Genomic DNA, 57,671 nt, shown 5'->3' with positions numbered 1-57,671 from the left:
TCTAAACAGAAAAATCCCGAGGACGCAAACCCTCGGGATGATCTTTTAGTCATGTGTTATCATCATAAGCACCGCAAAGTAGTGGAAAACACTTCCCGCAATGGTGAACAAATGCCATATTGAGTGAAAATATTTTTTGTTCTTTTTAACATAGAAAATAACGCCCACAGTGTAAAAAAGTCCGCCTATAAGAATAAACCACAAGGACAGCGGATATACCTTTTCTATCATAGGCTTGACAGCGATTATAACTACCCAGCCCATTGCGATATAGCATACAACAGAGGGCTTGCGGAACTTTTCAAGGTCAATGGAGTTCAGCACAATGCCAAGGATAGCCGCACCCCAGACGATTCCGAAAAGAACCCAGCCAAACGCACCTCTCAAAGGCACAAGGGTGATAGGGGTGTATGTGCCTGCGATGAGGAAGAAAATGGTGTTGTGATCCATTATTCTGAAAAACTTTTTGGCTTTTGGATTGGTGATAGCATGATAAAGGGTTGACATGGTGTAAAGTATGATAAGAGAAGCTCCGAAAATAGCGGAGCTTACAACGCCCCAAGCGTTGGAGTAAATGGCAGCGAGAACGATAAGAACGGCAGTGCCTGCGATAGAAAGCAGACCGCCTGCACCATGGGAAACGGAGTTGAAGATCTCCTCGCCGAGGGTGTATCTTTTGGTTAGATCCTGAGATTGGATCTCAACAGATTTTGACATAGTATCATTTCCTTTCCGATAGGACCGAGAATTTGCATATAAGTTTTATTACTATAGTATAGTAACATTTTTTTAGACACTTGTCAAGTTTAAATACAGGTGTAAAAAGTGAGGAGTGAGGAATGAGGAATTAGGAATGAGGAATTAGGAATGGGCAAAGCTGACCAGAGTTGTGCCCCAACACCGAGCGAAGCGAGCAAAAGGTCCAGGGGCACGCCCCTGGTCAGGGTCAAGGGGTGAAACCCATTGTGGGGGTCTGGGGGCAAAGCCCCTAGCGGAGCTTGAGGCAGAGCCTCAATAGGCGTAAGCCTACTAAGCGGTGCAGAACAAATCCAAAAAGCACATAGAACCCAAACATCAAATAAAACCAACATCGAAGCATAAACCTGCACCGCTTTTCTATCCCTTAGCACAACGTAAATCCGCAAAGAGCGAAGCGATTTTGCGGCACAGCAAACTCGCCCGAATAATCCGTAGGGGCGAACATCGTTCGCCCGCATGGTATGCAACCAGTACCATGTAAACAAAATACCCCCAATAACTTAAATCAAAAAAAATTCAAAACCCCCTTGACAAAACATGAATATATGATATAATAAACATATGAACAGTTATTCATATGATGAATTGAAATGACACATATCGAATATACTAAAACAATAATAAGAAAAGGAGAGCGAAAATAAATGAGCGAGAATACAGTAAAGCATGAGCATAAACAGTGCGGAGGAAAGAATATAGAGAAGATGGAGGAAATAGGGAAAACAATGCCCGTTGAGGAGGAGATATATGACGTGGCAGAGCTTTTCAAAGTCCTTGGCGATCAAACAAGAGTGAAAATACTCTTTACTCTTATAAAGGACGAAATGTGCGTGTGCGATATAGCCGAGCTGTTGGAAATGTCACAGTCAGCTATCTCACATCAGCTGAGAGTGCTTAAGCAGGCCAGACTTGTGAAGTATAGACGTGAGGGAAAAACAGTCTATTATTCAGTTTCCGATGAACACGTCGCTGTCATACTCAATATGGGTATCGAGCATATCAGCGAGTAAAGAAAGTGATCTGTTTTTTTTGTAGTATAGGAGAATGTGAAATGAGTAAAATGACTTTGCTTCTTAAGGAACTCGATTGTCCTCATTGTGCGGAAAAGATCGAGAAACGTGTGAGCGAGCTTTCAGGCGTTAAAAGCTCTAACCTTGACTTTATCAATAAAAAGCTCACAGTTGATTTTGACGGCGATAAAAACGCCCTCTTTACCGAGATAGAAAACGTCGTCCATAAGCTTGAACCTGACGTTAGCGTGAAAGAGCTTGGCGATTGTGCTGAGAAAACTCTCTATCTGAAGCTGGAGGATCTCGATTGCCCTAACTGCGGTGAAAAGATAGCAAACCGTGTGGGTGAGCTTGCAGGCGTTATTTCATCAAACGTCGATTTTATCAGCAAAAAGCTTACTGTCAAAACAGACGGCTCTAACCCTGACCTGCGTATCATGATAGAGGATACCGTCCATCAGCTTGAGCCTGACGTTACTGTTAAGGATTATGGTGCTCAGACAGCAGAGGAAGAGCCTGTGAATGACCATAAGGGCGAGATAGTCAAGCTATCTGTGGCTATCGTGTTCTTTATCGCATCAATGCTTTTGGATAAGCTTGGAAGTGGCACTGTATGCGAATACCTCAGCGCAGGCCTTGCAATAGTTGCTTACCTTATTGCAGGTCTTGACGTTGTTATCGCCGCCGTAAGAAACCTTGTTAAAGGCGAGGCTTTTGACGAGTCACTGCTCATGACTATCGCAACAGTTGGCGCATTTGCTCTTAAAGACTTCCGTGAGGGTGCAGCCGTTATGCTGTTCTTCCAGGTGGGTGAGCTTTTCCAGACTATCGCAGTAGAGAAGTCAAGAAAATCTATCACAAAGCTTATGGAACTTAAGCCTGAGTCTGTAACAGTTGTAAGAAACGGCAAAACATACGAGCTTCCTCCTGAGGATATCCTCAAGGACGAGATGATCGCAGTAAAAACAGGCGAGAGAATACCTCTTGACGGTATCGTAACAGAAGGAGAATCAGAGCTTGATACATCAGCACTTACCGGTGAGTTTCTTCCGGTCGAGGTCAAAGCAGGGGACAGCGTCCTCAGTGGCTCAACAAACCTGAGAGGACTTCTCAAAGTTCGGGTCACAAATACCTTCCACGAGTCCGCAGTGTCGAAAATTCTCGATATGGTGCAAAACTCCAGCGAAAGAAAAGCCAAGACCGAAAAGTTCATCACACGTTTTGCAAGAGTTTATACCCCTGCGGTAGTAATTGCTGCACTTGCACTTGTGTTTATACCAAGCTTCATTCTGGGCTTTGATCAGTTCTCAAAATGGCTATATAGAGGACTTCTGTTCCTTGTAATATCCTGCCCATGCGCACTTGTTATCTCAGTGCCTCTCTCGTTCTTCGCAGGAATTGGCGGAGCTTCTAAAAAGGGTATCCTTATCAAAGGCGCAAAAAATCTTGAAACAATGGCTAAGTGCAAAACTCTCGCAGTTGATAAAACAGGTACGCTCACAAAGGGCAAGTTCACTGTCCTCAGCGTAAACCCACAGGGCGTTTCACAGGATATCCTCCTTGAAGCCGCCGCATATGCAGAAAGTATGTCAACTCACCCTATCGGTATCTCCATAGTGCAGAGATACGGCAGGGAAATAGACGGTGCAAGACTTTCTGATGTTGAAGAGATAGCAGGAAACGGTGTAAGAGCAAAGCTTGACGGCAAGGAGATACTTTGCGGAAAGAAAGCGCTTCTTGAAACAAACGGCATTGCCGCACAAAGCTCAGAAGACTCCGCAACGGCAGTTTATGTTGCCCTTGACGGCAAGTTCATAGGCGAGATACTCCTTGGCGACGAGATAAAAGAAACCTCTGCCACAGCCGTTTCAAGACTTAGAGAGCTTGGCGTTGAAACTGTCCTCCTCACAGGGGATAAGAAAGATACCGCTGAAAAGGTGGCAAAGAAAGTGGGCATAAAAACATTCTTCAGTGAGCTTCTCCCTGAAAACAAGGTTGAAAAGGTCGAACAGCTTATAAAAGACCCCGACCGCAGACTTGTTGCATTCGCAGGGGACGGAATAAATGACGCACCTGTTATCGCAAGAGCCGATATCGGTATCGCAATGGGTGGCTTAGGCTCAGATATCGCCATTGAAGCCGCAGACGTTGTGCTTATGAACGACGATCCGTCAAGCATAGCAGACGCAGTAAAGATATCCCGAAAGACTATGACAATAGTAAGAGAGAATATAATTTTTGCCCTTGGAGTAAAAGCTCTTGTGCTTATATTTGGTGCATTGGGACTTGCAGGAATGTGGCTTGCGGTATTCGCAGACGTTGGCGTAGCCGTAATAGCTATCCTAAACGCCCTAAGAAGCAGCAGAATAAAATAAAACTATGTTTAGACCTGCAAATGCGCATAAATACGGCATTTGCTTGTAGGGGCGAACAGTGTTCGCCCGCTTATCCACAACAACGTAAAAATAACAAGGCGGACGCTGGAAAAAGCTCCGCCTTTTTTCTGTCATTGACAATAAGCCTGATATGTACTATAATATTGGTATTGTAAAAATGAACGGAGGTGCAGTCAGGTGGCTAATAAAGACAGACAACAAAACTACACAAACGATAATAAGCCTCAGGACTACTACGAACAGGAATATCAGCGACAGCTTGACGAGTTCAACCGCATAAGCGGTGCGGGCGGACAGCGTGTTCAGCAAATAGATGAGGGCGTGAACGACTTTGACGATTACTATGACGCTGGCTACCCTGATGATCATACACAGGGTACAGCTCAGCCATACGGGCAGGGAAGCCGTTCATCATCAGACTACGCAGGCTCATACAGAGAAAGCACTCCAAGACGGCAAACACAGAACAGACAGAGCAAGCAGAGAGGTTCAGGCAAGTCAGCAAAAAGCAATAAGACCTCAGCCCAAAGACGAAATAATGACCTGCAATTTGGCAAAAACAATAAAAGCCGTAACGGTCAGACGAACAAAAAAGGTAAAAACAAAGTGGAAAATAAAAAAAGACACCCTATAAAAACCTTTTTCAAGGTACTTATCATCATACTTTTGGTGGTTTTCATATTGGCAAACGTCCTTATATGGCGATACATAGGCATGGTGAACAAGGTGGAAAGAGGTCAGCGAGCGAACACAGAGGCTTCCATGAACAGCTCTGATGTACGAAATATCCTGCTTATAGGCTCTGATACAAGAAACGCTGACGAGCGTGGCAGAACAGACTCTATGATACTTCTCTCCATTAACAGCACCACAAAAGAGATAACAATGACCTCTTTCATGCGTGATATGTATGTGAATATCAAGGGCGTTGACGCTGACGGAAATGATATAGACACATGGTCAAAGCTCAATGCAGCGTATGTTTACGGCGGTGCAGAGCTTCTTATGGATACCATAGAGTATAATTTTGATATTGCCGTTGACGATTATGTTTATATCGACTTTCTGTCATTCGTTGATATCGTTGACGCAGTTGGCGGTATCGAGCTTGACATTTCCGACGAAGAAGCCGAGGGCATGAAGCCTCCAATGGCAGAGCAAAACAAGCTTCTTGGCAATAAAAAGGGTACAGACTATCTTGATAAGGGCGGAAAGAAGCTCCATGTAAACGGCAATCAGGCACTTGCCTATGCAAGACTTAGATATGTTGGCAACGCAGATTTCCAGCGAACAGAACGCCAGAGAACAGTTATCACAAAGATAATCGAAAAGGCGAAAAGCTCAGATCCGCTGACTATAGACAAATTTGCAAAAGCATCAATGTCACATCTTACAACCAATATGTCCCAGACACAGCTTTTTGCTCTTACCTATAAGGCGATATTCTCCATGAATTACGAGATAAAGTCCATGAGAATACCTGATGATGATTCCTATTCATATGGCACATCATCTGACGGTCAATCAATTCTCGAAGTGGATTTTGAAGCCTGCAAAGCACTTCTCAGAAAAGAGATATATAACCAGTAAAAAAGAAAAGCTCTGCTTCGGCAGGGCTTTTTATGTGCAAAAATATAGGGGCTCGTCCCCTGCATGGTTTGTGCGTTTTTAATATAATTTTTTTTATACAAAAAAGGGGCTGTAAAAAAAGTCCCCAGGAAAAAAGGCTGCGATCTTGCCAAAAAGCAAGACAGCAGTCTTTTTTTGTGGTATAATTAAAGTATCATGAATAACCAACCACAAGAATATTATACACCATATCAATTAAAATTTCCAATAGAAATTGAAAAAATAATTGAAACAACTGACCCGGTATATACATTTTGTGAAGTGATGAATCATATTGACCTGAGTAAATACCTGACGACTGAGGGCTTTCTATATTTGTATTATTGTTCAGGTGTCGGTTCAGGCTCAGGCTCAGGAGCAGGCGGATCAGTTTCCGTAACAGGCTCCGTTACTGTTTCTGTAGCAGTTTCCGTGTTCGTTGACACCTCAGTGGTTTCACTTGGCTGTGTCAAAGATGGAGTAGTTTCAGTTGCTTTTTTCGTTTCTGTTGAAGCCGAAGTTGTTGTGGTGGTCTTTGAAGTTGTGGTCGTGGTGATGTAGCTTGTGGTGGTCGTAGTTGTGGTGGTCTCTTCCTCTGATGAGTCCTCCTCCACAGGTGCGTCACCGAATGCTATAACGCCCCATTTTCCGGACTTCATTACCCATGCCTTGCCGTTGTGAGCAGGTCTTGCCTGATCGAACTCGCCTGGCTTTACGATACAGTTGCCGTCTATGTCATAATAACCATATGATGAATTTATGGATACCGGCAGATAATCGTCAGTGAAAAGATAAGGATGAACTGCCATCTCGTCATCTATCACCTTTCCGCAATAGGCACTCATGTCACCGTCGCACTTGAAGTCGATTATAGTTTTGCCGTCAGAACCAACATATCCCCACTTGCCTTCGTCGTTCTCAAAGGCTATGCAGGTAAGCCCTGCACCTTTGTATGCAGGGGCATAGAAATCAGTGTACTGCATATCAAGTATAAGCTTGTCCTTTTTAGCAAGCCCGTAAAGCGGTTCGCTCACAGGAGAAATGTCATAAAAACCATTGTCAGACTTTTTCACGTCAGCTTCACATACCACAACAGCTTTTTTGCCGGTGTATTCTTCGCCCTGTTCTTCGTCAGCGTCCTTTACATAGATCTTTTCCTCACTGCTGTTCCAGTAATATTTCGGTGAGCTGTCATGATGTTCCGCCGCATAGTATACTACCTGATTTGAGCTGTCGATACTGCAATACTCATACTCATCATTCTTTTCATTTATAATATTGAAAAGCGTGACCTCTCCGCACCAGCAGGTGTAGTAATCGTCATATTCCGCAGGCACTACCATGTTTCCACTGTAGTCTATAATGCCATACTTGCCGCTCTGTCTGATAACAGAATAGTTGGCATAAGCTGTGTTCTTTTCGTTGTTAGGGTCGACCTGACTTCCGTCAAAAGAAATGATATTATCGGCGTTTATAGTCGGCTCTATGAGCCAGCGATAAGCTTGTTTCTGTTCTGAATTTGAGTCAGCCGTATAGGAATAACCACCGGGGGCAACGTCGTCATCAGCACCCTTTTCCCAAGGCATGGCACAGCCTGTGAGCATAGCACCTGCAACAACGGCTGTCAGAGCAGAACAAAAGATCTTGTTCATAAGTTTCCTCCTATCATTCTCTGCTTCTTCCTTATCACCCATTATCTGTATTTTTTTATCTTTTCAGGGCAATATCTACACATACGATTATTATATACTATAACCCCTTTTATGTCAATAGCACAACTTACAAACAGCACCGCAAAGCTGCAAGGATTTTCAGCGATTTTAACACGAAAATCCCCGAAAAATCGTCGTTTAAAGCTTAAAAGGGACTGTCGCCCTGCAAGCATAATTCCCCCTTGTAAGCATGATTATTTTATGAGCTTCTCCGTCCAATTATGCTCACACATACATCTCCATACAAAAAATAAAGGGTCAAAACAAATTGACCCTTTAAATACCTATTAAAGCGATTTTAGACGGATTCGCAACCCCTATTAAAAGAATAAATCTTTCTGATTCTATTATACCACATTATATGTAAATGTCAATAGTAAAGTGTCAGAAATCTTCCTGATTATTCTTCCTCTTCAACTGGCATATTCTCCCAGTTGTGGTAAACATTCTGAACGTCGTCATCGTCCTCAAGATGCTCAAGAAGCAGACCCATCTTCTTGATAGCGTCCTCGTCTTCGATAGTTGTGTAGTTTGAAGGAACTTTCTCAGCCTCAGCAGAAAGTACCTTGTAACCCATTCCCTCAAGAGCTTCTCTTACAGAAGAAACCTGATTAGGGTCGCATGATATCTCGATAACATCGTCCTCGACGTTGAAATCGTCAGCACCTGCCTCAAAGCAGTCCTCCATTATCTTGTCCTCGTCTGCACCGTTATTTTCCATAACAACAGTTCCAACGTCAGAGAACATGAATGATACGCAGCCTGATGTACCCATGTTTCCGCCGAACTTGTCGAAGAAGTGACGGATGTCGCCTGCTGTTCTGTTCTTGTTGTCTGTCAGGCACTCAACGATAACAGCAACTCCGCTTGGACCGTAGCCCTCATATACCATTGACTCATAGCTGTTCTTGTCGCCGTCGCCTGCTGCCTTTTTGATAATTCTATCGATATTGTCGTTAGGCACGTTGTTTGACTTAGCTTTTGCGATAAGATCTCTCAGCTTTGCGTTACCTGCAGGATCAGCACCGCCCTGCTTAACTACAACAGCGATCTCTCTGCCTATCTTTGTAAATATCTTAGCTCTTGCAGCGTCTGTTGCACCCTTTTTTCTTTTAATGTTTTCCCATTTTGAATGACCTGACATTTGATTCACTCCTTGATGTAATATTATTCATTGATGCTGCCCACAGACCATGCTGCCTCGAACAGTTCACCTATACGTTCCTCACGCCCCGTGAGATATAAAAAACCGAAAAGACATTCCAAACCTGTCGCCATGCGGTATTCCCCAACAGTGGAATGTTTCGGAGCATTTATGCCCTTTGCATTTCTGCCCCTTTTGAAAATATCCATTTCCCGTTCGTTAAGCAGCCCCTCGTCAAGCCACTTGCGAACAGCCTTTGCCTGATATTCCGCACACACCCTCTCAACAGTGAGCTTGTGCAGCTTGTCCGCAGGCATATTAGCTTCAAGGATAAGCTTTTCTCTTACCCTTATCTCGTAAACGCCGTCCCCGATAAAAGCCAGTGCCAGAGGGGAGTATTGCATAGCGTCCATATCAGAAAGCTTTTCCGTGACGCTCCCTCCTATCTGAGATATTCAAACTCAAAGTCGAATATAGAAACAGTGTCGCCCTCTTCGATACCCATTTCTTCCAGCTTGTCGATTATGCCGCTGGTCCTGAGTACGTTCTGGAAATACTGAAGGGAAGAGTAATCGTCCATATTAGCCGTCCTGAGTATGTCAAGAAGCCAATCTGCTTCCACGAAATAAACGCCGTCCTCCACAGTAACACGGAAGTCTTTCTTTGAGATGAGCTTATCGTCAAGCTCCTCCTGAGTGAGTGGCTGAGCTTCAAACTGCTTAACAGGCGGCAGGACAGAAAGTCTTTCCCAAACGCCATACATAAGCTCTTTTGTACCCTTTGTTGTGGCAGCCGATATCTCATAGAACAGAAGTCCCTGATCCTCAACATAGTTTCTCAGCCTTTCCACCTGCTCAGGGGTAGCCATATCGCTCTTGTTTGCGGCAACTATCTGCGGAGCTTCCGCAAGCTCCATTGAGAAGTTTTCAAGCTCGTGATTTATCGCCTTGAAATCCTCGATAGGATCTCTGCCCTCGCTGCCTGAAACGTCAATAACGTGGACGATAAGTCTGCACCTCTCAACGTGTCTGAGAAATTCGTGACCTAGACCGACGCCCTCGCTCGCACCCTCGATAAGACCTGGGATATCCGCCATAACAAAAGATTTTCCCTCTTCTATCTTAACAACGCCAAGGACAGGCGTCAGGGTAGTGAAGTGATAGTTGGCTATCTTTGGCTTTGCCGCTGATACAACAGAGATAAGCGTGGATTTACCAACGTTCGGGAAGCCCACAAGTCCTACGTCTGCAATAAGCTTGAGTTCCAGCATGACCTCATATTCGTCACCACGGAAACCCGGCTTTGCAAACTTCGGTATCTGCCTTGTGGAAGTGGCAAAATGAGCGTTTCCACGCCCACCCTTGCCTCCGTGAGCGATAACAGCAGGCTCATCGGTAGAAAGGTCGGCAAGTATCCTGCCGCTCTTTATCTCTTTAACAACAGTGCCTCTAGGAACTTTCACCACAAGGTCGGGAGCATTTCTGCCTGAGCAGTTTTTGCCGCCGCCGTTCTGCCCCTTTTCGGCAACATATTTTCTCTTATATCTGAAATCTATAAGGTTTGAGATATTGTCGTCAACAACGAAAACAATATCTCCGCCCTTACCGCCGTCACCGCCGTCCGGACCGCCTGCCGCAACGTATTTCTCACGGTGGAATGAAACTGCACCGTCACCGCCGTCACCGGCTTTTATATAGATCTTCGCCTGATCGACAAACATGATCAAACCTCCTTATAAATGATATTATGCGTAAATTTAGTTGTCATTAACCAACAAAAGACCCCAAGCCTAAGGCTCAGGGTCATATGTTACAAAATTAAGCCTTGGGATAAACCGAAACCTTCTTGCGGTCTCTACCGAGTCTTTCAAATCTTACAACACCATCGCTTGTTGCGAACAGAGTATCGTCAGAACCCTTCTTAACGTTCTCGCCTGGGTGAATGTGAGTACCTCTCTGACGAACGAGGATGTTACCAGCCAGTACGAACTGACCGTCAGCTCTCTTTACGCCAAGTCTCTTTGACTCAGAATCACGTCCGTTCTTTGTAGAACCCATTCCCTTTTTATGAGCGAAAAACTGCATTGAAATCTTAATCATCTAAATTACACCTCCATAAAATGTAATCCGTCCGATCAGTTATCTCTGACCGTGACTTTGATCCTGCCTGAAAATTCCTCAGCTAGAAAATATAAATGAGTGAGAAGCCCTAAAAGTAGCTTGTCCCCCTCCTCTGAGCTGTCATTTTCAAGCCTTAATATTATTTCGTTTTCTTCCACTGCGACATCAGCCTTTATCTTAAAAGCCTCAGTGACAGTGTTAGCCGTCAACATTACAGCAGACGATACGCTTGCACAGCATACGTCCTCGCCATAATCTGCGTAACCTGCGTGACCCGTTATACGAAATCCCACAAGTCTGTCATGCTTATTTCTGAAAAAATCAGCACAGATCATTATGCGTTGATAGCTTCGATCATAACCTTAGTGTAAGGCTGTCTGTGACCGATCTTGGTCTTTTCGCCCTTCTTTGGCTTGTAAGTGAATACAGTCACCTTCTTGGACTTGCCGTTCTTGATGACCTTAGCTGTTACGGAAGCGCCGTCAACATATGGAGCGCCAACCTTGATACCGTCGTCAGCGCCAACTACCATTACCTTATCGAAAGTAACAGCGTCCTCAGCGTTTACGTCCAGCTTTTCTACGAAAACCTCATCACCAGGCTTAACCTGATACTGCTTTCCGCCTGTTTCAATTACTGCGTACATTACGAATGCACCTACCTTTGAATAAACTCGCTACGCACGGAGGTCTGCAAATACAAACACTTATGACCGTGAATATGCGGCTTTAATATCATAACATATCCGCCCCCAAAAGTCAAGCACAGCTCTGTTTCTGCTTGAAAATTTACAGAAATTTAACTTTTAAAAGCTCCTTTCCTGTCCAATGATGTCCCACTGTAAACATTTCTCCTTAAACCTATTGTAAACCCGCAAAAAATATGCTATAATAAATGTGTATACATTACATAATATTACGAAAGAGGTCGAAGAACAATGACAAATTCTTATGAAAGCCCGTTTTGTACCAGATATGCAAGCAAGGAAATGCAATTTATTTTCTCTGCTGACAAGAAGTTTACTACTTGGAGAAAGCTGTGGGTAGCCCTTGCCCGTGCTGAAATGAAGCTTGGTCTTAATGTTACTCAGGAGCAGGTAGACGAGCTTGAAGCTAACATTGATAATATAGATTATGCCGCTGCCGCTGAGCGTGAAAAGCTTGTTCGTCATGACGTTATGTCACACGTTTATGCTTATGGCCTTGTTTGTCCAAAGGCAGCAGGTATCATTCACCTTGGCGCAACTTCATGCTATGTAGGCGATAACACAGACGTTATCATCATGAGAGATGCACTTAAGGTCGTAAAGAGAAAGCTTGTCAAGGTCATCGACCAGCTTGCAAAGTTTGCCGATAAGTATAAGGCTATGCCTTGCCTTGCTTATACTCACCTCCAGCCTGCACAGCTCACAACAGTGGGCAAAAGAGCTACTCTTTGGTGCAACGAGCTTCTTATGGATCTTGAAGATCTGGACTTCAGACTTGCTAACCTCAAGCTCCTCGGCTCGAAGGGAACTACAGGCACTCAGGCTTCATTTATGGAGCTTTTCCACGGTGATACTGATAAGGTAAAAGAGCTTGAAAAGATGATAGCTGAGGAAATGGGCTTTGACGCTGTCGTTCCGGTTTCAGGTCAGACCTATTCAAGAAAAATGGACTATCAGGTATGCTCAGTTCTTGCTGGTATCGCTCAGTCTGCTATGAAGTTCTCAAACGATATAAGAATTTTGCAGTCATTTAAGGAGATTGAAGAGCCGTTCGAGAAAAATCAGATAGGCTCTTCCGCTATGGCATATAAGAGAAATCCAATGAGAGATGAGAGAATAACATCACTTGCCAGATACGTTATCTGCGATGTTCTCAATCCTGCATTCACAGCAGGAACACAGTGGTTTGAGAGAACTCTCGACGACTCTGCAAACAAGAGAATTTCCGTTGCCGAAGCTTTCCTTGGTGTTGACGCTATACTCAATATCATGCTCAATGTTACAGATCCTGACAACGGTTTGGTAGTATATGACAAGATCATCAGAAGAAGAGTTATGGCAGAGCTTCCTTTCATGGCTACCGAGAACATTATGATGGACGCTGTAGAAAAGGGCGGAAACAGACAGGAACTCCACGAAAGAATAAGAGAGTATTCAATGGTAGCAGGCGCAAGAGTTAAGAAAGAGGGACTTGACAATAACCTCTGCGAGCTTATCCTTAACGACCCTATGTTCATGATAACAAAGGAAGAAATGGATAAGATAATGAAGCCTGAAAACTTTATCGGCAGATGCCCACAGCAGGTGGACGAATTTATCGAAAATTGCGTAAAGCCTGTTGTCGAAGCAAACGGCGTGTCTGACGATGTTGCAGAAATAAACGTATAATATCAAAGGATAAAAATATTTCAGCGGGCTGATAGGTCTTTTCAGATCGTCAAGCCCCTGAATTTTATCTGATAAACACCACACAAAAGAAAGGCGGAAAACACCATGGCAGATTTTTGTACAGGCAAACGCTGTCCAAAATGTGGCGGCAGGAACTGTCAGCTTATAAGCGAAACAGACTACAGAAGCGGCAAATACGGCTTTGGAAAAGGCTGCTGCGGCTATATACTGTTCGGACTGCCAGGGCTTATCTGCGGACTTTGCGGCATGGAAAGCAAGTCAAAAACACGCTCCTATTGGGTCTGTCCTGATTGTGATTATAAGTTCAGAGCATAGCATGAGAATGAGAAAAGACCCATATGCACTGTGGCTTTATCTTATGAAGCTTGGTGCGTCGGCAGGCTGTCACCAACGCCCCGACAGAAGCTTCTTTTTTCATGGCTGGCAGTTTCCGGTGTGCGCAAGATGTACAGGCGTGCTTGCAGGACAGCTTGTAGGCATTCCGATAGCCATAAAGAAAAACATATCCACCCTCACGGCCGTACTCTGCTGTGAAACTACCATGCTGGATTGGTCATTGCAGTATTCATGGGTGAAAAAGTCCACCAATAAACGTCGGCTGGTAACAGGTCTGCTTGGTGGCTTTGGGCTTGCGGTGATTTATGTTAATATCATCAGATTTGTGATAAAAAAGATAAAAATGGGAGCGAAAACGTGAGAAACGGTGATAAAAATGGAACTTGAACAATATAAAAGCAGTGCCTTTGAAATATTCGACAGACTTCTCAGAGCAATGAGAAGCCCCGAGGGCTATGTCCATCCACAATCCCTTTTGTGCTGTATAGGCTCTCTTGCAGGCTATTCCTGTCAGCAGGACGTGAGAAAGCTTTTCATGACAGAGGGTGTGAAAGAAGAGGACGTTTTCACAGTGTTCACTGATAAGTCAGGCAGAAAGTATTTCTACGGCGATATCATTGACGAAAAGCTTGTGGGCAATAACTACTCAGTGTGGTCTTTTACCGCAGGAGTGCTAAAAAAATATAACGAGCCTTTTACGGACGTTGGGGAAATGCTACGCTACACTGCCGCAAACGCAGGGGGCGCAAGCTTTGGCAAAATAAGAAATTGTACCACAGGCGAAACTGTCCAAAGCTATATAAAGCTTCTTTGGCAACCGCTTCTGCCTATAGCGCAGAAGTCAGCAGGCAGGGGAGAGCTTCACATAGTTTTCGGACTTTGCATACAAAAAGCCATGATGACCTGCAAAAGCGCAGTGTCACTTTCAGAGTGCGCAAGAATAATAATGGAAAGCGCTTTGACAGGTGCAAGATTGGACTTCAAGGACTTGTAAGGTAAACAAAATAAAAAAATAGGGAGAAACTTAATATGAAAAATAGCAGAAAAAAAGCCGTACTGCTGGCGGCATTGCTGTCAGTGTCACTTTGCGCCTGCGGACCTGTTGAGGAAGCCGCAGACAGCGTTTCAGAAACGAAAGATACTACTACTGCGGAAACGGTGTCAGATACGCCCGACAGTGTGGAGGAAAGTTCGCAGACGGATGACAGTTCGCAGGTGGAAATAATTCGTGACCCTGAGCTTGTTTGTGACCTTAGCGAAATACCATATACAGCCAAATGCACCGTGGAGGGCAATTTTGGTGCAGGAGCAAAGCTTTCTGATTATTATGGTATAAACGCAATGATAAACTCTGACGAGCCGCTCCTTAGTATACCTGTCAAGTATACTGACGCTGATTTCGGGGGTGGGGTCATTCGTTTTGAGTTTAGCGACAAAATAAGCGACGAGCAGAAAGCCAGTGCAGTTATAATGCAGTTTGACGAGGATAGCACGTTCACGAAACTTGAAAGTTTCGTTGACGAAAATGGCATTTCTGCGAATATCACCACGGGTGGCGTTTACATGGTCATAGACAGCTATGTTTATGATATGTTTAACGGAGGGTCGGTGGATACAGACCGTTATGATATTGAAAACGGTTTGACCATAGAACTTTCGGATTTTTCTGCCGCTTTAGAGTTGCCTGAGATAGGTGGATTTTCTGCCGCAAAGTTGGAAAAGCATGAGATAACTACAGATGATTTTGACGGCACGAGAGATGTGAAGATTGTCTATGCAAATCTTATTGACGGCAAAGTGGACGAAAAATATGACGGGTTAAATCTGTCATTGTCTTATTATCAGCGGCTTGACAAGATCACGGTCGATGATATGCTAGATATGTATGCAAAGTCGGCTGATATCAGCTCTGATGATAATGTTTGGCTTGATTATCGGGGACTTGACCTCGGCAATGGCAAGCGTGGCTGTGTTATTGCGGCTCTGGGTGAGGATCAAAGTGTGAACGTTCAGGGCATATATGAGTTTTCTGACAGTGAATATATACAATATAATGTGGTGATACCACTAAAGTATGTTTCAATGGGAGAAGATATTTTCGATTCAGCTATGAGTTTTCGCTATGCAGAATAAACGCATTTATAATGTTTGGGCGGTCTGAGGGGTCTGCTGTTTTAAACGCTTTTTGAAAAGCTTTTTATATTGGTAAAAATTTAGCGGTCGTTACCGCATTGAAAGGATTTGATTTGATTGAAGATCGAAACACAATGTTTACACGAGGGCTATACGCCTAAAAACGGAGAGCCGAGAGTAGTGCCTATCGTACAAAGTACAACCTATGTCTATGACTCCTCAAGAGAGATAGCCGAGGTCTTTGACGACCCTACCAAGAACCTTATCTACTCACGCTTTGAAAACCCTACCACAGACGCAGTTGAGAAGAAGATAGCCGCTCTCGAGGGCGGTGCAGCCGCAATGTGTACATCAAGCGGACAGGCTGCCACACTTTGCTCTATCCTGAACATCTGTCAGGCAGGGGACAGCTTTATAGCTTCCACTTCTATCTATGGCGGCACCATAAACCTTTTCAGCATAACAATGAAAAGACTTGGCATAGAGTGTATCTATGTTGACCCCGACGCTACAGATGAAGAGATACAGGCGGCATTCAAGGATAATACAAAGCTTGTTTTCGGTGAAACTATCGCAAACCCTGCGCTGACAGTTTTCGATATCGAGCGTTTTGCAAATATCGCCCATAAGAATGGCGTTCCTCTTATCGTTGATAATACTTTCGCTACTCCATACCTTTGCAGACCTATCGAGTGGGGCGCAGATATCGTTATCCATTCTACATCAAAGTATATGGACGGCCACGCAGTTCAGGTCGGCGGCGTTATCGTTGACAGCGGCAAGTTCGATTGGACGGGCGGAAAGTTCCCTTGCATGACCGAGCCTGACGAAAGCTATCACGGCACTATCTACACTGAAAAATATTCATTCGCACCTTATATCGTAAAAGCAAGAATGCAGCTTATGAGAGATTTCGGCTGCTATCCTGCCGCAAATTCCTCGTTCCTGCTCAATCTGGGACTTGAAACTCTCCCTGTAAGAATGAAGCAGTATTGCGAGAATGCGCTCACAGTGGCAAAATTCCTCGAAAGCAATGACAAAGTAGAGTCTGTTGCATATCCTGGACTTGAAAGCGATAAGTACCATAAGCTTGCTGAAAAGTATCTACCTCTTGGCACGGCAGGCGTTATCTCGTTCGTTATCAAGGGCGGAAGAGATACAGCGGCAAAGTTCATGGACAGCCTTAAGCTTGCTTCCAACGAAGTTCACGTTGCCGATATCCGTACTTGTATCCTCCACCCAGCCTCCGCAACACACAGACAGCTTTCAGACGAACAGCTCGTTGCCGCAGGCATAAACGGCGGAATGATAAGACTTTCCGTAGGTCTTGAAAATGTCGAGGATATCATAGACGATCTGAAGCAGGGCTTTGCGGCTATCTAAGAGCCGCCGAAAGGAGAACAGCCGCAGCATTGATGACCTGAGATAAAAAATCAAGGACGGATGTTTCCAACGAAACACCCGTCCTTTTTATATGCCTATCCATTCTCAGGGAGCGTAACAATAAAATTTGTACCCTTTCCGTATTGCGATTCTACACGGATATTGCCGTTGCACAGCTCCACGATACGCTTAACAAGGGGCAAACCAAGTCCGTTTCCCTCTGAAGCGTGCGCCCTGTCCCCTTGATAAAAACGCTCGAAAATGTGTGATATGGTCTGCTGATCCATGCCGATGCCACGGTCAGTTATCTCAGCCGTTATCACATCACTCTCTTTAAAAAGCTTTACTCTGATAGAGCTTCCCTCTGGGGAGAATTTTATGGCATTGCCTATTATGTTCACCCACACCTGTGAAAGCATTTCCGCATTGGTGGTGTATTGTATCTCCTGCATATCAATGTCAAAGCTTATGTCCTTAGCCGTCCATTGCTTTTCCAGAAGAAGTATGCAGTTTCTTATCTGCTCGTCAAGGGAAAAGCTTGTCTTGTCAGTGATGATCTGCTGATTTTCAAGCTTTGAAAGCATAAGAATGTTCGATGAAAGATTGGTCAAACGCTTTGATTCGCTGATGATAATGTCAATGTATTCTTGCTTTTTCTCTTCTGACAGATTTTCTTTTTTTAGCTGTTTTGCAAAGCCTTGGATAGAAACGATAGGCGTTTTGAACTCGTGGGAGAAGCTGTTGATAAAATTCTCCCTGAACATCTCGATGCCCCCAAGCTCCTGCGCCATTTTGTTGTAGCTTTCTATAAGCTCGTCTATCTCGCCGTTAAAGCCTGTTACCTCTAACCTTTGAGAGAAATCTCCCTTTTCTACCCTGTGCATTGCCTTTTTTACCTCACGCACAGGTCTTACTATCTTGCTTGCTACAGCGGCAGAAATGCAAGTGCCGATTATTACAGATACCACAAGTCCTACAATAAGGAAAACTAAAGGCATTTGCAAAGGGGATAGAAAATGCAGGCATCTTTTTATGCCTATCATTATAAATCCCGTAAGAAGCCCTGCCCATATCATTATCATAAATACCGCCGAAACTATGCTGGCGTTCATGGTGTAATTTCGCCTGCGCTCTGAGCGAAGAGCAGAGATAAGATGTTTTTTCATGAGCCTATCCTTTCAGCTTGACCGCCTTGTAGCCAAGCCCTCTCACTGTCATTATCTCAAAGTCGTGGTTATTCTTCAAATGCTCTCTTATGCGGTTTATGTGTACGTCCACAGTGCGCTCGTCAGTGTCTGAGGTCATATCCCAAAGCTCGTCCATAAGCTGACGGCGGGTGAATATCTTGTCGGGATAGGAAAGAAGCTTGTAAAGAAGCATGAACTCTTTCGGTGGAAGCTCCCTTATGCCCTCAGGGGTCTTGATAGTCAGTGCGTCATAGTCGAGAGTGGTGTCGCCCACAGTTATCCTGTGGTCGCTCACTATCTGTGAACGTCGCAAAAGTGCCTGAATACGCAGAAGCATTTCCTCCTCGTCCACAGGCTTCACCATGTAATCGTCCGTACCTTTTATAAAGCCCTGCTTTTTGTCAAAAGCCGTTTCCTTAGCCGTCACCATTAATATAGGTGTCTGAAACCCAGCCTTGCGGATAGTTTCGCAAAGCTCCAAACCGTCCATACGAGGCATCATAACGTCCATTATAATAAGGTCAACGTGTTTTTCGTCCATTATTTCGAGAGCCTCTATACCGTCACGAGCCTCGATAGGTGTGTAGCCGTTGTCGCTAAGCACATCACAGGTCAGTTTGCGAGTGTTAGTATCGTCCTCCACCACAAGTATGTGAAACATTTTTACCCCTCCGTTCACTTTGCATTTTTTTATTATATCACCGTTTTATTAACGTGATATTAACGATGTCAAGACACATTTAGTTCAAAATCTCATGTTGATCCTGCACAATTTCAGTGGTATTGCCTTGTGCAAACAAATGATTTATCTTTTAATTTGGCAACATTTCTGCAATTGTTGCATTTTTTATGCAACAAAAGGGGTGCTTTTCGGGGATAAGTAGAAAGCGTTTTGATACTTGCGGGCACGTACAAGCCCTGCGACTTAGTGAAACCGAGGTGGGTTTCTGGAACAGGCTGTAGAGTACTTGTGTCAAAGCGTGGGTGTGCATTGCGGTATTTTGTGTATACGCAACCTAGGGCATTATACTCGGTGACACACCCCGGACGAAACTTGAAAATTGAATATATATATCGGACAAAATTACGGCAACAAATCTGTAGGGGCGAACATCGTTCGCCCGTCGAAGAAACAAGTCCACGATTACAACCATTGTAGGACAGAACAAAAAAACTATCCTATCACGCTTGTAGGGGCTGGCGCCCTCGACAGCCCGCTATTTCTTGCCCATTGAATTATCGGGGAATATCACAATAATGTACCTCGAAAATAATTTGGCATCAAAGATACAACAATCACAGCATTACACCTTCGAGCGGGCTGTCGAGGGCGCCAGCCCCTACAATGCTGAAATTATGCAAATTCTGAACACGGTCGAACGCTGTTCGCCCCTACAGTTATTTGGGCAAGTCCTACCTCCGCAAAATCGCTCCGCTCTTTGCGTATCTACATTGCGCTTAGGGCTAGAAAAGCGGTGCAGATTTAATTCTCCGATATCACTTTCATCTAATATCTGACTTCTATATGCTATTTTTCATTAAATCTGCACCTTGTCGGCTTGCGCCGAATGAGGCTCTGCCTCAAACTCCGCTAGGGGCTTTGCCCCTAGACCCCACAAGCCCTCTAGCGCCGGGCTTGAGCGTGCGCTTTATCTCTCGCTTCGCTCGGTGCTTTATTTTACTTTATGCTTGCAATTTACTTTGGTCTGCTATGCTCATTTCTCATTCCTCACTCCTCACTCCTCACTTAAATCCCCCCTCCGACAATTTTTACACCCAAAACTGTGTTATGTTTAAACTGAGTTTATAAAACCCTATTATAATATCTTTACAATAACAAAATTAGGAGAAAATATATGCTTAGTTTAAAGGACATAAAAAAAGATTATGTCGTTGGTGATTCCACCGTTTCTGCCCTTAAAGGCGTCAGCATTGATTTTCGTGAGAATGAGTTCGTTTCTATCCTTGGCCCGTCAGGCTGCGGTAAAACCACTCTTTTGAACATTATCGGCGGTCTTGACAGATATACCAGCGGTGACCTTAACATTAACGGCAAATCTACCAGGGATTTCAAGGATTGCGACTGGGATTCCTACAGAAACCATTCCATAGGCTTCGTGTTCCAGAGCTATAACCTTATACCGCACCAGACAGTGCTTTCAAACGTTGAGCTTGCTTTGACCCTCTCAGGTGTTTCAAAGTCAGAAAGACGTGAAAGAGCCGTCAAGGCTCTCGAGCAGGTGGGTCTTGGCGACCAGCTCCACAAAAAGCCTAATCAGATGTCAGGCGGTCAGATGCAGAGAGTTGCCATTGCAAGAGCCTTGGTGAATGAGCCTGACATTCTGCTTGCGGACGAGCCTACAGGTGCGCTTGATACTGAAACAAGCGTGCAGATAATGGAGCTTTTGAAGAGCATTTCCAAGGACAAGCTTATTATAATGGTAACTCACAACCCTGAGCTTGCAATGAAATATTCTTCAAGAATAATCAAACTTCTTGACGGAAAGGTCATAGATGATTCCGACCCTCTTGACAAGAATGTTGTTGAGCCTATCAAAAAGCCTGAAAAAGAGCCTACAAAGGCTGACAAAAAGGCGGCGAAGAAAGAGCGCAAAAAGTTTAAAACTTCCATGAGCTTCCTTACTGCACTGTCTTTGAGCCGAAACAATCTTATGACAAAAAAGGCAAGAACGCTTCTTACCTCTTTTGCAGGCTCTATTGGTATAATCGGTATCGCACTTATTCTTTCTATCTCAAACGGCGTTCAGCTTTATATAGATCAGGTGCAGTCTGATACCCTTTCAAGCTATCCGCTTCAGATAACAAAGACCACCGCAAGTATAGGCGAGATAATGAACAACATGGCGAAAAACCATGAGGATTCAGCAAATCACGATAAAGACAAGGTCTATTCTCAGAATGCCATGGGCGAGATGATAAACACTCTCATGGAAGAAACAAAGGTCAACAATCTGGAGAAGTTCAAGAAATATCTTGACGATAACAGCGACCTGAAAGACCTTACAAGCGACGTTCAGTACACATACGCCACTACACTTAACGTTTTTACGGAGAGCGACAGCGGTGTAATGCAGGTCAATCCGTCAACGCTTCTTGAAGATATGGGATATATGTCCTCAACTCAGATGGAAGCAATGTCCATGAGTGGCTCAATGGGTGGCATGATGGGCATGGGTACTGACGTATGGAGCGAAATGATAGATAACGAGGAGCTTATCGACAAGCAGTATGACGTTATCGCAGGACGTTTGCCTGAAAAGTATAACGAAGTTGTGCTTGTAGTTGATAAGAACAACGAGATAAACGACTATGTGCTTTATTCTCTCGGACTTCTCGACCCAAGCTCACTTAACGGCATAGTAAGACGTGCCATGGCAGGAGAGGATATATCCGTTGACAGCGAACAGCACGTTTACACCTATGATGAGCTTCTTGACCTGAAATTCAAGGTCGTTCCTACACCTGATCTCTATAAGAAAAAAGACGGAGTGTGGGAAGATATGACAGGCGATGAGAGCTACATGAAAAAGGCTGTTGCAAACGGCACAGAAATAAGTGTAGTCGGTATCCTGCGACCTGACGAGGACGCCTCTTCTGCTTCCATAAGCGGTGCCATAGGCTATCGTCATGACCTTATGACATATCTTATCGACGAAGTAGATAACAGCGAGATAGTAAAAGAGCAGATAGCAAATCCTGACATAGATGTTTTCACAGGACTTAAGTTCAAAACGGACGAGAATGCGGCAGATACAGACAGCAGTTCAGAAACCGTTTCCGACAGCACAGCCGATACAGAAAGCAAGGCTGACAAAACAGCAGACAGCTCCGACACAGATAAAAAGGCTGGTTTGGTTGCAGGCGACAGCTCTATGGAGATACCTGAGGGAATGACCGAGGAGCAGTATAAGGCTCTTATGGAGCAGAGCGGTGCTTCCGATACAGGCGAGCTTGCAGATATGGGCATGAATGCCATGGGTTCAATGGATATGTCAGCAATTCAGGGCGGTGATATGTCATCGCTTACCGAAACTCAGAAGAAGTATATAGCTTCACTTTCTGACGAGCAAATGGAGCTTATGAAGCAAATGCTCAAAGAACAGTCCGACACAAATGCGGATCAGCTTGCAAACAGCGGAAAATATTCCACTTCAAACTATGACAACAACATGAAAACTCTTGGCTATTCAGTTGTTGAAGACCCTGACAGCATAAATATCTATCCTGTGGACTTTGCTTCAAAGGAAAAGATAATAGATATTATCGACGATTACAACGACAGTGTTGGCGAAGAGGACAAGATAGAATACACAGACTATGTGGGTCTTATGATGAGTTCTATCACGTCTATCATAAACGCTATCAGCTATGTTCTTATCGCATTTGTTGCGATTTCACTTGTCGTATCATCTATCATGATAGGCATTATAACCTACATCTCAGTTTTGGAAAGAACAAAGGAGATAGGTATTCTGAGAAGTATAGGTGCTTCAAAGAGGGATATATCAAGAGTGTTCAATGCCGAAACAGTTATCGTGGGATTTGTGGCAGGTGCATTGGGAATAATTATCTCCTATCTGCTCACAATACCGATAAACATGATAATCGCACATCTTACAGACGTGCCGATAAGAGCTTCAATACCTGTCAGTGCGGCAGTTATACTCATTGCAATAAGCGTTTGCCTGACGCTTATCGCAGGTCTGTTCCCGTCAAGAGTGGCGGCAAAGAAAGACCCTGTTATCGCACTGAGAACAGAATAGTTTATTTTAGATCCCAAGGAGGTAATCACTATGAAAAAGCTTACAGCAGAAAAAATTGACAACATCATGGGCACAATGAGCTGCATCGTAACAGGTCTTTGTCTTATGGCTCTCATTATGATGGGACATTGCTGATTTCCTGACATTTCCATAACAAATTCCTATATAAGCTCTGCCCGTCATACCATTTTGGTTGGCGGGCAGTAGTTTTCTTGTGAATTGGTGTGGTATGGCTTAGAATATTCTATAAACCGTCACAAATTTTACACAATAATAGGTTATTATATAAGCAAAGAATATGAATTAAGGTAGCAACACTCAAGGATTGTATGCAAGCAGATTGCGTGCAAAGCCGACAGGCGTTCCTTGTGCGGTGCTGCCTGAATAGGGAGGAATACTTATGGCAAAGATACTTGTTGTTGATGATGAGATAAAGATAAGAGAGATAATAAAGGAGTATGCCGAGTTTGAGGGATATGAAGTAGCTCAGGCTGAGGACGGTATGCAGGCTGTGGAAATGGTGAAAAATCAGGATTTCGATATCATCATAATGGACGTTATGATGCCGAAGCTTGACGGCTATTCAGCTTGCAAGGAGATAAGAAAAATAAAGCAGATACCTGTTATAATGCTTTCCGCAAGGGGCGAGGAGTATGACAAGCTTTTCGGCTTTGAGATAGGCGTTGACGATTATGTGGTAAAACCGTTCTCGCCAAAGGAGCTTATGGCAAGGATAAGGGCGGTGCTTAACCGTGCGTCAGCTTCTCAGCGCACTGAGGACGTTATAAGATACGAGGGATTAGAGATAAACTTTACAGCCCGTGAGGTAAAGATAGACGGGGAGAAGGTTTCCATGACTCCGAAAGAGTATGACCTGCTTTTCTATCTGGTGAAGAACATGAACATTGCGCTTTCAAGAGAGAAGCTTCTTGAAGAGGTATGGGGCTTTGATTTTTACGGTGACGACAGAACTGTGGACACTCACATAAAAATGCTGAGAAACAGCCTTGGAAAATACCGCAATCTTATTGTTACTCTGAGAGGAATGGGATATAAGTTTGAAAAGATCCAGTAAGCTTGCAGAAGTCAAGGAAAAAGTCAGCAATAAGACGGCGGAGATAAAGGCGAAAAGAAGTCTGCGGTCATATGTGTGGATGTATTTTATATTCTTCACGGCTTTTATTCTTATTCTTATTTGGCTTTTTCAGTATTTTTTCTTGGAAAGATATTATCAGTCGGCGAAGATAAGAGATATCACAGACGCTGCAAATCAGATAATCCAAGCATATGGCACTGACGAGCAGGAGGTAACGAACCGCTCGCTGGCTTTTGACAACAGCCTTTGCATTGTTATAACGGACGGAATGGGCAATCCTATTGTGATGGAAAACAACATGGGAGCATATTCGCATCTTAACAAGGTCATAAACAAGGGCTATGGCATCGGACTTTTCAAGATGATATCTAAGCTAAAACAGTCGGACGATAACTACATCACGAAAATTGCTCAGAATGAGAATTTCAAGAGCAAGGAGATATTTTACTGCACGTCTATCTTCACTGATGATTCGGATAAGCAGGCGTATCTTTTCATTGAAAGCTCAATAGAGCCGATAGATTCCACTGTAAGCATTATAAGAGAACAGCTCATTTATATCACTATCATACTTTTTGAGCTTGCTTTTATTGTGACCATGTATATCTCAAAGCGACTTTCAAAGCCTATCGTTGACATTACGAACACGGCGAAGAAATTCGGTGAAGGGGATTATACGGTGGAGTTCAATGGTCATGGCTATTGTGAGATAGAGGAGCTTTCCACGGTGCTTAACAATGCCAAGGACGAGATACAAAAGGTATCGGAGCTTAGGAAAGACCTTATTGCGAACATATCTCACGACCTGAGAACACCGCTCACTATGGTAAAGGCTTATGCGGAAATGATAAGGGACTTGTCGGGGGATAATCCTGTGAAGAGGCAGGAGCATATCCAAGTCATTATCGACGAGGCTGACAGGCTTTCAAGTCTGGTAAATAATCTGCTGGAGCTTTCAAAGCTGGAGTCGGGCAATGCGGAGCTTAAACTCACGGACTTCTCTATTGTTGACAAGCTCAATGACTGCATGACTCGATATCAGATACTCATAGAGCAAAATGGTTATGATATCAAGTATATCCCAGACGAGGACAGAGTGATAACGGCGGATATTGCAAAGCTGGATCAGGTAATTTACAACTTTATAAACAACGCTATAAACTACACAGGGGACAATAAGGTCATTCGTATCAAGCAGATAAACAAGGCTGATGTGGTTCGTATTGAAGTAACAGACAACGGAAAGGGCATTTCTAAGGAGCTTTTGCCGAAGATATTTGACAGATACTACCGTGACGCAAAGGTAAAGCGTGACGTGGTAGGCACAGGACTTGGACTTTCCATTTGTCAGGAGATACTCAAAGCCCACGGCTTTGCATACGGCGTTCAATCGGAAGAGGGCAAAGGCTCGACCTTCTGGTTTGAAGCGAAGATCGCAAAGCAGGAGAGCAAGACTGTTCAGAAAATGGAGAGCAGGCTTTCGCTCAGCGGACTTGAGGAAAAATAGGGTAAATTTTAAGAGTGCATTATCTGATGAGGTGGTAATGCACTCTTTTTTTTTATTATATCAGCGTCTGCCATGGTGAAATAACAAAGTTGGGTTTATAAATAATGATCCATGAGCGGTAATAAAAAAACCGCCCTACATAAAGTAAAGCGGATCGGGTGCAGGGGCACGCCCCTGAATTTGTAAAAGTGACACACAAATTATCACAGCGGTGACTTTGCGTGTTTACAAAAAAAACTTGACTGGAAATGCCCGCCACGGAGAAACAATGGTTGGGTTTTAGATAAAATTGATGAGCGGCAATAAAAAACCGCCTTACATAAAGTAAAGCGGATTGAGTGCAGGGGCACGCCCCTGCTGGTGGAGGTGAGGAGAATCGAACTCCTGTCCGAAAGCCTATCCCCACGAACTTCTACGAGTGTATTCTGTTATTGCGGAAAACTCCCGTTCCCTTGCACAAAGGCAAACAGACACGCCTGTGTGTTTGGTAGGCTGTGATACATCACAAGGCTACAGCCGTCGCTTTGTAACGTTCACCACTGATCGACGCCTTTACCAAAGCCGTGGTACTCTAAGGCAAGACGAGCGCTGACTTAAGCAGCAGCTAATTCAAAATTATCGTTGTCGTCTAATTTTAAAACGTACGCCGTTTAAAGAGTGTGCGCTCCTCTACTCGCTTATCGTGCTTCAAAACCCCCGTCGAAACCTTTACACCCCCATGTTAGTTTCGCTCTTTCATGGCACGCTCTATGTCACGCTGTGCGGCTTTCTTTGCCATGTCGTCACGCTTGTCATAAAGCTTTTTACCTTTGCAAAGCCCAAGCGCAAGCTTGACCCTGCTGCCTTTGAAATATAGCGACATCGGGATAAGCGTAAGACCCTCCTGCTGTACCTTTCCGAACAGCCTCAGTATCTCACGTTTGTGGAGCAGCAGCTTTCTCTCCCGGCGTGGATCACGGTTGAAAATATTGCCGTGTTCATAAGGGGATATGTGCATACCCTTGACCCACATCTCTCCGTCCTCAATAGAACACCAACTGTCTTTCAGATTGACGCCGCCATTCCTTATAGACTTGACCTCTGTTCCCACAAGCTCGATACCGCACTCTATCTGCTCCAACACGAAATAATCGTGACGTGCCTTTCGGTTGTCGGCAATTTGCTTTGTGCCTTTTTTGTCTATCGCCATACTGCTCACCTCCCGTGGAATATTATTATAACACCATTTCATGCCTTTGTCAACAGGCAAAGAGTTCAAAAAATTGTACAAATGGTCGTAATGTTTAGATTTTTACACATCTCTGTGTGTGCTTATGTGCAAATTCGAGTATTGAAATAGCTTTTATGGTGTGATATAATATTAGGTGTGAGAAATAGTTAGTTGAAAGATGAGAGAAGATCCGGTATGAAAAATAAGAAAATAGATATGTTAAACGGTCCGCTTGTGGGCAAGATCGTTATTTTTGCACTGCCCCTTGCATTGTCAAGTATTTTGCAGCAGCTTTTTAACTCCGCTGACCTTGCGGTGGTGGGCAGATTTGACAGCGACAAAGCCATGGCGGCGGTTGGAAGCAATTCTTCATTGGTGAACCTTATTGTAAGCCTTTTTCTGGGGCTTTCTGTCGGCGCAAACGTTGTGGTGGCCAGGCTTATAGGTCAGGGGAGAAAAGATAAGGCAAACGAGGCTGTACATACGGTGGTGCTTTTGGCGGTCATAAGCGGATTTATCATACTGGGTGTAGGCGAGATACTTGCACCGATACTCCTTGGCATGATGAATGTGCCTGACGATGTTTTAAAGCTTGCAACGCTGTATCTCAGGATATTCTTCTTTGCAATGCCTTTTATCGAGATATATGACTTTGGTTCGGCGGTGCTTAGGAGCAAGGGTGACAGCACCAGACCTCTTTACGCTCTTATCACCGCAGGCGTTATAAATGTTATTCTGAACCTTGTATTCGTGATCGTGTTCAAAATGGGTGTGGCAGGCGTTGCAACGGCAACTGTTATATCAAACTTTTTCAGTGCCTGCATGATACTTTACTTTCTTACCCACGAGGAGGAGATGCTAAGACTTGATTTCAGAAAGCTCAGGATACGCTGGGAATATCTCCTTGGTATCATAAAGATAGGCTTGCCGGCAGGTTTGCAGAGCATGGTTTTCTCGCTGTCAAACGTTGTGATACAGGCGGCGATAAACAGCTTCGGTTCAGACGGTATCGCCGGAAGCACAGCGGAACAGAATTTTGAGTTCATGGCATATTTTGTGATAAACGCTTTCGCTCAGACTGCGACCACATTTACAAGTCAGAATTTTGCGGCTCAGGATAAGGAACGCTGTAAAAAGATATACAGGCTTTGCACCTTTATCGGGCTTGCAAGCTGTCTTGGGCTGAGTATGATATTCATTATTGGCAGACACCTTTTTATACAGATCTTCTCAACGGACGAGAACGTTATACACTACGCAATGATAAGAATGTGGTCAGTTTGCCTGCTGGAGCTTCTTACAGGCGTTTACGAAATATCGGGCGGCTGTCTTAGGGGAATGGGCCACTCTATGACACCTGCGGTCATAACTGTGCTTGGCACCTGCGTGTTCAGGCTTGTGTGGGTGAACACGATCTATGCGGCTCACAGAAGCTATCTTATGCTCATGATAGTTTACCCTGTTTCCTGGGTGATAACAGGCACTGCGGTAACAGTGGCTTACTTTATCATACGGCGCAAAGAGTTTGCACAGATAGGAAAACGCAGGGCGGATATTATTTGATAGACAGGCGACAATTCAGATAGACGTGGGAAGGGGCAAACGCTGTTCGCCTCTACAGAAAAAGATAATTCTGCACTTTGAAAGCTTTAGGATTTTCGGAGTGCAGATTTTTTTTGAAAAAGTCGCAACTGTCCAAAAAAAGTTACCACAAATGGTTTTTAGTGTGATATAATACATACATCAGGAACGAATCAAGGCAATACCGCACAAGGATTGTGCGCAAGATGTGCCGTCAGATTTTTCGTCAGATTGTGCTAAAGCGACGCAGGAATACTAGCGTATTTCAAGGAGCTTTGGTGCGATATGGCGGAAAATCTGCAAGCAGATTGCGTACAAAGCCGACAGGCGTGCCTTGTGCGGTATTGCCTTATGACTTCTGCACACTCCTTCTAAATTGTTTAAATTGTGTTTTATTTGTTATCTTATGGTGTTTACTACTCTTTTGTTTGATTTTGTTTTGGTTTTTGAAACTTTGCGATGTTTTCATAATACCCCTTTACTGTGTTCCTGAGAGCAGAAGTCATTTTTTTACCGCAGTTCTTTTTGAACTGCGGTATCTTTTTTTATGTGTTACATAATCTTGTAAAAATAGGCGTCATGCTTTTGATACAAAGCCTTTTCGCAGAAGGGGGATAAGGATTCCGCCAATGGAGTTGCCAAGGGACATTATAATAAGGTAGCCAAAGGCTTTAATGCTCCATAAGTCTGCTATGGTAAAGAAATACATATTAGCGACGCAGTGTTCAAAGCCGCTGAGGATAAAGACCACAACGGGGAGAAATATTGCAAGTATCTGTCCCACAGGGTTTTGGGTAGTTTTATAGCCGTCTGCGGCAACGAACATAAGTATTCCGCAGAAAAATGATAGGATAAAAACGCTTGTGATATTATCCCCGAGCTTTATATTGCAAAGCTCTGTGGCTTTGTCGCTTATGGTGGATATGCGTGTTTGGGTAATAAGCAGAGCGGAGAGGACGGCTCCTGCAAAATTGCCGAGCCATATTATGCCAAGCTCACCGAGATAAGAGGGTTTGTTTTCAACTGCATATCCGACTTTTCCTGTGAAGAGATTAAAGCCAAAGGACAGTATCACAAACAGTCCAATGCCGAAAAGAAACGCTCCCAGATATTTGTTAGGGCAGGAAAGATAGACTGTTCCGCCTATGGCTATCGCCACGCCTGTGAGCAAAGAACGCAGAAATATGTCGATAATTTTTTTCATGTAAATTCTCCTATAACTTTTTTGTGACAAAGCACTGTGTTATTATACTATATTATAATGGCTGTTTCAACAAAAAAGTGGCATTGTTTACACTTATTTTGATTTTTGTTTCCAAGTAAGCCATGGGTAACATGAGCTTTGTGACATATTTCTTGTGATATGGGAGATATGCGATGTGAAGAATAGTCAGAACAGATCCAGCATACTGTCGAGATAAATTTGCTCTCTGACCTTTAGCTGATGTTCGGGTCTTGTCATATAGTAGAGCAGAAATTCAAGGATAATGGCACTTCCAAGGCTTCTGCCCTCTATTTTGAAGTTTGAAAAGCCCATTGGGAGATAGGTGTTTTGGATATCCTCTATGCCGATAAAGGCGGGGCTTTCCATGGCTTTTGAAAAGCGGTAGCCCTTTGAGGCATTGGGTGCTTTGCAAACATGGTCGGGACAGTTTTCACCGAGATTTTTGCGGCTGACGTTTTCATAGCAATTTTTTCGGTCTGCACAGCCTATATAACAGCACTCGTTGCAAAGAAACTCCACTTTGTTTTTCTGCTGAGAGGAGAGTGTAGAGAGCTTATCAAAGGCTTTGTTTAGGCGAAAGTCTGGGACTACATAGGAAAAATCGTCACGGTCAAGCTCGTTTACAAGCTGAGAAAACTCGGTGAGGACTTTTGTGGTAGATGACACAAAATAGAGGTGGGGATAATTCTCTTTCAGATATGAAAGAAGCAGGTCGGAGCATATTATCACACCGTTTTGTGGAGGCGGGCTTTGGGAAAACAGCCTGCAGAGGTCATTGCATTTTTTGTCGGAGAGGTGCTCTTCTCTTAGCAGGGAATTGCTGAAGGTCAGCCGTGAGGAGATGTTGTATTCTTTCATAAGGCCGAGGACTTCTCGTGGAGAATGTTCGCCGAAGCCTGCTCGTCCGCCGCCCCATATACAGTCGGCAGGTGCGCCATAGACAGAGCCTATTTCGCACCAGTCATAGAAATAATCTCTATGGTCACGGAATATGGGCAGGAAAGCGAAGTAAAGGTCATAAAACTCGAAAAGCCCCGGCAGGTGGTAGTATGCTTTATTGGTCATGTGGGGTCACCTCTTTTTTTTATCATTATAGCATGGCGGGGGTGGGAAGTCAAAGGGGTGCGTGGTCAATAAGCTCATAGGTCAGACTATTAAGGCAGTGTGACTATTTTATCATAAAGTATCTCAAACTTCGGGTTTAGTTTGCTCACATAGTCGCAGTGATAATGCCCGCAAAACCAGCGTTCATATTGCATTTTCTCTGCAAGGTCACGAAAAAATTCTGTGAGCCTGTTTTCTGAATAGTAGAAATTATAAGCGGACGTGCATTTTCCATGCTCCACCTCATATTCGATATCTGTAGGGGCGCAGTGAGTTATAACATAGTCGGCTTTGTATCCGCACTTTTCAAGGGTGGAAAGTGCTTGGGCGTATTCTTTGTTATTAGGAAGCTCCTGCTCCCATATGCTTATGCCTATGGTGCGAAACTCTCTGTCATGGCTTTCTGCACCGCCCATGGTGAAAAAGCTTTTGCCCTCGATATCGAAAAGCTGTCCTCGCATAAGGTGGATAATGCTTGGGGCTATTCGGTGTATCTTTCCGCCATGCCAGTTTTCTACGGGGTAAGCGTTCAGAAGGTCGAAATTCTCGTGATTGCCGTCAACAAAGAGGGTGGTGAAAGGTCTGTCATTAAGCCAGCTTCTCCACCACATATCTTCCTTATCATTGTTCCATACAAGTCCGAAATCTCCGCAAATTATAACGTAATCATCCTTTGTCATGCTGTTGAAAATATCCTTGAAGTCGGGGTTGCCTTTGTTGCTGAGCTTATGGATATCGTGGCTTCCGTGGATATCGCCTGTTATAAGTATCATTTTGCGCTCCTCCTTATTTCATCAAGTGTTCTGGGGGTGTAGTCCATATAATAGAGCATACAGCCCACATTATAGCTTTCAAATGGTATGGCAAGGTTTTTGCATATTTGTGCATACTGCAAAAACGCCTGATAGTCCTTGGTGTTATGGACATGACCATAGAGGTGAACAGCGCCACGATATTGATTATACCAATGGGCGATAGGATAATGAGAAAGCACCACCTGCGTTTCGTCGTCTTGTATCACTGCATAGTCTTTTACCCACTGAAAGCAGGCTTTCATTTCTTCTGTGGGATTATCGTGGTTGCCGAGGATAAGATACTTTTTGCCCCTAAGCTGAGAGAGCATTTCAAGCCCCTGAGCGTTTTTCCATGCAAAGTCACCGAGGATATAAACTTCGTCGCTATCGGAAACGGTGCTGTTCCAATTTGCCGTCATGACAGCCTGCATATGGTTGATGTCAGTAAAAGGTCTATTGTCATGGCGCAGGACGTTTTGGTGTCCAATGTGCATATCCGATATATAAAATATTGGCATTTTATCCTCTCCTATTTTAGATTTATGAAATATTATAGCATTTATCTTAACTAAAATCAATAGTATCTCATTTTCATTTTGGCTCATCTACAGATTAAAAGGGCTTGACTTTGAGGACTGTTGAAATATTGCGGATAATGTGATATACTGTAAATAAACGAAATACCGCAGCAACGATAGGACGGACAATGTGCTTGTCAGGTTTTCTTCTTTTGCAAGGCTAAGCGAGGCTTATCCTAATTATTTTGCGGATATAGGGGAATTTGTTGGCGTTGTAAAGGGGTACTTGAAGTGAGATACATTACAGAGGTGACGGCAAAATGACATACCATTATTATGGCGACAAAAATGCTGATATTGTTCTTATCCAGCCTGTGGGCGACCATGATCTGCCTGAGATAGAAAACGAGGTGGCAGAGATAAAAAAGCTCACGAGTGTGGACTTTCAGCTTATTGCGGTGAAGGTCGATGATTGGAACGATGAGTTATCGCCTTGGAACGCTCCTGCGGTATTTGGCAATGAGGGCTTCGGCAATGGAGCGGAAGACACTCTGGCGGAGATATTAACGCTTTGCTCGGACAAGAGCAAGAATTATTACATTGGCGGATATTCTCTGGCAGGGCTTTTTGCCTTGTGGGCGGCGTTTCAAACGGAGAAATTTTCAGGCGTTGCAGCGGCTTCTCCGTCGGTGTGGTTTCCTGATTTTGTGGGGTATATGAAAGAGAATAAGATAAAATGCGACGCTGTTTATCTCAGCCTTGGTGACAAGGAAGAAAGGACGAAAAATGCGGTCATGTCAAAGGTGGGTAACTGTATCCGTGAGAGTTATGATTTGCTGACGGGGCAGGGTATCGAATGCGCCCTTGAATGGAACAAGGGCGGGCATTTTAAAGAGCCTGCTTTACGGACAGCTAAGGGGTTTGCTTGGGTGATGAACGGAAGATAGGGGAATGGCAATGGATAAGGAAAAGACGAGCGTTTTTATAAGTCTTATCTTTCGGAGAACGGAGTTTGGCTGACGGAGAGTGTGCCTGTTAGGTTTCTTGAGAGAGTTTAGGGCTATGGCGAAAAAAACAGAACGCAGATGCGGCCAAGAGGATCCTTATCAAGTGAGGACGCAGAGGGTTCAGAGGGCGTTTATTTCTTAAACGCGGCGCCGCTGAATTTATCATACAGACGGCTTACCATGCAGAACTGTATTGATAGCCGCTGAAAGGTAAAATTGGTTTGCCGCTTCAATGTGCATTATCTAGTGCCTTGAAAGCGGCATTTTTTTTAGTTCTTTTACGTTCTTACCGCACCAATAGTCAATAAGCCAGATCACTTTTCTGAACTGCTCTCAGCTTTTAAATCCCGTATTCTTCTTTTGTCATCGTCTGTAAATTTTGTTTTGAGCAGGTCTTTTAAGCTGATTTCTACCAAAAAGTGTTGAAAACCCGCACTTTATATGGTATAATTGGAATGTTATATTTCGATAACTCTCGTCGATATCTTTAGACGTTGTTTCTTTCGTGTATAAATACAATTTATAATTTCATTTGAGGAGAAGCTAAAATGGTGGACAAGAAAAATATTATTGATGCCTGGATAATGATCGAACATTTATCCGAGGGCGATATTAAAGATAATGACAAAGCTATATTCAAGTTGGAAAGCCCTAAGGAAAATGATTTTTACTCCTATATTCAAAGTAATATCACGAACAACAATATTTGTAACGATATAAATAAACAAAATAGTGGGATAGTTCTGTATTTTGATGTGTTCGATTTCATTGACGTTATTGCAATACTTCGTGAAAAATATAATCTTAAGCCTACTAACGAAGAATTAAATACAGGAAAGAAGTTCAGTTTCGCCCTGTACTTTGACAAAAAACTGAACTATATGCAGGATATGATGTTTTTCGCTGAAAGCGCATACATACGTTATTTTAAAAAGATCCCCAATAAAGCTGATTTCAAAATATTTGAAGACGAACTAAAAAAAGAACTTGCTCAGCTTTTTGATGAGTCCTCAGAAGATGCAGATAAGTTCAATAAAGCATTTAACAAAGTCCTAAAGAAATTCAAAATATCAACAGATAGCTGTAGGATCCAATTCCTTAAAAATATAGAAAGTGACGCAACAAATCTTCATTCTTTTTTCATTGATGATCTTGAAAATGCTAAAGAAATATCGACCGCTAATCTTAACGTATACCTTTACGGAAACACAAAAAATCGAATAAATCTAGACAGTAATAATACTTCTCCGAATTTTGCCCCTAATGTTTTTGAGGATATACTTCAGCCTAAAAATTATCCATTGGGAAGATTTCCTGGAAACACAAAATTTGCTCTTTCGCTTATGCAACAGGTTGCGGTAAATCTCTCAGCAGGATATGATGACACAACAATAAGAAGCGTGAATGGTCCTCCGGGAACAGGAAAAACCACTTTGCTGAAGGACATTTTTGCAGAACTTATTGTAAAACAGGCTTATGATATTGCCAAACTAAGAGACAGGTCGATCAAGGGAACAAAAGAGACAATATATTTTGACAACGCATCTATTGGCGTACTTCCAGAGATCATTACGGAAAATAATATTGTTGTTGCAAGCTCCAATAATGGTGCAGTGCAGAATATCGTAAATGAGCTTCCACTTACCAAGGAACAAATCGACCAAAAGTTTGTTGAAGAGCTTAAAGGTGCTGACTATTTTTGCAGTATCGCTAATTCAAAGGTATCCTCAAAATGGGAAGAAGATGAGAAGGGTAAAACGCACGAGAAAATCATAATAGAGTCAAATGATGATACAGATAAATTTTGGGGACTGTTTTCTCTTGAGGGCGGAAGATCTGCAAATATGAATCATATAACCGCCAATGTAAAATGTGTTGCAAAACATTTGAATGAAGAATATGTATCAGATAGTGATGTATATGCAGAATTCATTGAGCAGTATGAAAGGGTAAGTAATATCCGAAAAGAAACTCAGAAATTTGCAGAAAAGGTTAGTAAATATCATAAGGAACGTATTAAACTCGATCAATTAAGATCATCATACGATACCAAATTAAAAGACAAAACCGAGCAATTTAATAGTGATTTTGTAGAGGCAAACAGAGCTTTAAAGAAAATAGTTGAAGAGCGCAAGCAGGCGGAGCATCTTCTAAAGGAAAATTCAATTTATTTGGAAAAAACAAGAGAAACTAAAGCCAGCGTAAAAGAATATGTTAATATGCTGCAAAAGCAAAAGCCGGGATTATTTTCAAGCAAAAATAAAAAAAGTGAATACCAGCTTAAAATAAACGAGGCCAATGAAAGGTTTAAAAATGCTTTAGATAAAGAAATTTATTACAACAATGAAGAAGATACTCTTCAAGATCGCAAAAAGGATCTAACAGAAAAAGAAGCAAAGTATTCAGCAAAGCTAAATGCCGCACAACAAGATCTTGAAACATGGAAATTATCCTGCCATGAACAAATATCGCAATTAGAGCAAAGTGTTCAGCAATTCAGTTCTGTGTTAGATCACAATGATATCATGCCGCTTGATATGGCTCAGGATTATGATAAATTGCATTTGTCAAATCCTTGGTTTGATGAAACATACAGAGAGGAACAATCAAAGCTGTTTATAAAAGCTCTTAAAGTCAGAAAACAGTTTTTATACGAAAACAGAAAAAATGTCATGGCCGCCGCTAAAATATGGGAGACTCAGAACAAGTACATCGAAAGGAAAAATATTATTGAAGCAGCATGGGGGTGGATTAACCTGACTATCCCTGTTATAAGCTCCACCTTTGCAAGCTTTTCTCGAATGTGCAAAAATCTTGGGGTCAACACCATTGGTCATCTTTTTATAGATGAAGCGGGACAGGCTGTTCCGCAAGCAAGCGTAGGAGCAATTTTCAGAAGCCATAATGTTATGGTCGTAGGAGATCCTTCTCAAATAAAGCCCGTACTCACAATGGATTCAAACATTCTGAATATGCTTAGAGAGCATTTTGGAGTAACTGAAAAATATTTATCAAATTCCGCATCAACGCAGACATTGACTGACTGTGCAAGCAGGTATGGTTTTTACAAAGAAGAGGATAGATCTGACAGATCATGGATAGGTATACCACTATGGGTCCACAGAAGATGCCTGGATCCTATGTTTACAATTTCAAATAGAATTTCCTATAACGGATTTATGGTTCAGGGTAACCCTGGAAACGGAAAAACTGGTTGGTTTGACATAAAAGGAAAAGCAAATGATAAGTATGTTGAGAAACAAGGGGAATTTCTTGTGCGAAAGATCAAGAAAATGATAGAAGATGACCCTGCGATAATCGATAAAAGTGCAAAGGACACCATATACGTCATATCGCCATTCAAAAATGTTGCCTATATGCTTTCCCAAAAATTAAAGGAAATAGGCTTTACAAGGTTTGACGACCATGGAAAGCCTACAAACGTGGGAACTATTCACACATTTCAGGGTAAAGAAGCGCCGATAGTTTTTATGGTACTTGGAGCAGATCAACAGAGTGCAGGTGCTGCAAGATGGGCTGTGAGTGAACCAAACATGATGAATGTTGCCACTACCCGTGCAAAAAAAGAATTTTATATTGTTGGAGATAAAAAATTATATCTGAATTGCGGCGGTGATGTGATCACTGAAACCTATGAGGTCATTTCAAAATACAAAAAGCAATATCCAGAACTTATAGATGACGATGTAAATTCTGTAATGGAATATAATAATGACATTACGAGAATAGAAGGAGTCATAACTGATGTAAAACGCGGTAAAAGAGCAAAATACGCAGAGGTTACGGGATATGATAATAAAACATATACCATTGATGAAAACATTTTTTCTCAGACCATTAATGCTGAAAACATAATAAGTAAGGGAAATCATATTTCTTTTGTTATTAAGTCTCAAGGCCCAAAGCGTACATATATAAAGGATATAATGCTTATTGCTCCACAATTTTAGAGGCATATTCACCTGTTTTTTACTTGTATAAAATATATGCCCGTCAAACAACGCTGATACGCTGTTTGATGGGCTTTTTGCGTGGCGGAACTTCTAAATTTGGGATTATAGCATGGCGGGGGTGGGAAGTCAAAGTTATTTTTCCATTACTACTATCTTGTTTGAGATATTGCTCACAGGCTTTATCTTTTTAAGAAGCTTGAATATTGGGATAAACTCTGCCATACCATCGGCGAGGCTGTGTTCTTCTATAAGGCGGGAGTTCGGGAGAAGCTTTGCAAGATCTTTGCCGTCCTTGACACCCCATGTGAATTTGGCTTTGCTACCCTCGATCGACTTTTCTTTCATATGCTTTACCATAGTGGGGCTCATCGTCTCGACCAATACTGTGACGTGTTCAAAGCGTTTGCTTATGACATCAAAAATCTCCTTTACGACCTTTTCGGAGAGGTACATAGTCAGACCCTCGATAATGACGATAGCAGGGGCATCGTGCTCGGTTATTTCTCCGCTCCAATCGTCCATGGCGGACATTGCTATCTGGGATATCTCGCCTGATTCAGGGAGAAGCTTTTCTCTCACGGCGATAGTTTCAGGCAAGTCAAGGTTATACCAATGGGTATAGCCGTTCATTCTGTAACAGCGTGTATCAAGTCCGCAGGCGATATTCACCACCACTGCGCCTTTGTTTTTTGCAAGATACTTGTTCGCAAGCTTATCGAGGACTATTGTCCTTGCCACAACGCCACTGTGCATTGCTGAGTCCTTATCGGCAAGTGAGAAATCATAGTTTATCTTATCTATTATCTCCACGGCTTTTGTATCTTTTATCGCACCCCTTGTTTTGGTTTCTTTTGCACGGGCATACACGGTTTGTAGCATAGTTTCAGGCACGCCTGAGAGCTTTGGTTTTTCATTCATATCCATTTTTCTTCCTCCTGTGGTGCTATTGAGATAGTTACGACTAACTTACTTTTTTATGATAGCACATTGAGGGGGAAATGTCAATAGAGGTGGGGCGGATAGGGGCGTTGGGGCAGAAAAATACCGATACAGAGGGGCTGTATCGGTGGTTTTGTTACATCTTGTCAACATAAAACTCCCTGTCTGTTTCAAAGCAGTATGCGCACAGACGTCCGCCTGAGGCACAGCCGCAATCTATGGCTATATGTCCGTTGGCTTTGTAGGCTTCGGGTCTGCCGTGGTTTGGGATATTGGCGGTAGGGGTGTGACCTGTCACAAGGAAAGTATTCGGGTCGCTGAAATAGCGTTTTGAATAGTCGGCACGCTCCCAGATAAGCTCGTGGAGGGTATATTCATCAAGGGGCTTATCCTCGCTAAAGCCCCCAAGACCTGCATGGGTGAGGACAAAACGTTTGCCGTTTATGGTGATATCCTCATACATTGAGAAGCTTTTAAGAAACTCCATAAAGTCCATGCGGTCGGCTTTGGAGAGGGAGATAAATTCGCTGAAAGTGGGTTTTCCTCCGCTGGTGAGCCAATCAATCAGGTCTAGCCGTTCGTCTTTTGTAAGCTTGCTCACATCATTTTTTATGAGGTGGCGGAGATTGATATAGGCAAGGTGTTCGTGATTGCCGAACAGCGGGATAACATTATCCCGAGCCATGATGTCATTATAGATCTCCATAGGCTTTTCGCCCCTGTCGCAAATGTCACCTAGGATATAGAGGGTATCGTCTTCAGAAAAGTTGATTTTTTCGAGAAGCTTAATATACTCCTCATAACAGCCGTGAATATCAGATATTGCATATGTCATAAAAGCACCTCGCTGGGTTTTGGGTCGGGTTTCTTGTCTATTCTATTATAGCATACTTAGGGGTAAAATTGGGGAGGTTTGAAAAAAATTTTTACCCATTGGCATAGAGTTCGCTTCAAGCTGTATAATGGGGATAAGCTCATGGAACTCTTTTGGCTTATGTTATCTGAGTGAACCCTTGGTGCTTATAGGCGTTGTCACCACCGCAAGGTCTGCCACGCTGCTTTTCAGTGTGGCGAGAGCCTGTGGTGTTGTGTGGCCATTGTTTTGATAATAATTTAACTGTACCTTTATAAACTGAAATTTGTCGAACGAAAGAAAGGTTTTTGTTGTTTACTGATCATGTAAAATCATTGTTCAAATATGCAAGCGTACTTTGGATCTTCTGTAATTAACTTCTTTTCCTTCTCTGGAAAGGAAGTCGCAGTCTTTACTAAAAAGCTTGGCTCACATACAATTACTTTATGACCTGTCGGATTTACAGATTTCAACAGTGATGAAGTAAAATGCTCATCGTTATTCTCATCATTTATGCTCTTATTATTCCGTTCTTCCGATCTTTTGAATTGTTTAATTTTCCATTGTTCAAATTTAATATATTGCTCAAACGCTGAATCAAAACAGTCCATTGCAACTTTATGATCTCCGATATTATTTGCGATTTTGACGCATCTCATATCTATAAAACATAAGTCACTGTGAAATCCATGGCATTCAGTACCTACTATTTTATCAAACAACTGTCGAGTCAATAAAAGAAGCTCCAATCCTTCTCGACTATTATTCAGCTCATTATTACACACTATCGCTTCATCAAGTGATTTTTGAAAAGCATGAATAAGCTCTAACACTGCGTCTCCACGATATTGTTCAGCCCTTTTCTCATCATTTATACTGCCGATACTTCCTAAATTTCCTAACAGAACTTGTCTGCACAATTCAAGGTCGGGCTGTTCAGATGCTTTCTGCTCGGCTTTTTCATATTTACCAAGGCAGGAATATACGGATAGTAACGGAATGATACACGATTGGTCATGAGGCAATAATTTCTCATACAGTTTAGCGGCTTCTTCCCAAAAGATATTTGGCTCTTTGCCTTTATTTTTCCAACCTTGCTTATGTAAAGCACAAGCAAGCTTGGCCTTAAAATCCACTCTGTCTGGAAACTCTTCAAGCCCTCTACGCATTAGAGCAATACACTCTGTCATATCATCGTTATTATTTATCAGCCATTGAGCCTTATCATTATATTCCTGAATAATTCTGTTCCTGTCATTATTATAGCCAAACAATTCATCGATTGATATATGGAAATAGTTAGCTATCGATGGGATCATCTCCATGTCCGGATAACCGCCATTTGCCTCCCACCTTGAAATGGCTTGTGGCGTAACACCTAAGGCGGTGGCTAGGTCCTCTTGCTTCCTTCCTGTCACCTTTCGCAGTTCTTTTATTTTCTCACCAATTTTTACTTGCATTTAAATACCTCCGAATTATTTTATCACCGGTGTACGCTAATTATAGCATAGAGATAAACCCAGGTCAATTATCAATTCGTTGTTTCGTACTCAATGGTTCGTTGCTTTATAAAAACGTCCAAGTGGGCAACATCTCCCGACTTTGCCACTAAAAAATAATAAAAGGGACAGAATATGCAACTGTCCAAAAATTGTTACCACAAATCTTAAAAAATATGGTATAATATCAGAAATACAGTTTGGAGGTGTGATTATGGAGTCCGGAAAATACAACAGAAACAAGGAAATGCTTGACGATTATATAGTCTACAAGCTGACAACAGAAAACAGCTCTCAGCATAGCTCGTTCAATCTCAAAGGAATCGTTGTCGCTGTGTTGATCATCATAGGGATAGCCATGATCTATGATGCCCTGCGCCCCAAATGCGCACACTCAGGCTGTGACAATACTCCTGAAGAAGGCAGCTGCTACTGTTTGATACATGACCCTAAGTATTACAATAATAAGAACAGCTATACTTCAGTATTCACAACTGCTACAACATCACGTCCGAAAACCACTACAGCAAGTAGTTCAGCTACCAGAGTTACCCGTAAGAATACCAATAAAACCTCAACCAGTAAATCTGCTGAGTATGATGCTCATGATTATGACGACCCAGAGGATCTCTATGAAGATCACTATGATGATTTCTATGACTACGAGGATGCAGAGGATTATTGGGAGGAGGATAATTGACTCGTTTTTCATACAAGAATAAGCACAAATGCAAAAGACGTTCCACTTGGATAAAATGAAACGTCTGTTGTTTGATAATAGTTTTATTGTAGTCCTATAAACAGGAAAATGTAATGTCTACACGGCAGACGGATAAATCTGTGAGATATTGTCCCGTATATTCTACTTTCTAAAATCTCTGGGACTGCACCCGTAGGCTTCTTTAAAGGCTTTTGAAAATAGCTGTGATCGTCAAATCCGCAAAGCCCACAGATAGCATTTATCGAGTCAGATGTGTTTTTTATCATATATGCCGCATTACGCAGACGATAATTTTTTAGATATTCAAACGGCGACTGTCCTGTTATGTTCTTAAAACACCTCAGCACTTCGCTTTTGCTGACAAATGCCGCTGACCCCAGTAATAGGTAATGGAGAATAGTCTTAATAGGAAAGTGTATATCAATACAGTTTTTTTATGTGGGTTCGGTATAGTTTTAGACTATGACTAAGATTTTAAGTACAACACCTAAATGACCTGTCCGTAATTATCCTAGCGAAGATAAGCCCCAAAGGCAGAGCTAGTATTATCAGCAGAGCAGACGCAAGCCATGACGCAGATGTTTCAAGGGACATGACGCCCAAATTATAGAAAGCCTTGTAAAGATATAATCCCGGAACCATTATGACTATGGACGGAACGGTGATGGATATTCTCGGATAGCCCACATACTTTTTCAGCAGCGAGGCGAGTATGCCTGCGGTGAATGCCCCCACAAACGCAGCAGCTGCCGGAGGAAATGAGACAAGGTCAACAAGTTCCAATCTCAGAGTGTTTGCAAGTGCACCTATAACTGCCGCAGAGGCTGCAAGCTTGACAGGGCTGTTGAACATAACGGAAAATCCGAAAACCCCGCAGAAACTTGCCGCAAGTCTGAACAGTATGAACTGCCATAAGGTAAGGTGCAGAGGCAAAAAGTCCATTGGCGTAAGGTGCAGGATAAGCGCCATTAACCACGCCGTCATTGTGGCTACAATTATAATGATGAGGGCGTAGGTCAGCCGCTCGATGCCCGAACGCATATCGAGCTTTGAAAGGTCTATGCCGCTTGTGATGAACGGAAAACCAGGTATAATAAAAAGCATTGCACATATGTAGCCTGCCTCATGCTGCATTTTTATATTGAAAAGTATTTTCGCAAGTTCAAACAGCCCTGCATATGAAAGGCACGCCGCCGATACTGAGGCAACTATTCCAAGCACAAGGGTAAGGTGGTGCTTTGTGAATTTGCTCCGCACATAATTGCCAATGCCTGCACCGAAAAATGCACATATCATCTCGGTCAGTCCACCGCCAAGCAGGAATGTGAACGCTCCGCAGGCAAGTGCCGCCGCAAGACCCAAAACAGGCGGCGAGTAAAGTCCGTGTATCTTTTCGATATCGTCAAGTTCATTGTGGACCTGTTCACAAGTCAAACTATCGCAGCGGCTGACAAAATCGTTGATGAAAATTTCAAGACGTGTTAGCTTTGAATTGTTTACTCCCGTGTTAGTAAGGCAAAGAGACTGCGAAAAGCAAGCCTCGCCGTCAAAACAGGTGTAGTTTATGGACATAAGCCCGATATCTGCTGTGCAGGTCAGTCCCATACATTCCGACATGGTATTCATGGAACTTCTCACACGCCACGCTCCCGTTCCGCAGGAGAGAAACATCATTCCCACCCTGCCTATAACAGAGGCTTTTTCTTTTAGGCTCGCCTTTGATACTGGCTCGTCCTTTTCGGCGTCTGTGAAATCATGCCATGGGATATCCATGTGATTTTTCTTAACTATAGTTTGTGACATTCAGTATCACTTCCGTTTTTAAAGATCAAGGCTGTCTGAGCCTGCTTTTTTCATCATTTCCTCACGGCAGGCAAGCACAATGCCGTCTATCTCGCTGAGGTGCATGAGCATTTTCTTTTCAAACTGATGAACAGGCAGTAAAACGCCGATCTCATCAAATGATTTTCCAGCCTTTTCGCCTGTTTCCTGTCCGTAATAGACCATTGCAGTCGGGGCAGTTTGCTGTATCTTGTGGAAAGTATTCCATATAACATTATAGGTCTGAGCCTCGGAAAGTCCAAGCTTTACAGTGTCAGGCAGGGCGTAAAGTATAAGCACGCCACGTCTTTTGTCAACACGCTTTTCCTTAATGTTCATTCCGTCGGTATAGACCCTCATAAGGTCATATCCGTCTGCAAGATAAAGCTTTGAACGTGGTGCACAGCTGTGGTTTTTGTACACATCACGAAATTTCTCGAACTCATGCTTTGTGACAAGCTTTTTCTTTTCTTCAATGACATCGCCTTCAGGGGTCGTAAGGAGTTCAGGATTTTTTCCGGCTTTTCCGTGAAAACGCTTTGGTATAAGGTATGCCTCTCTCAGCAGATCGAAAAGACTTCTTCCACAAAGCTCCAGCAGAAGTGCACTTATATCACCGTTCGTATATGCGGTCAAAAGCACCTGCACAAGATGTTCTGGGTCAGGATCGGTCTGCATATCGTCGTCGCTAAGGTGATCGTAAAGCACGTTGCTGAGCCTTTGGCAAGCTCCTTCCGATGCCATTATCCTTGAAAAAAACTGTTCGACTTCATTTTCTTTTGGCAAAACTGTTGGCATATTATTATCTCCTTTCATGTATGTCATATCTCAGCATTTGCAAACATATTACACTTTTTCAGTATCATTTTTTGTATCTCTGTAGCGGCGGCATTGAGTTTTTTGTCTGCATTTTCTGCAAGAACGATGCTCCTCTTTGGAAACTCTTCATCAGTTTTCAGAATATAAACATCGCCGCTTTGTGCCATTGGTTCAGGTATAAGGCCTATGCCAAGGTTGCTTTTCACAAGCGGCATTATCTGATCGGCAGTTGCGACCTCTATATCCGGCTGAAAATCTATTCCATGCTGGAAAAAGAAGTCGGAATAGAAATCATATGTCCTTGTGTTTCGGTTAAGTGATATTATAGGGTGGCTGCAAAGTTCCTCAAGAGTGAGCGTTCGCTTTGCAAGATCCTTTAGCTTTGTGCTGCATATGATAAGTTCACGGAACTCTCTGAGTTTATGAAAATTCAGCGAGCCCTCTGTGCTTATCGGCGTTGTTACCACAGCGAGGTTTGCAATGCCGCTTTTGAGAGCAGTCAGTGCCTGAGGGGTTGAATGGTTCAGCAGCTTTATTTTTATTCCCGGATATCTTTCATGGAACTCATTGAGAAGTGGCAGCATAACGCCGTGAAGTGCGGTCTCCGTCACACTTATGGTGACAGTTCCGCTTTGCAGGTCGTTGGCTTTTGAGATCTCATCTTCGCCCTCTGTAATAAGTTCCACCGCCTTTGAGATGTGCTCGTAAAGTATCTCTCCCTCAGGGGTAAGCGTGACGCCGTTTTTCATTCGATTGAAAAGCGTGCAGCCAAGTTCTCCTTCGAGTATTTTTATCACCCTTGTGATATTAGGCTGATTTGTGAGCAGCACTTTTGCCGTTCTTGAAAAGCTGCGGTTCTTTGCGGCATAATAAAATATCTTATAATATTCGTAATTTATATTCACTTTATCACTTTCTTGCTATATCAATATTTTATATCTTGCATATAAATTATATATTTGACTTATATATCTGAGATAATTATAATGGAAAAAGGAGAAAATTAAAGTGTATAAAAATATTTTTCTTGTTAATTTTTTATGAAGGAATATGATAAAATGATGTTACGATCAAGAAAACAAATGTCTGAAACCAATATGCTCATGATACTTCTGACCATATCAGGGGGCTTGCAGGACGCATATTCGTATTTTGTGCGAGGTGAAGTTTTTTCAAATGCACAGACGGGAAACATTGTGCTTATGAGCACATATGTCGCAAAAGGCAACTGGCACAGGGCGTTGCACTATCTTATACCTGTGCTGGCGTTTGCAATGGGGATTTTCATAGCCGAGCGTCTGCACGCACGTTTCAAGGACGTGGGATTTATACATTGGCGGCAGATAATAGTTTTCACGGAAATGGTGCTGCTTTGCATTGTGGGGTTTATACCGCTTGGCGGTTCATACGATTTTGTTGCGAATGCACTTTCATCATGTGCCTGTGCAATGCAGGTGCAATCGTTCAGGAAAGTAAATAGTTATCCATACGCAAGCACGATGTGCATAGGAAATATGAGAAGTGCAATGGAATCCATAAGTGCATACATGAGGATAGGGGACAAGTCGCTGCTTAGGAAATCGCTGCAATATTTTCTTACGATATTCGTATTTGCCTGCGGTGCAGGAATAGGCGGAGCATATTCATTATACATAGGCAATGAGTTTATATGGATATCTTGTGCATTGCTGCTTATATGCTTTGTGCTTATGTTTATAAAGAGTGAGAATGATATGATGAGGGAGGATATGTAGGGCACATTTCGGTTAGTATTGTATTATAAAGGTCAAAAGCCGCAAGGTCAGACATCTTTTTTGCTGGTTTGACTTTGCGGCTTTGATTTTGATATAATGAATAAAATAGTTGCAGACGGGGTAGACAGACACCTTGTAAATGTGGAGGAGCGTAGAATTATGATCGACAAAAAATATTATGAAAAAGCGGCAAGGTACGTTGGGACGAGGCTTTGACAGATGTGATCTTTATTTTTATAGGGATAAATGATTTTGTGAGGGAAATTGAAAAATTTTTTCGCTGCCCCATTAGACAAACCTGATTTTATGTAGTATAATTATATAAAAGACAGGAGGAAAAGCTATGTCAAACTTAACGATCAGATTTTATTCAAATTGCCTGCGGAGATATACCACGTTTAAAATGTACCTGCCAAGTGACATAAGGCAGGACTGGGGGCAGACAGATACGAAATACTCGGAAAACAGCACCAAAACGCTTTTCTTGCTGCACGGTTTTACAGGCGACGCAGAAAACTGGGTGCCTGAATATCTTTCGGACAAGTATAATTTTGCGGTAGTTATCCCCTCGGGCGAAAATTCTTTTTGGCTGGACGGACGCTCGACTGGTCATCAGTTCTGCAAATTCGTCGGCGAGGAGCTTGTGGACTATGTAAGACGAGTTTTCAGACTTGCGAAAGACGGCAGTGAAACATACATTATGGGTCTTTCAATGGGCGGATTTGGTGCGCTTCATACAGCATTTGCATATCCAGAAACCTTTGGCAAGGTTGCGGCATTATCTTCGGCTCTTATCGTACACGAAGTCGCAGGAATGTCAGAGGGGCAAGGCAATGCCACAGCGAATTATGAATATTACAGAGAATGTTTCGGCGAAACGTCTGAGGTGCTGAACAGCAGGAACAATCCCGAATTTCTTATAGACGAACTTCAGCGAGAGGGCAAAAATATCCCAGATATATTTATGTGCTGCGGTACAGAAGATTTCCTGCTTGAAAACAACCGTGATCTTCACAAATTTCTTGAAAGCAGAAACGTTTCTCACGAGTATTTTGAAAGCAAAGGCAACCACGATATGATTTTTTGGAGTGAGTATGCTGAAAAGGCGGTCAAGTGGATGTTTGAGGAGAAGTAAGAGCGGTGATGTCTTTGCGGTTCCTTATGTGATAATATGAAACACAAGAAACCTCATACAAACTGCACAATATAAAAATGCCCTTTGAGAAAAGGATTTCTCCTCTCTCAAAGGGCTTGATAAATGGGAAGTTATAGTGCAATCTTTTTCCATTTTCTAATCTTGGTTCTAAAGGTTCCGAACGGAGCAACTGTATTAACATGTATGAATTTGTATACTTCCCAGACAGCTGTTTTAGTTGCTTCGTCAGCCCATTTTCTCATATGTGGTTTAAATAATTCTTCATCACTCAGAGAATCAATCATTGCATAAATAGAGTTGATATTCTCATTCAATCTGTCTTTCAATTCTTGCAGTGACAGCTGAGCATATGTATCTGTAAACCATTGATATAATTCGCCAAGCTGATTCCACTTAAAATTATCCGAAGGAGTATTGACAGGAATACCCTTTCTTTCGTCTGATTCCCATTTAATAACAAGAGTTGTCCAGCCAACCTGATAAGCAAGATTTTCTGCCGGAGTTCGATCGACCTCATCAATTCTCTTATCTTTTAAATGCTCCGGAATATCATTAAATTCTGAAATATACTTTGCAAAGCTTTTATTTATCTCGTTTTTAAGCTCGTCTTTATTCTCATATGTTCTCAATAGTCTATCTCCTCAGCTTCCGATTTTCCAGTTTCAAAAAAAGGATTTTTCAAATTAGTCTTTGCAAATAACCCTTGAACCTTCACCATCAATTACAATTCCCTGACGGTTGTTAATTGGGGATAGATTCAAATCCGAAAATTCAGTCATTATTTTCTCGGTAACTTTCTTAAATGGTGCTGTAAGATAATGCGGAAGAACATAGAAATCAATCAAATCAAGCCCTGCATCATCTTCTTGTGAGTAGTCCTCCGGCTTTTCATCCATTTGCTCGATATATTGGATGCTTGGAGCGCATATAATTGCGCCTGCCGACTCACCAATCATCAGTTTTCCATTTGCCAATTCCTTTTTCAGCAGTCCATCAGTTCCCGTTTTACGGAGCTGGTCCATGAGAAAGAAAGAATTTCCACCAGTAAAATATATCACATCTGCTTCTTCAAAAACAGACTGTATCGTTGAATAAGCCTCCGTTGAAATATCAATTTCAGTTACGATTGCTCCCAGTTTATTGAATAGCTTTCGAGCCGAGCCGACATAACCGGTGTAGCCTTCACGCAGTGAAGCTGTTGGAATAAATGCGACTTTCTTATTTTCAATTTCTTCCTTTATCAGACTTCCTACACTTGAAAAGTGCGAACATAAAAATAGTTTCATCAATATTCTCCTTTATAAATTCCGATTTGTATTTCTGTTTGTTTTAAAAATGGGCAACTCCGATTGGAATTGCCCATTAATTCTACAGATTAACTTACTATGTTTACTCCAACGTCTTCATCGTAGGGAACAACAGCACATCTCTGATAGCCGGCGAGTTCGTCAGCAGCATAACAAGTCTGTCAATGCCGTAACCAATTCCGCCTGTAGGTGGCATACCTATCTCCAAAGCTCTCAGGAAGTCCTCGTCTGTGTGGTTTGCTTCCTCATCACCCTGCTTCAATGCCTCTTCCTGTGCCGCAAATCTCTCACGCTGATCTATCGGATCGTTCAGCTCTGAGTATGCGTTGCACATCTCTCTGCCTGTGATGAAAAGCTCAAATCTTTCTACATAATCAGGATTTTCTGGCTTCTTCTTTGTAAGTGGAGAAATCTCGATAGGGTGATCCATTATGAATGTAGGCTGAATAAGATGCTCCTCAACATATTCCTCAAAGAACAGGTTGAGTATGTCGCCCCTCTTGTGCCTTGCCTCGTATTCAATGTGACGCTCGTCTGCAAGTGCCTTTGCTTCCTCTGTTGTGGCTACCTGTGAGAAATCAACGCCAGAATACTTCTTAACTGCGTCGATCATCGTCATTCTCTCAAACGGCTTGCCAAGGTCGATCATTACATCACCGTATGGTACACAAGTTGTGCCGCATACCTCCTGTGCAACGTGCCTGAACATATTCTCCGTCAGATCCATCATGCCGTAGTAATCTGTGTATGCCTGATAAAGCTCCATAAGAGTGAACTCGGGATTGTGCCTTGCGTCAACACCCTCGTTTCTGAATACTCTGCCTATCTCGTATACTCTCTCAAGTCCGCCGACAATAAGTCTTTTCAGATAAAGCTCCAAAGAAATTCTCAGCTTAACGTCCTCGTCAAGTGCGTTGTAGTGTGTCTCAAATGGTCTTGCGGCAGCTCCGCCTGCGTTAGATACCAGCATCGGAGTCTCAACTTCCATGAAGCCCTGTCCGTCAAGATATCTTCTGATAGATGATATTATCTGTGACCTCTTTATAAATGTGTCCTTTACCTCAGGATTGCATATAAGGTCTGTGTATCTCTGTCTGTATCTTGTGTCCTGATCTTTCAGACCATGCCACTTCTCAGGCAGCGGCAAAAGTGACTTCGAGAGAAGTGTGAACTTATGTGCATGAATGGATATCTCACCCATTTTTGTCCTGAATACAAAGCCCTCAACACCAACGATATCGCCAATGTCGCCCTTCTTGTAATCGTCAAATTCTTCCTTGCCGATCTCGTTCATTCTCAGATATACCTGAACCTTGTCAGTCTTATCTCTCAGATCGAAAAAGCTTGCCTTGCCCATAAGACGTCTTGACATTACTCTGCCTGCAACGCTTACTGTTATGCGGTTTGCCTCAAGAAGCTCCTTGAGCTTTTCTTCGTCTTCGCCTGCCTGTTCCTTAAGCTCAGCCTCAAGCTTTTCATACTGTGCTTTAGCCTCGGCACAGCTTGCCGTAACGTCATACTTTGTTATCTCAAATGGATTCTTGCCCTTGGCTTTCAGTTCCTCCAGCTTGTCCATTCTTATCTTCTTTAAGCTGTTTATGTCCTCCTGAGTAAGCTCTTCCTCAGGAGCGTTTGTGCGGTTTTCCTCGCTCATTTATATTTTCCTTTCCGTGTGTTTTGTAAGTGGTCTGTTACTTTGAAATGTCGATGACCTCGAATTTCAGCAGACCGGCAGGTGTTTCAGCCTCGAAAATGTCGCCTACCTTGTGCTTGAGTGCAGCCTTGCCTATAGGTGACTCGTCAGAGATCTTGCCGTTGTCAGGGTCAGACTCAGTTGAACCTACTATCTGAAGATCCTCGATCTCGTCAAGCTCGATATCCTTTATCTTGATGATAGAGCCTACGCCTATCTCGTTTACAGAAATATCATCGTCCTCAACGACAGTTGCGTTTGAAATGAGAAGCTCTAACTCATTGATCTTTGATTCAAGGATAGCCTGCTCATTCTTAGCCTCGTCATACTCAGCGTTCTCGGAAAGGTCTCCGAAAGAACGTGCTTCTTTAAGCTTCTGAGCAACTTCACGTCTTTTTACTGTAATAAGGTATTCAAGTTCCTCCTGCAATTTAGCATAACCTGCTTTTGAAACAGTCTTAGAAATAGCTGCCATAATTAAACACTCCTATATCAATATAATTTTATACGGGTACTATCAACTTAATATTATACACGATTTGCCCTCTTTTGTCAAGGTCGGAAGCCGTCGCAAACGGGCTTTTTTGCACCTTTGGACAGTCTGCACGATTTTACATTTTGCACAAATTTTCACCTCTGACAACGTGTTAGGATATTGAAAATAATAATAGTATGATTTATAATTATCTTATGATAAAACAAGTTATGAAAAAACATAGGAGGAAATTTTCATGCCAAACCCCATTTTGCCTGCATGGGAGTATATCCCTGACGGCGAGCCGAGAGTTTTCGGCGACAGAGTTTATCTTTATGGCTCACATGACAGAGCCGCTCAAAGCGACTTTTGCGACTATAAACTGAAAGTCTGGTCTGCACCACTTGATGACCTTAACCATTGGGTCTGTCACGGACACAGCTTTCATACCCGTGATGACCGTGACCATAAGTCCGATACCGAGGGAATGACCGACCGCAAGCTGTTCGCTCCGGACGTTATAGAAAAAGACGGCAGGTATTATCTCTATGCCTATATAGTCGGCTCAAAGGGCGTTGTTGGCGTGTCCGATAAGCCCGAAGGTCCTTTCAAGCTTCTTTCACAGTATAAATATGATCCTGAGGACGCAGGCGATGACGGCATTTATAATGATGCAGGCGTGCTTGTTGATGATGACGGCAGAGTGTATATTTATTATGGCTTCACAGAATCCAACTTCAACGAGATAGACCCTGCGGATATGTATACCATTAAAAAGGGAAGCTACAAAAGAGCGGTCATTGACGACAGCGACAATGCACCGCAGGAACAGCGCTTCTTCGAGGCAAGCTCCCCGAGAAAAATCGGCGATACATACTATCTTATATATTCCCCATGTGTAGGAAGCAGGCTTGCCTATGCAACCTCAGATAAGCCACAAGGTCCGTTCAAATATCGTGGATATATAATAGACAACGGCGTGGATTTCCCAGGTGGAAATGACCACGGCTCAGTGTGCAACATAAACGGTCAGTGGTATATCTTCTATCACAGAATGACAAACAATACCATAATGTCAAGACGTGCCTGCGTTGAGAAAATAAAGATCCTCCCTGACGGAACGATACCGACAGTGGAAATGACCTCGCTTGGCTTTGAAGACAGCCTTGACCCTTTCAAGCCTTATCCTGCGGATATAGCCTGCGTGCTGAAAGGCGGCTGTTTTATCACCGAAAAGGATATCTTCACAAGAAGTATCGTGAACATCACAGAGGGCAATGTTATAGGCTATAAATATTTTGATTTTGGCGAGGACTTTTCCTCAAAGACCATGAAGATAGCCCTGAAAGTCAGGGGCATGGGAACTGTTGCAAAGGTGGCGGTCTATGCTGATGACTATGAGAACAGCGAGCCTGTAGGCTATGTTGATATAGGCACAGGCGACGGAGTTTACACAGGAGTAATCAAGTCCCTTACTGGCAGACATTCTATCTATTTTGTGCCTACTGCTTTTTCAGATGAGCTTGCCGATTGGATAGCAGGTTATTTCAAAAACAAGCCGCTTTTTGAACTTGAAGAATTTGTATTTATGAAATAGGAGGGAATGACATGGAAAAGTTTAGGCTTATCCCACTTCTTACTGCGGCGGTCATGGGCTGTACTGCACTGCTTGCAGGCTGTGGAAAGGGAAGTGACAGCTCTTCATCTAAGGCAGAGGAGGGCGCAAAGACCTCTGATGACGGAAGCATAAATAAAGACCTTACCGCAACCGAGCTTGCAAGACTTCTGGGCAACGGCACAAACCTTGGAAACACAATGGAAGCCTACGGTCATAAAAGCTATTCCGCAGACACCGACCCTGAAAGCTTTGAAACTTTTTGGGGTCAGCCTGTCACAACGGAAGAAATGATAAAGGGCATGAAAGCAAGCGGTTTTGACTCTCTCCGTGTGCCTGTGGCATGGACAAATGCAATGGAGTATGAAAAAGGCGATTACACCATAAATGAAGCCTATCTCGACAGAGTGGAGGAGATAATAAACTACGCTTTGGATAATGATATGTATGTTATCATAAACGACCACTGGGACGGAAGCTGGTGGGGAATGTTCGGTTCTTCCGAGCAGAGTGACGTTGACAAGGCGTTTGAAATGTATAAGTCCATGTGGACGCAGATAGCGAACAGATATAAAAAATACTCCGACAGACTTATATTTGAGGGTGCAAACGAAGAGCTTGGCGACAGACTCAATGACACAGACGTGTGCAAAAACTCAGGCTCACTTTCAAAAGCTGAGTGCTATGAAATGGCCAACAAGATAAATCAGACCTTTGTTGACACTGTTCGTGCAACAGGCGGCAACAACGAACAGCGTTTTCTTCTTATCGCAGGCTACAATACCGATATCACAATGACCTGCTCAAACAAGTTCCAAATGCCAACTGATACCGCAAAGGATAAGCTCCTGCTTTCTGTTCATTATTATACCCCATGGGATTATTGCGGAACAAAGGGTCGCTCAGATTGGGGAACAAAGACAGACTATGAGGAGCAGAACAGACTTTTCAGGAACATGACAAAGTATTCCGAGCAGGGCTACGGCATAATAATAGGCGAGTATGCAGTGCTTACAAACGGCGGTGACGTAAAGAAAGGCACTGACAAGTTTATTGACAACCTCCTTGACAACTGTGACGCCTACGGCTTTGCGCCATTCCTTTGGGATTGCAGTGATTTCTTCTCACGTTCAGACCTTAAAATGCGTGATGAAACTGTGGCAAAGATATTTGATGAAAGACGCCGTGATAACCAGTCTTCGATGACAGTGGAGGAGGAAAGAGCCGCTGCTGTAAAGAAGCTTGATGAAACTCTTGCAGCCGCACCTGAAAAGCTAACAGATGATACCGCACCGCAGGCTGACGAGAACACAGCGGTGGCATGGATAATGTATCAGAGTGCAGATTTTTCCGTATGCTACAGCGTTGGTGACGAGTATGACCCGGTATCAAAGAGCGACGGAGTGATCGCAGAAAACGCAGTTATAGACGGCGATGGAACATATACAGTAAGCCTTGATATGTCATCAAACAATGCCAACGGCATTGCATTCTCGGCTCTGGGTATCGCAAACGGTGAAAAGCTTTATCCGGGCTATATCGCAACTATTGACGAGATAAAGATAAACGGTGAAGCTGTTGAAACCATAGCGGAGGGCTATACCACCTCTGACGACCAGCTTTGCACAAGAGTGAACCTTGTAAATCAGTGGGTATCCACACCGCCTGAGGACGCAAGGATAGCAGGCGGTGACCTTTCAAAGGCTTCTCCAACAATACTTGACTATGCAGGAAAGATAAACACTCTCGAAATAACATTCACATACGCTCCTGCGGCATAGTTCAGAGCATATAAAAACGGCAGTTCAGCATATGCTGTTCTGCCGTTTTAGTTTGTGAAATATCAGAACTGCGAATTAGTCCAGTCCACAATACTTTGGATAGACTTATCACGCTTGTTAATGAACGCCCTTATGCAGTCTGAAGAAGCATATCCTCCATGAAGCGCTTCTTCAGCCGAGCCTGTTTCAGGGTATCTTGCAAAGAACTGCTCATAAAGAGGAAAATAAATGCTTTCAAATTCTGCGAGCCTATCAAGTGCCTTTTCTTTTTCAAACGTACCCTCAGACATCTTTAAAAGCCTGTCATTGAAATCGTTCCTGAAATTTTCGTTTGACATAAGATAAGCAAAACTCAGAACCGCAGGATTTTTCGTGTCCGTGTCAAGCAGTCCCTTTGGCTTGTAGTTATCCTCTTTCATTGTGTTGGTCCAAGCGTCGCCCTCGCCGCTCACTCCGCCGAACTCAACGTCATAGAACATGAAACGCCATTTGCCGTCTGCATATTCGTTAGAACTGTCTGTGTTCTGCACCTTCCACATTGACCAGTTTTTGCCCGGCCAATCCCACTTGTTGTTTATCCAGACCTCTGCAAGAAAATAATCTCTCACACTGTCTGTGTCAACAAGCTTTGAGAACTCATCGTAGTCCGCCTGTGAAGAAAGGTCTTTGTGTGAATTGAAGAAATCTGTAAGCTCCTTGAAGAAATATCCCTCGTCTGTTTCTCCCTCCGGAAGCTTGCCCTCGTCAAGCTTGTAGCCGCTTTGATAGGTTTCTGCGTCGCCTTTGTAGACCACCACATCGTCTTTGTTCACACCGTAGTGGCTTTCAAAATAATTGTCGGAATAGTCCTCCTCCAGCACATAAAGTCCCCAGTATTCGCCATTCAGATAAACAACGCATGGACGTGAAGCCTTTGTTGAGCCGTCAAGCTCTGTCATAAGACTCTGCCAATAGGTGTCATTGAATTTTGCCGTAAAAGCACAGTTTCCGCCTGCACGGAGAGTAAGCGTCTTAAAGCTGTCGATAGTTTCATTAGATGCGTTTTTCAGTCCCTCAAAGACCTCATAGTTAAACTTCTTTTCGCCATATTTCTTTCTGGCGTAAAGCCTGAATCCCTTTTGCAGATCGGAGCGTGAATAGTTTCCCTGTATCCTTATGCCGCAATCCTGTGACAAAGCGTTTGTCACATTTCCCTCGGCTGAAATCTCGTTAAGCTCGATGTGACAATTACGTTCCCATTCCTTGCCACGCTGTTTGTAGTTTGCGTCAAGCTGTCTTGCAGTTTCGTTTTCTATGCTTTCTCCGCTGGCTTTATAGTCCTCAAGTGCCTTGTTGAAAATATCTCCCTTGACGTAAATGCCGATCTTGCTGTCGAAAAGGTCAGCGTAGTCCATTGTGATGTTCATTACCGCAAGGTCATGCCCAGCCGCTTCGCAGCTTTCTTTAAGCCCTTTTATATGCTCCTCTGCGCTTCCTATGTAAAAGCTGCCTGAAAAGCTTTTTGAAACGCTTCCGTCACTTTTTTCGCTTGACGCTCTTATAACAGTGCATTTGTCCACCGCTTTGTCAGAAGGTGCTTTTTTGTTGCACCAGAAATCCCCTTCGCCAAAGCTGAACTCATTGAAATTTCCCGATATCATTTCTGTCGGCACAGCTGAAACCACATTAGGGTCATTACTTCTGTCTTTTATCTCGATAGGGGCAGTGTATTCTTCTCTCGTGGCAGAGGTCCTAGGGTCTGTGCCGTCAGTGGTGTAGTATATCTTCTCACCCTCGTTTGCGGTAAGCTCAAGGCTGAAACCGCTGTCATAAAAGCCGCTTTCCTGCGAAAAACCTACAACGCTGTCATTGAGGTCAAACTCAGGTTTGTCTGTTTCAGGCTCGGTGGTGGTATTATCATAGTCTGAAACACTGCTGTCCGCTTTGCCGGAGCTTTCAGCCGCTTTTGATGAAGCCTGTGAACCGTCCACACCCTTTGAACAGCCTGACAGCATAATCACTGCGGCCATAAGGCATAATATTTTTCTTGCGTTCATATATTTCCTGCTTTCTGTTTTATGTAAACGTTTTACTTTGCACATATGATTGTACCATAACAAAGTCCTGGAAGCAATAGAAACGCTCCATTTTCGGCATTTGCAACTGTTTGAAGCCCGTTTGTTTGTCTATTATGGATATAAAGAGCGACATAAAAAAGCGTCGGATAAACTACCCGACGCTTTGTGTATTGTATTTTAAATTATTGTTTGTTTTTATTGTAGATTATCATAAGCCCTTTGAGCAGAAGCTCATCGTCAATGACGATGTCACGCTTGCAGCAAGGAACTATTATTTTTGCCACACCGCCTGTGGAAACCACAGTGCATTTTTCACCAAGCTCATTTTCTATCCTCTCTATAACGCCGTCAATGCTTGCGGCGTTGCTATGGATTATACCGCTCTTCATACAGTCGATAGTATTAGTGCCTATGACCTTTTTAGGCGGTACAAGGCTGATGAAAGGAAGCTGTGAAGCCTTGCCCGAAAGCGAGTCAAGGGAAGTTCTAAGTCCCGGTATTATCATTCCGCCTATGAAATTCTTTTCCTTGTCTATTACTGATATGGTAGTAGCAGTGCCCATATCTATCATTATGATAGGCACAGGGTAGAGGTTTATCGCCGCAACTGCGTCTGCAACTCTGTCGCTTCCAAGCTGTGCGGGATTGTCAAGATTTATCTTAAGTCCCGTCTTTATTCCAGGCCCTACCACCATGATGCGCTTTTTGATAAGCCTCTCCATTGCCTCTTTCATCGTGAGGGTAACAGACGGCACGACGGATGAGATTATGCCGCCCCTGAAATCTGACATATCTATAGAATGTATCTCAAGAATGTTCTTGAGCATTATGGCATATTCAAGTGCCGTGGACTGCTGATTTGTAGAAAGTCTTTCAACAAAAAGTATCCTGTCGCTTTCAAAACAGCCCATTACTATGTTAGTGTTTCCTATATCGACCGCTAAAACCATTTGTATGTTATCCTTTCGGTGAATTTATGCCTGCGCTTTGTTTTTGCTGGGTATGAACCTTGCCTTATAAAGTGCAGCACCCACTGTGCCTGTAACAAATGTACATACAGCCATTTCGACCAGAGCGTTTATGCCTACAAAGGTGCAGATGAATACTATGATATTCTTTCCGCCCATAAGCTCTTTTACATAATCGGTGTTGCCGAAAAGCAAAACAAGCGCACTCATAAAGAACGCAGTGTTCAAAAACGCAGTAAAAAAGCCCGTGACAGCATATGAAACATAATTGTTTGTTACCTTGCTCATGCCTTTTGCAATAAATCCTACGACAATGCCGTCAAGAAGTCTTGGTACAAATCGCTGAACGAAAGCCAGGACCGGATCGATCGCAACAAGTGCTGCACCCATTCCGCTTGGCACGCCTATTCCGAAGCACTGCAAAAAGCTGAGCAGTCCGAAAACTCCTCCAATGACTGCGCTTCCCACAGGGCCTACCGTTACAGCCGCTATCGCAATAGGAATTACGTTGAGAGTAATTACCAGCGGTCCGATAGGTATAGAACCGATAGGAGTGAACGAGAAGATCATTGTAAGAGCTGTCATCAATCCCAGTATCACCAATGATTTTGTGTTGACCTTTGTTTTCATATTAAATTTCCTCCTTGTTATTATTCCTCCATCATGGGAGGATACAATACAATACCAATATATTATAGCATATTTTTTCGCATATTTCCATAGCTTAAGCAAATTTTTTATGAATTTTTTTATCTTCATAAACAGGAATATTTCTGTACTCACAAATGTATAATTTATTAACAAAAGAAAACGAAATAAGCACTGCAAAATTCCATATAGTGCAAACAAAATCGTGATTTTTCATGTAATTGTGATATTTTTTACACCTGTTTTACACATTCATATGTACATTTAGCTGTATGCACATACTTATATATGCTATGTAAAAGTTAATAATTAATAGAATATTCATAGATTATGTTAGAATAGTTCATTGACATTTTGTATAATTAAAAGCAAGCAAAGAGAGAATTTGTGTGAGATTTACACAAACCTCTTTGAACACATTATTACATTACATATAGGAGGAATTAGAAATGAGATTTACATTACCAAGAGACCTTTATCACGGCAAGGGAGCATTGGAGAACCTGAAAACACTGAAAGGTAAGAAAGCTATCATCGTAGTCGGCGGCGGCTCAATGAAGAGAAACGGTTTTCTCCAGAAGG

49 protein-coding genes and 1 other RNA gene (1 of these 50 only partly in view) are annotated in these 57,671 nt (G+C 43.0%); 21 read left to right on the top strand and 29 right to left on the bottom strand.

The window, feature by feature from the left end; genetic code table 11:
* Window positions 1-45: 45 nt before the first annotated feature.
* Window positions 46-717: a hemolysin III family protein gene (locus DW938_RS05265; protein ID WP_046441292.1), complete on the bottom strand. Its 672-nt coding sequence runs from the start codon at window positions 715-717 to the stop codon at window positions 46-48.
* Between the two features lie 686 nt (window positions 718-1,403).
* Here DW938_RS05265 and DW938_RS05260 point away from each other — a divergent pair.
* From DW938_RS05260 to DW938_RS05250, 3 genes are all read left to right on the top strand, one after another.
* On the top strand, window positions 1,404-1,769 hold the full coding sequence (locus tag DW938_RS05260; protein WP_022287119.1) for a metalloregulator ArsR/SmtB family transcription factor: 366 nt from the start codon (window positions 1,404-1,406) through the stop codon (window positions 1,767-1,769).
* 41 nt (window positions 1,770-1,810) lie between these two features.
* Entirely contained in the window at window positions 1,811-4,144 is a 2,334-nt protein-coding gene (locus DW938_RS05255) for a heavy metal translocating P-type ATPase (RefSeq protein ID WP_118124105.1), read from the top strand.
* Between the two features lie 198 nt (window positions 4,145-4,342).
* Window positions 4,343-5,755 (top strand): LCP family protein, encoded by a 1,413-nt coding sequence (locus DW938_RS05250; RefSeq protein WP_118124104.1) that lies wholly within the window; start codon window positions 4,343-4,345, stop codon window positions 5,753-5,755.
* 359 nt (window positions 5,756-6,114) lie between these two features.
* Here the strand turns inward: DW938_RS05250 and DW938_RS05245 are convergent, their stop codons facing one another.
* From DW938_RS05245 to rplU, 7 genes are all read right to left on the bottom strand, one after another.
* On the bottom strand, window positions 6,115-7,425 hold the full coding sequence (locus DW938_RS05245) for a WG repeat-containing protein (protein WP_181984378.1): 1,311 nt from the start codon (window positions 7,423-7,425) through the stop codon (window positions 6,115-6,117).
* Between the two features lie 460 nt (window positions 7,426-7,885).
* On the bottom strand, window positions 7,886-8,629 hold the full coding sequence (locus DW938_RS05235) for a YebC/PmpR family DNA-binding transcriptional regulator (RefSeq protein WP_118124101.1): 744 nt from the start codon (window positions 8,627-8,629) through the stop codon (window positions 7,886-7,888).
* Window positions 8,630-8,652: 23 nt separating this feature from the next.
* Complete coding sequence (locus DW938_RS05230) at window positions 8,653-9,042, bottom strand: ribonuclease III domain-containing protein (protein WP_118124100.1); 390 nt, start codon at window positions 9,040-9,042, stop codon at window positions 8,653-8,655.
* Window positions 9,043-9,071: 29 nt separating this feature from the next.
* On the bottom strand, window positions 9,072-10,349 hold the full coding sequence (gene obgE, locus DW938_RS05225) for a GTPase ObgE (RefSeq protein ID WP_022288734.1): 1,278 nt from the start codon (window positions 10,347-10,349) through the stop codon (window positions 9,072-9,074).
* A 97-nt stretch (window positions 10,350-10,446) separates the two neighbouring features.
* Window positions 10,447-10,728, bottom strand: coding sequence for a 50S ribosomal protein L27 (rpmA, locus tag DW938_RS05220; protein WP_022288733.1), 282 nt, complete (start codon window positions 10,726-10,728; stop codon window positions 10,447-10,449).
* Window positions 10,729-10,763: 35 nt separating this feature from the next.
* Entirely contained in the window at window positions 10,764-11,084 is a 321-nt protein-coding gene (locus DW938_RS05215; RefSeq protein WP_118124099.1) for a ribosomal-processing cysteine protease Prp, read from the bottom strand.
* Entirely contained in the window at window positions 11,084-11,395 is a 312-nt protein-coding gene (gene rplU, locus DW938_RS05210; RefSeq protein ID WP_022288731.1) for a 50S ribosomal protein L21, read from the bottom strand. The genes DW938_RS05215 and rplU overlap by 1 nt, the downstream gene beginning before the upstream one ends.
* A gap of 291 nt (window positions 11,396-11,686) precedes the next feature.
* Here rplU and purB point away from each other — a divergent pair, with 291 nt between their 5' ends.
* The 6 genes from purB (at window position 11,687) to DW938_RS05180 (ending at window position 16,996) form a co-directional block, all read left to right on the top strand.
* Window positions 11,687-13,123: an adenylosuccinate lyase gene (gene purB / locus DW938_RS05205; RefSeq protein WP_046441833.1), complete on the top strand. Its 1,437-nt coding sequence runs from the start codon at window positions 11,687-11,689 to the stop codon at window positions 13,121-13,123.
* Between the two features lie 105 nt (window positions 13,124-13,228).
* The gene (locus DW938_RS05200; protein ID WP_022288729.1) at window positions 13,229-13,459 is read left to right on the top strand and encodes a hypothetical protein; all 231 of its coding nucleotides are present in this window, start codon (window positions 13,229-13,231) and stop codon (window positions 13,457-13,459) included.
* A 7-nt stretch (window positions 13,460-13,466) separates the two neighbouring features.
* Window positions 13,467-13,841: a DUF2085 domain-containing protein gene (locus DW938_RS05195; RefSeq protein WP_118124115.1), complete on the top strand. Its 375-nt coding sequence runs from the start codon at window positions 13,467-13,469 to the stop codon at window positions 13,839-13,841.
* 15 nt (window positions 13,842-13,856) lie between these two features.
* Complete coding sequence (locus tag DW938_RS05190; protein ID WP_118124098.1) at window positions 13,857-14,474, top strand: hypothetical protein; 618 nt, start codon at window positions 13,857-13,859, stop codon at window positions 14,472-14,474.
* A 35-nt stretch (window positions 14,475-14,509) separates the two neighbouring features.
* Window positions 14,510-15,613, top strand: coding sequence for a hypothetical protein (locus DW938_RS05185; protein WP_118124097.1), 1,104 nt, complete (start codon window positions 14,510-14,512; stop codon window positions 15,611-15,613).
* A 117-nt stretch (window positions 15,614-15,730) separates the two neighbouring features.
* Window positions 15,731-16,996, top strand: a complete 1,266-nt coding sequence (locus tag DW938_RS05180) for a PLP-dependent transferase (protein ID WP_118124096.1) — start codon at window positions 15,731-15,733, stop codon at window positions 16,994-16,996.
* 95 nt (window positions 16,997-17,091) lie between these two features.
* Here the strand turns inward: DW938_RS05180 and DW938_RS05175 are convergent, their stop codons facing one another.
* Both DW938_RS05175 and DW938_RS05170 read right to left on the bottom strand, forming a co-directional pair.
* Window positions 17,092-18,162, bottom strand: coding sequence for a HAMP domain-containing sensor histidine kinase (locus tag DW938_RS05175; protein ID WP_118124095.1), 1,071 nt, complete (start codon window positions 18,160-18,162; stop codon window positions 17,092-17,094).
* Window positions 18,163-18,166: 4 nt separating this feature from the next.
* Window positions 18,167-18,844, bottom strand: a complete 678-nt coding sequence (locus DW938_RS05170; protein WP_117927479.1) for a response regulator transcription factor — start codon at window positions 18,842-18,844, stop codon at window positions 18,167-18,169.
* A 1,195-nt stretch (window positions 18,845-20,039) separates the two neighbouring features.
* Between DW938_RS05170 and DW938_RS05165 the strand changes: the two genes are divergently transcribed.
* The 3 genes from DW938_RS05165 to DW938_RS05155 all read left to right on the top strand — a co-directional run bounded on the left by DW938_RS05165 (window position 20,040) and on the right by DW938_RS05155 (window position 25,570).
* Window positions 20,040-22,967 carry an ABC transporter ATP-binding protein/permease gene (locus tag DW938_RS05165; protein WP_118124094.1) on the top strand — a complete coding sequence of 976 codons (2,928 nt, stop codon included), beginning with the start codon at window positions 20,040-20,042 and terminating at the stop codon, window positions 22,965-22,967.
* Window positions 22,968-23,367: 400 nt separating this feature from the next.
* Entirely contained in the window at window positions 23,368-24,042 is a 675-nt protein-coding gene (locus DW938_RS05160; RefSeq protein ID WP_022286586.1) for a response regulator transcription factor, read from the top strand.
* Complete coding sequence (locus DW938_RS05155) at window positions 24,026-25,570, top strand: HAMP domain-containing sensor histidine kinase (protein WP_242992391.1); 1,545 nt, start codon at window positions 24,026-24,028, stop codon at window positions 25,568-25,570. Before DW938_RS05160 ends, DW938_RS05155 begins: the two co-directional genes overlap by 17 nt.
* Before the next feature lie 358 nt (window positions 25,571-25,928).
* Here DW938_RS05155 and ssrA read toward each other — a convergent pair.
* Window positions 25,929-26,288: a transfer-messenger RNA gene (gene ssrA, locus DW938_RS05150) on the bottom strand.
* Window positions 26,289-26,291: 3 nt separating this feature from the next.
* On the bottom strand, window positions 26,292-26,759 hold the full coding sequence (gene smpB, locus DW938_RS05145) for an SsrA-binding protein SmpB (protein ID WP_022286588.1): 468 nt from the start codon (window positions 26,757-26,759) through the stop codon (window positions 26,292-26,294).
* 216 nt (window positions 26,760-26,975) lie between these two features.
* On the opposite strand from smpB, the gene DW938_RS05140 reads away from it, so the two are divergent.
* A complete protein-coding gene (locus DW938_RS05140; protein ID WP_242992390.1) occupies window positions 26,976-28,343 on the top strand; it encodes an MATE family efflux transporter in 1,368 nt (455 codons plus the stop codon).
* A gap of 595 nt (window positions 28,344-28,938) precedes the next feature.
* Here DW938_RS05140 and DW938_RS05135 read toward each other — a convergent pair.
* The 4 genes from DW938_RS05135 to DW938_RS05120 form a co-directional block, all read right to left on the bottom strand.
* Entirely contained in the window at window positions 28,939-29,565 is a 627-nt protein-coding gene (locus DW938_RS05135; RefSeq protein WP_181984377.1) for a formate/nitrite transporter family protein, read from the bottom strand.
* 186 nt (window positions 29,566-29,751) lie between these two features.
* Window positions 29,752-30,651, bottom strand: coding sequence for a hypothetical protein (locus tag DW938_RS05130; protein WP_118124093.1), 900 nt, complete (start codon window positions 30,649-30,651; stop codon window positions 29,752-29,754).
* An 89-nt stretch (window positions 30,652-30,740) separates the two neighbouring features.
* Window positions 30,741-31,463 carry a metallophosphoesterase family protein gene (locus tag DW938_RS05125; protein WP_117863848.1) on the bottom strand — a complete coding sequence of 241 codons (723 nt, stop codon included), beginning with the start codon at window positions 31,461-31,463 and terminating at the stop codon, window positions 30,741-30,743.
* Complete coding sequence (locus DW938_RS05120) at window positions 31,460-32,002, bottom strand: metallophosphoesterase (protein ID WP_181984376.1); 543 nt, start codon at window positions 32,000-32,002, stop codon at window positions 31,460-31,462. Before DW938_RS05120 ends, DW938_RS05125 begins: the two co-directional genes overlap by 4 nt.
* A 320-nt stretch (window positions 32,003-32,322) precedes the next feature.
* Between DW938_RS05120 and DW938_RS05115 the strand changes: the two genes are divergently transcribed.
* Window positions 32,323-32,949, top strand: a complete 627-nt coding sequence (locus DW938_RS05115) for an esterase (protein ID WP_118124091.1) — start codon at window positions 32,323-32,325, stop codon at window positions 32,947-32,949.
* Window positions 32,950-33,557: 608 nt separating this feature from the next.
* Entirely contained in the window at window positions 33,558-36,980 is a 3,423-nt protein-coding gene (locus tag DW938_RS05110) for an AAA domain-containing protein (protein WP_118124090.1), read from the top strand.
* A gap of 135 nt (window positions 36,981-37,115) precedes the next feature.
* On the opposite strand, the gene DW938_RS05105 is transcribed toward DW938_RS05110, so the two are convergent.
* The 3 genes from DW938_RS05105 to DW938_RS05095 all read right to left on the bottom strand — a co-directional run bounded on the left by DW938_RS05105 (window position 37,116) and on the right by DW938_RS05095 (window position 40,235).
* Window positions 37,116-37,907 (bottom strand): class I SAM-dependent methyltransferase, encoded by a 792-nt coding sequence (locus tag DW938_RS05105; protein WP_347517300.1) that lies wholly within the window; start codon window positions 37,905-37,907, stop codon window positions 37,116-37,118.
* Between the two features lie 151 nt (window positions 37,908-38,058).
* Window positions 38,059-38,757, bottom strand: coding sequence for a metallophosphoesterase (locus DW938_RS05100; protein WP_118124089.1), 699 nt, complete (start codon window positions 38,755-38,757; stop codon window positions 38,059-38,061).
* A gap of 350 nt (window positions 38,758-39,107) precedes the next feature.
* Entirely contained in the window at window positions 39,108-40,235 is a 1,128-nt protein-coding gene (locus DW938_RS05095) for a helix-turn-helix transcriptional regulator (RefSeq protein WP_118124088.1), read from the bottom strand.
* A gap of 253 nt (window positions 40,236-40,488) precedes the next feature.
* On the opposite strand from DW938_RS05095, the gene DW938_RS05090 reads away from it, so the two are divergent.
* A complete protein-coding gene (locus tag DW938_RS05090) occupies window positions 40,489-40,974 on the top strand; it encodes a hypothetical protein (protein WP_118124087.1) in 486 nt (161 codons plus the stop codon).
* Between the two features lie 495 nt (window positions 40,975-41,469).
* Here DW938_RS05090 and DW938_RS05080 read toward each other — a convergent pair whose 3' ends face one another.
* Genes DW938_RS05080 through DW938_RS05070 form a run of 3 tightly spaced genes read right to left on the bottom strand, consistent with a single transcriptional unit; the run spans window position 41,470 to window position 44,540 of the window.
* Window positions 41,470-42,798, bottom strand: a complete 1,329-nt coding sequence (locus DW938_RS05080) for a threonine/serine exporter family protein (RefSeq protein ID WP_117859224.1) — start codon at window positions 42,796-42,798, stop codon at window positions 41,470-41,472.
* Window positions 42,799-42,816: 18 nt separating this feature from the next.
* On the bottom strand, window positions 42,817-43,614 hold the full coding sequence (locus tag DW938_RS05075) for a DUF4866 domain-containing protein (protein WP_117859226.1): 798 nt from the start codon (window positions 43,612-43,614) through the stop codon (window positions 42,817-42,819).
* Window positions 43,615-43,637: 23 nt separating this feature from the next.
* A complete protein-coding gene (locus tag DW938_RS05070; RefSeq protein ID WP_022288240.1) occupies window positions 43,638-44,540 on the bottom strand; it encodes a LysR family transcriptional regulator in 903 nt (300 codons plus the stop codon).
* Between the two features lie 153 nt (window positions 44,541-44,693).
* Here DW938_RS05070 and DW938_RS05065 point away from each other — a divergent pair, with 153 nt between their 5' ends.
* Both DW938_RS05065 and DW938_RS05060 read left to right on the top strand, forming a co-directional pair.
* Complete coding sequence (locus tag DW938_RS05065) at window positions 44,694-45,389, top strand: YoaK family protein (RefSeq protein WP_022288241.1); 696 nt, start codon at window positions 44,694-44,696, stop codon at window positions 45,387-45,389.
* Window positions 45,390-45,732: 343 nt separating this feature from the next.
* Window positions 45,733-46,524: an alpha/beta fold hydrolase gene (locus DW938_RS05060; protein WP_118124086.1), complete on the top strand. Its 792-nt coding sequence runs from the start codon at window positions 45,733-45,735 to the stop codon at window positions 46,522-46,524.
* Window positions 46,525-46,655: 131 nt separating this feature from the next.
* Here the strand turns inward: DW938_RS05060 and DW938_RS05055 are convergent, their stop codons facing one another.
* The 4 genes from DW938_RS05055 to greA form a co-directional block, all read right to left on the bottom strand.
* Window positions 46,656-47,174 (bottom strand): ClbS/DfsB family four-helix bundle protein, encoded by a 519-nt coding sequence (locus DW938_RS05055; protein WP_117849504.1) that lies wholly within the window; start codon window positions 47,172-47,174, stop codon window positions 46,656-46,658.
* 54 nt (window positions 47,175-47,228) lie between these two features.
* Window positions 47,229-47,831, bottom strand: coding sequence for a Type 1 glutamine amidotransferase-like domain-containing protein (locus DW938_RS05050; protein ID WP_118124085.1), 603 nt, complete (start codon window positions 47,829-47,831; stop codon window positions 47,229-47,231).
* A gap of 103 nt (window positions 47,832-47,934) precedes the next feature.
* Window positions 47,935-49,506 (bottom strand): lysine--tRNA ligase, encoded by a 1,572-nt coding sequence (lysS, locus tag DW938_RS05045; RefSeq protein ID WP_118124084.1) that lies wholly within the window; start codon window positions 49,504-49,506, stop codon window positions 47,935-47,937.
* 37 nt (window positions 49,507-49,543) lie between these two features.
* Window positions 49,544-50,020, bottom strand: a complete 477-nt coding sequence (gene greA / locus DW938_RS05040) for a transcription elongation factor GreA (RefSeq protein WP_022287906.1) — start codon at window positions 50,018-50,020, stop codon at window positions 49,544-49,546.
* 256 nt (window positions 50,021-50,276) lie between these two features.
* Between greA and DW938_RS05035 the strand changes: the two genes are divergently transcribed.
* Complete coding sequence (locus DW938_RS05035) at window positions 50,277-51,617, top strand: family 43 glycosylhydrolase (RefSeq protein WP_118124083.1); 1,341 nt, start codon at window positions 50,277-50,279, stop codon at window positions 51,615-51,617.
* 11 nt (window positions 51,618-51,628) lie between these two features.
* On the top strand, window positions 51,629-53,416 hold the full coding sequence (locus tag DW938_RS05030) for a glycoside hydrolase family 5 protein (RefSeq protein ID WP_118124082.1): 1,788 nt from the start codon (window positions 51,629-51,631) through the stop codon (window positions 53,414-53,416).
* Window positions 53,417-53,478: 62 nt separating this feature from the next.
* On the opposite strand, the gene DW938_RS05025 is transcribed toward DW938_RS05030, so the two are convergent.
* The 3 genes from DW938_RS05025 to DW938_RS05015 form a co-directional block, all read right to left on the bottom strand.
* Window positions 53,479-55,452 (bottom strand): CotH kinase family protein, encoded by a 1,974-nt coding sequence (locus DW938_RS05025; RefSeq protein ID WP_181984375.1) that lies wholly within the window; start codon window positions 55,450-55,452, stop codon window positions 53,479-53,481.
* Between the two features lie 203 nt (window positions 55,453-55,655).
* Window positions 55,656-56,423, bottom strand: coding sequence for a type III pantothenate kinase (locus tag DW938_RS05020; RefSeq protein WP_118124080.1), 768 nt, complete (start codon window positions 56,421-56,423; stop codon window positions 55,656-55,658).
* 24 nt (window positions 56,424-56,447) lie between these two features.
* On the bottom strand, window positions 56,448-57,071 hold the full coding sequence (locus DW938_RS05015; protein WP_117876582.1) for an ECF transporter S component: 624 nt from the start codon (window positions 57,069-57,071) through the stop codon (window positions 56,448-56,450).
* Between the two features lie 467 nt (window positions 57,072-57,538).
* On the opposite strand from DW938_RS05015, the gene DW938_RS05010 reads away from it, so the two are divergent.
* Window positions 57,539-57,671, top strand: the start of a protein-coding gene (locus tag DW938_RS05010; protein ID WP_117876580.1) for an iron-containing alcohol dehydrogenase. 1,082 nt of this gene lie beyond the right edge of the window; the window shows 133 of its 1,215 coding nt (coding positions 1-133); the start codon lies at window positions 57,539-57,541; its stop codon lies off the right edge, out of view.

Source organism: Ruminococcus sp. AM43-6, from assembly GCF_003461785.1.
Taxonomy (GTDB): domain Bacteria; phylum Bacillota; class Clostridia; order Oscillospirales; family Ruminococcaceae; genus Hominimerdicola; species Hominimerdicola aceti.
This window is presented reverse-complemented; position numbering and strand designations above follow the sequence as displayed.

Bases quoted from the DNA above. Each gene is read 5' to 3' on its own strand.
- rplU (WP_022288731.1), bottom strand. From the start codon at position 11,395: ATGTACGCAGTAATTGAAACAGGCGGAAAGCAGTATCAGGTTAAGCCT.
- DW938_RS05230 (WP_118124100.1), bottom strand. From the start codon at position 9,042: ATGGACGCTATGCAATACTCCCCTCTGGCACTGGCTTTTATCGGGGAC.
- DW938_RS05125 (WP_117863848.1), bottom strand. From the start codon at position 31,463: ATGATACTTATAACAGGCGATATCCACGGAAGCCACGATATCCATAAG.
- DW938_RS05215 (WP_118124099.1), bottom strand. From the start codon at position 11,084: ATGATCTGTGCTGATTTTTTCAGAAATAAGCATGACAGACTTGTGGGA.
- DW938_RS05165 (WP_118124094.1), top strand. From the start codon at position 20,040: ATGCTTAGTTTAAAGGACATAAAAAAAGATTATGTCGTTGGTGATTCC.
- DW938_RS05075 (WP_117859226.1), bottom strand. From the start codon at position 43,614: ATGCCAACAGTTTTGCCAAAAGAAAATGAAGTCGAACAGTTTTTTTCA.
- DW938_RS05175 (WP_118124095.1), bottom strand. From the start codon at position 18,162: ATGAAAAAACATCTTATCTCTGCTCTTCGCTCAGAGCGCAGGCGAAAT.
- lysS (WP_118124084.1), bottom strand. From the start codon at position 49,506: ATGAGCGAGGAAAACCGCACAAACGCTCCTGAGGAAGAGCTTACTCAG.
- DW938_RS05140 (WP_242992390.1), top strand. From the start codon at position 26,976: ATGAAAAATAAGAAAATAGATATGTTAAACGGTCCGCTTGTGGGCAAG.
- DW938_RS05035 (WP_118124083.1), top strand. From the start codon at position 50,277: ATGCCAAACCCCATTTTGCCTGCATGGGAGTATATCCCTGACGGCGAG.
- DW938_RS05030 (WP_118124082.1), top strand. From the start codon at position 51,629: ATGGAAAAGTTTAGGCTTATCCCACTTCTTACTGCGGCGGTCATGGGC.
- DW938_RS05065 (WP_022288241.1), top strand. From the start codon at position 44,694: ATGATGTTACGATCAAGAAAACAAATGTCTGAAACCAATATGCTCATG.
- DW938_RS05025 (WP_181984375.1), bottom strand. From the start codon at position 55,452: ATGAACGCAAGAAAAATATTATGCCTTATGGCCGCAGTGATTATGCTG.
- DW938_RS05110 (WP_118124090.1), top strand. From the start codon at position 33,558: ATGGTGGACAAGAAAAATATTATTGATGCCTGGATAATGATCGAACAT.
- DW938_RS05265 (WP_046441292.1), bottom strand. From the start codon at position 717: ATGTCAAAATCTGTTGAGATCCAATCTCAGGATCTAACCAAAAGATAC.
- DW938_RS05090 (WP_118124087.1), top strand. From the start codon at position 40,489: ATGGAGTCCGGAAAATACAACAGAAACAAGGAAATGCTTGACGATTAT.
- DW938_RS05235 (WP_118124101.1), bottom strand. From the start codon at position 8,629: ATGTCAGGTCATTCAAAATGGGAAAACATTAAAAGAAAAAAGGGTGCA.
- obgE (WP_022288734.1), bottom strand. From the start codon at position 10,349: ATGTTTGTCGATCAGGCGAAGATCTATATAAAAGCCGGTGACGGCGGT.
- DW938_RS05185 (WP_118124097.1), top strand. From the start codon at position 14,510: ATGAAAAATAGCAGAAAAAAAGCCGTACTGCTGGCGGCATTGCTGTCA.
- greA (WP_022287906.1), bottom strand. From the start codon at position 50,020: ATGGCAGCTATTTCTAAGACTGTTTCAAAAGCAGGTTATGCTAAATTG.
- DW938_RS05050 (WP_118124085.1), bottom strand. From the start codon at position 47,831: ATGAAACTATTTTTATGTTCGCACTTTTCAAGTGTAGGAAGTCTGATA.
- DW938_RS05095 (WP_118124088.1), bottom strand. From the start codon at position 40,235: ATGCAAGTAAAAATTGGTGAGAAAATAAAAGAACTGCGAAAGGTGACA.
- DW938_RS05080 (WP_117859224.1), bottom strand. From the start codon at position 42,798: ATGTCACAAACTATAGTTAAGAAAAATCACATGGATATCCCATGGCAT.
- DW938_RS05245 (WP_181984378.1), bottom strand. From the start codon at position 7,425: ATGAACAAGATCTTTTGTTCTGCTCTGACAGCCGTTGTTGCAGGTGCT.
- DW938_RS05260 (WP_022287119.1), top strand. From the start codon at position 1,404: ATGAGCGAGAATACAGTAAAGCATGAGCATAAACAGTGCGGAGGAAAG.
- DW938_RS05060 (WP_118124086.1), top strand. From the start codon at position 45,733: ATGTCAAACTTAACGATCAGATTTTATTCAAATTGCCTGCGGAGATAT.
- DW938_RS05135 (WP_181984377.1), bottom strand. From the start codon at position 29,565: ATGAAAAAAATTATCGACATATTTCTGCGTTCTTTGCTCACAGGCGTG.
- DW938_RS05130 (WP_118124093.1), bottom strand. From the start codon at position 30,651: ATGACCAATAAAGCATACTACCACCTGCCGGGGCTTTTCGAGTTTTAT.
- DW938_RS05015 (WP_117876582.1), bottom strand. From the start codon at position 57,071: ATGAAAACAAAGGTCAACACAAAATCATTGGTGATACTGGGATTGATG.
- DW938_RS05200 (WP_022288729.1), top strand. From the start codon at position 13,229: ATGGCAGATTTTTGTACAGGCAAACGCTGTCCAAAATGTGGCGGCAGG.
- purB (WP_046441833.1), top strand. From the start codon at position 11,687: ATGACAAATTCTTATGAAAGCCCGTTTTGTACCAGATATGCAAGCAAG.
- DW938_RS05170 (WP_117927479.1), bottom strand. From the start codon at position 18,844: ATGTTTCACATACTTGTGGTGGAGGACGATACTAACACTCGCAAACTG.
- DW938_RS05105 (WP_347517300.1), bottom strand. From the start codon at position 37,907: ATGGATATGAATGAAAAACCAAAGCTCTCAGGCGTGCCTGAAACTATG.
- smpB (WP_022286588.1), bottom strand. From the start codon at position 26,759: ATGGCGATAGACAAAAAAGGCACAAAGCAAATTGCCGACAACCGAAAG.
- DW938_RS05100 (WP_118124089.1), bottom strand. From the start codon at position 38,757: ATGACATATGCAATATCTGATATTCACGGCTGTTATGAGGAGTATATT.
- DW938_RS05255 (WP_118124105.1), top strand. From the start codon at position 1,811: ATGAGTAAAATGACTTTGCTTCTTAAGGAACTCGATTGTCCTCATTGT.
- DW938_RS05020 (WP_118124080.1), bottom strand. From the start codon at position 56,423: ATGGTTTTAGCGGTCGATATAGGAAACACTAACATAGTAATGGGCTGT.
- DW938_RS05115 (WP_118124091.1), top strand. From the start codon at position 32,323: ATGACATACCATTATTATGGCGACAAAAATGCTGATATTGTTCTTATC.
- DW938_RS05190 (WP_118124098.1), top strand. From the start codon at position 13,857: ATGGAACTTGAACAATATAAAAGCAGTGCCTTTGAAATATTCGACAGA.
- DW938_RS05195 (WP_118124115.1), top strand. From the start codon at position 13,467: ATGAGAAAAGACCCATATGCACTGTGGCTTTATCTTATGAAGCTTGGT.
- rpmA (WP_022288733.1), bottom strand. From the start codon at position 10,728: ATGATTAAGATTTCAATGCAGTTTTTCGCTCATAAAAAGGGAATGGGT.
- DW938_RS05120 (WP_181984376.1), bottom strand. From the start codon at position 32,002: ATGCCAATATTTTATATATCGGATATGCACATTGGACACCAAAACGTC.
- DW938_RS05160 (WP_022286586.1), top strand. From the start codon at position 23,368: ATGGCAAAGATACTTGTTGTTGATGATGAGATAAAGATAAGAGAGATA.